The 54,597-nt window shown below is 66.7% G+C and carries 58 protein-coding genes and 1 pseudogene (1 of these 59 running past the window's edge); 42 read left to right on the forward strand and 17 right to left on the reverse strand.

All coding sequences use genetic code 11. The features are described 5' to 3' along the window. The 4 genes from ACT6UX_RS02695 to ACT6UX_RS02710 form a co-directional block, all read right to left on the reverse strand. A protein-coding gene (locus ACT6UX_RS02695; RefSeq protein WP_444773588.1) for an adenylate/guanylate cyclase domain-containing protein crosses the window boundary here: on the reverse strand, window positions 1-1,905 show its 5' portion. Its footprint begins 51 nt before the window's first position; the window shows 1,905 of its 1,956 coding nt (coding positions 1-1,905); it begins with the start codon at window positions 1,903-1,905; the stop codon falls past the left edge of the window. A gap of 22 nt (window positions 1,906-1,927) precedes the next feature. Then, window positions 1,928-2,551, reverse strand: coding sequence for an MSMEG_1061 family FMN-dependent PPOX-type flavoprotein (locus tag ACT6UX_RS02700; RefSeq protein ID WP_444773589.1), 624 nt, complete (start codon window positions 2,549-2,551; stop codon window positions 1,928-1,930). A 91-nt stretch (window positions 2,552-2,642) separates the two neighbouring features. Next, window positions 2,643-3,698: an LLM class flavin-dependent oxidoreductase gene (locus ACT6UX_RS02705; RefSeq protein WP_444773590.1), complete on the reverse strand. Its 1,056-nt coding sequence runs from the start codon at window positions 3,696-3,698 to the stop codon at window positions 2,643-2,645. 2 nt (window positions 3,699-3,700) lie between these two features. Next, entirely contained in the window at window positions 3,701-4,603 is a 903-nt protein-coding gene (locus ACT6UX_RS02710; protein ID WP_444773591.1) for a transcriptional regulator GcvA, read from the reverse strand. A 116-nt stretch (window positions 4,604-4,719) separates the two neighbouring features. On the opposite strand from ACT6UX_RS02710, the gene ACT6UX_RS02715 reads away from it, so the two are divergent. The 6 genes from ACT6UX_RS02715 to ACT6UX_RS02740 all read left to right on the forward strand — a co-directional run bounded on the left by ACT6UX_RS02715 (window position 4,720) and on the right by ACT6UX_RS02740 (window position 9,917). Continuing rightward, the gene (locus ACT6UX_RS02715) at window positions 4,720-4,923 is read left to right on the forward strand and encodes a DUF1127 domain-containing protein (RefSeq protein WP_444773592.1); all 204 of its coding nucleotides are present in this window, start codon (window positions 4,720-4,722) and stop codon (window positions 4,921-4,923) included. A gap of 143 nt (window positions 4,924-5,066) precedes the next feature. Continuing rightward, on the forward strand, window positions 5,067-6,284 hold the full coding sequence (locus ACT6UX_RS02720) for a tetratricopeptide repeat protein (RefSeq protein WP_444773593.1): 1,218 nt from the start codon (window positions 5,067-5,069) through the stop codon (window positions 6,282-6,284). Window positions 6,285-6,327: 43 nt separating this feature from the next. Then, a complete protein-coding gene (gene leuC / locus ACT6UX_RS02725) occupies window positions 6,328-7,722 on the forward strand; it encodes a 3-isopropylmalate dehydratase large subunit (RefSeq protein WP_444773594.1) in 1,395 nt (464 codons plus the stop codon). Window positions 7,723-7,724: 2 nt separating this feature from the next. Continuing rightward, window positions 7,725-8,342, forward strand: a complete 618-nt coding sequence (leuD, locus tag ACT6UX_RS02730; RefSeq protein ID WP_444773595.1) for a 3-isopropylmalate dehydratase small subunit — start codon at window positions 7,725-7,727, stop codon at window positions 8,340-8,342. A 33-nt stretch (window positions 8,343-8,375) separates the two neighbouring features. Then, a complete protein-coding gene (locus ACT6UX_RS02735; RefSeq protein ID WP_444773596.1) occupies window positions 8,376-9,239 on the forward strand; it encodes an EamA family transporter in 864 nt (287 codons plus the stop codon). Between the two features lie 168 nt (window positions 9,240-9,407). Beyond that, window positions 9,408-9,917, forward strand: a complete 510-nt coding sequence (locus tag ACT6UX_RS02740; RefSeq protein WP_444773597.1) for a hypothetical protein — start codon at window positions 9,408-9,410, stop codon at window positions 9,915-9,917. Between the two features lie 39 nt (window positions 9,918-9,956). On the opposite strand, the gene ACT6UX_RS02745 is transcribed toward ACT6UX_RS02740, so the two are convergent. After that, the gene (locus ACT6UX_RS02745) at window positions 9,957-10,454 is read right to left on the reverse strand and encodes an Lrp/AsnC family transcriptional regulator (RefSeq protein WP_444773598.1); all 498 of its coding nucleotides are present in this window, start codon (window positions 10,452-10,454) and stop codon (window positions 9,957-9,959) included. 135 nt (window positions 10,455-10,589) lie between these two features. Here ACT6UX_RS02745 and ald point away from each other — a divergent pair, with 135 nt between their 5' ends. From ald to ACT6UX_RS02785, 8 genes are all read left to right on the forward strand, one after another. Continuing rightward, window positions 10,590-11,705, forward strand: coding sequence for an alanine dehydrogenase (ald, locus tag ACT6UX_RS02750; RefSeq protein WP_444773599.1), 1,116 nt, complete (start codon window positions 10,590-10,592; stop codon window positions 11,703-11,705). Between the two features lie 115 nt (window positions 11,706-11,820). Then, the gene (locus ACT6UX_RS02755; protein ID WP_444773600.1) at window positions 11,821-12,120 is read left to right on the forward strand and encodes an ArsR/SmtB family transcription factor; all 300 of its coding nucleotides are present in this window, start codon (window positions 11,821-11,823) and stop codon (window positions 12,118-12,120) included. A gap of 26 nt (window positions 12,121-12,146) precedes the next feature. Continuing rightward, window positions 12,147-12,512 (forward strand): hypothetical protein, encoded by a 366-nt coding sequence (locus tag ACT6UX_RS02760; protein ID WP_444773601.1) that lies wholly within the window; start codon window positions 12,147-12,149, stop codon window positions 12,510-12,512. A gap of 139 nt (window positions 12,513-12,651) precedes the next feature. Further along, window positions 12,652-13,278 (forward strand): DUF1826 domain-containing protein, encoded by a 627-nt coding sequence (locus ACT6UX_RS02765; RefSeq protein WP_444773602.1) that lies wholly within the window; start codon window positions 12,652-12,654, stop codon window positions 13,276-13,278. Continuing rightward, the gene (gene zigA / locus ACT6UX_RS02770) at window positions 13,271-14,476 is read left to right on the forward strand and encodes a zinc metallochaperone GTPase ZigA (protein WP_444773603.1); all 1,206 of its coding nucleotides are present in this window, start codon (window positions 13,271-13,273) and stop codon (window positions 14,474-14,476) included. Before ACT6UX_RS02765 ends, zigA begins: the two co-directional genes overlap by 8 nt. Beyond that, window positions 14,473-14,766: a hypothetical protein gene (locus tag ACT6UX_RS02775; RefSeq protein WP_444773604.1), complete on the forward strand. Its 294-nt coding sequence runs from the start codon at window positions 14,473-14,475 to the stop codon at window positions 14,764-14,766. The genes zigA and ACT6UX_RS02775 overlap by 4 nt, the downstream gene beginning before the upstream one ends. 13 nt (window positions 14,767-14,779) lie before the next feature. Then, the gene (locus ACT6UX_RS02780; RefSeq protein ID WP_444773605.1) at window positions 14,780-15,907 is read left to right on the forward strand and encodes an iron-containing alcohol dehydrogenase; all 1,128 of its coding nucleotides are present in this window, start codon (window positions 14,780-14,782) and stop codon (window positions 15,905-15,907) included. A gap of 33 nt (window positions 15,908-15,940) precedes the next feature. Next, a complete protein-coding gene (locus ACT6UX_RS02785; RefSeq protein ID WP_444773606.1) occupies window positions 15,941-16,915 on the forward strand; it encodes a HoxN/HupN/NixA family nickel/cobalt transporter in 975 nt (324 codons plus the stop codon). Window positions 16,916-17,015: 100 nt separating this feature from the next. On the opposite strand, the gene hisI is transcribed toward ACT6UX_RS02785, so the two are convergent. Then, window positions 17,016-17,501, reverse strand: a complete 486-nt coding sequence (gene hisI / locus ACT6UX_RS02790; RefSeq protein WP_444773607.1) for a phosphoribosyl-AMP cyclohydrolase — start codon at window positions 17,499-17,501, stop codon at window positions 17,016-17,018. 111 nt (window positions 17,502-17,612) lie between these two features. Between hisI and ACT6UX_RS02795 the strand changes: the two genes are divergently transcribed. Then, window positions 17,613-18,146, forward strand: a complete 534-nt coding sequence (locus tag ACT6UX_RS02795; RefSeq protein WP_444773608.1) for a Fur family transcriptional regulator — start codon at window positions 17,613-17,615, stop codon at window positions 18,144-18,146. Further along, entirely contained in the window at window positions 18,136-19,233 is a 1,098-nt protein-coding gene (locus tag ACT6UX_RS02800; RefSeq protein ID WP_444773609.1) for a CobW family GTP-binding protein, read from the forward strand. Before ACT6UX_RS02795 ends, ACT6UX_RS02800 begins: the two co-directional genes overlap by 11 nt. Before the next feature lie 59 nt (window positions 19,234-19,292). Here ACT6UX_RS02800 and ACT6UX_RS02805 read toward each other — a convergent pair whose 3' ends face one another. Then, window positions 19,293-19,871, reverse strand: a complete 579-nt coding sequence (locus tag ACT6UX_RS02805) for a hypothetical protein (RefSeq protein WP_444773610.1) — start codon at window positions 19,869-19,871, stop codon at window positions 19,293-19,295. Between the two features lie 90 nt (window positions 19,872-19,961). Further along, window positions 19,962-21,242, reverse strand: coding sequence for an ArgE/DapE family deacylase (locus ACT6UX_RS02810; RefSeq protein ID WP_444773611.1), 1,281 nt, complete (start codon window positions 21,240-21,242; stop codon window positions 19,962-19,964). A gap of 57 nt (window positions 21,243-21,299) precedes the next feature. Here ACT6UX_RS02810 and ACT6UX_RS02815 point away from each other — a divergent pair, with 57 nt between their 5' ends. Then, complete coding sequence (locus ACT6UX_RS02815) at window positions 21,300-22,862, forward strand: AMP-binding protein (protein WP_444773612.1); 1,563 nt, start codon at window positions 21,300-21,302, stop codon at window positions 22,860-22,862. 1 nt (window position 22,863) lies between these two features. Here ACT6UX_RS02815 and ACT6UX_RS02820 read toward each other — a convergent pair whose 3' ends face one another. Further along, the gene (locus tag ACT6UX_RS02820; protein ID WP_444773613.1) at window positions 22,864-24,438 is read right to left on the reverse strand and encodes a DHA2 family efflux MFS transporter permease subunit; all 1,575 of its coding nucleotides are present in this window, start codon (window positions 24,436-24,438) and stop codon (window positions 22,864-22,866) included. A gap of 161 nt (window positions 24,439-24,599) precedes the next feature. Then, window positions 24,600-25,778 (reverse strand): HlyD family secretion protein, encoded by a 1,179-nt coding sequence (locus ACT6UX_RS02825; RefSeq protein WP_444773614.1) that lies wholly within the window; start codon window positions 25,776-25,778, stop codon window positions 24,600-24,602. A 252-nt stretch (window positions 25,779-26,030) separates the two neighbouring features. On the opposite strand from ACT6UX_RS02825, the gene ACT6UX_RS02830 reads away from it, so the two are divergent. From ACT6UX_RS02830 to ACT6UX_RS02840, 3 genes are all read left to right on the forward strand, one after another. Then, the gene (locus ACT6UX_RS02830; protein WP_444773615.1) at window positions 26,031-27,686 is read left to right on the forward strand and encodes a flavin-containing monooxygenase; all 1,656 of its coding nucleotides are present in this window, start codon (window positions 26,031-26,033) and stop codon (window positions 27,684-27,686) included. Next, the gene (locus tag ACT6UX_RS02835) at window positions 27,683-28,372 is read left to right on the forward strand and encodes a hypothetical protein (RefSeq protein WP_444773616.1); all 690 of its coding nucleotides are present in this window, start codon (window positions 27,683-27,685) and stop codon (window positions 28,370-28,372) included. Before ACT6UX_RS02830 ends, ACT6UX_RS02835 begins: the two co-directional genes overlap by 4 nt. Before the next feature lie 64 nt (window positions 28,373-28,436). Further along, window positions 28,437-29,468: a lysine-2,3-aminomutase-like protein gene (locus ACT6UX_RS02840; RefSeq protein WP_444773617.1), complete on the forward strand. Its 1,032-nt coding sequence runs from the start codon at window positions 28,437-28,439 to the stop codon at window positions 29,466-29,468. A gap of 32 nt (window positions 29,469-29,500) precedes the next feature. Here the strand turns inward: ACT6UX_RS02840 and gcvA are convergent, their stop codons facing one another. Then, complete coding sequence (gcvA, locus tag ACT6UX_RS02845) at window positions 29,501-30,424, reverse strand: transcriptional regulator GcvA (RefSeq protein WP_444773618.1); 924 nt, start codon at window positions 30,422-30,424, stop codon at window positions 29,501-29,503. A gap of 141 nt (window positions 30,425-30,565) precedes the next feature. Between gcvA and ACT6UX_RS02850 the strand changes: the two genes are divergently transcribed. After that, a complete protein-coding gene (locus tag ACT6UX_RS02850) occupies window positions 30,566-30,802 on the forward strand; it encodes a DUF1127 domain-containing protein (RefSeq protein WP_444773619.1) in 237 nt (78 codons plus the stop codon). A gap of 60 nt (window positions 30,803-30,862) precedes the next feature. Further along, complete coding sequence (gene ada / locus ACT6UX_RS02855) at window positions 30,863-31,996, forward strand: bifunctional DNA-binding transcriptional regulator/O6-methylguanine-DNA methyltransferase Ada (protein WP_444773620.1); 1,134 nt, start codon at window positions 30,863-30,865, stop codon at window positions 31,994-31,996. Here the strand turns inward: ada and ACT6UX_RS02860 are convergent. After that, window positions 31,930-32,493, reverse strand: a complete 564-nt coding sequence (locus ACT6UX_RS02860; RefSeq protein ID WP_444773621.1) for a Smr/MutS family protein — start codon at window positions 32,491-32,493, stop codon at window positions 31,930-31,932. The genes ada and ACT6UX_RS02860 overlap by 67 nt on opposite strands. 47 nt (window positions 32,494-32,540) lie before the next feature. On the opposite strand from ACT6UX_RS02860, the gene ACT6UX_RS02865 reads away from it, so the two are divergent. Continuing rightward, window positions 32,541-33,896 carry a tetratricopeptide repeat protein gene (locus tag ACT6UX_RS02865; RefSeq protein ID WP_444773622.1) on the forward strand — a complete coding sequence of 452 codons (1,356 nt, stop codon included), beginning with the start codon at window positions 32,541-32,543 and terminating at the stop codon, window positions 33,894-33,896. After that, window positions 33,893-34,576: a YggS family pyridoxal phosphate-dependent enzyme gene (locus tag ACT6UX_RS02870; protein WP_444773623.1), complete on the forward strand. Its 684-nt coding sequence runs from the start codon at window positions 33,893-33,895 to the stop codon at window positions 34,574-34,576. Before ACT6UX_RS02865 ends, ACT6UX_RS02870 begins: the two co-directional genes overlap by 4 nt. A gap of 19 nt (window positions 34,577-34,595) precedes the next feature. On the opposite strand, the gene ACT6UX_RS02875 is transcribed toward ACT6UX_RS02870, so the two are convergent. After that, window positions 34,596-35,537 (reverse strand): endonuclease/exonuclease/phosphatase family protein, encoded by a 942-nt coding sequence (locus ACT6UX_RS02875; RefSeq protein WP_444773684.1) that lies wholly within the window; start codon window positions 35,535-35,537, stop codon window positions 34,596-34,598. A gap of 75 nt (window positions 35,538-35,612) precedes the next feature. Here ACT6UX_RS02875 and mutM point away from each other — a divergent pair, with 75 nt between their 5' ends. From mutM to ACT6UX_RS02920, 9 genes are all read left to right on the forward strand, one after another. Further along, window positions 35,613-36,452: a bifunctional DNA-formamidopyrimidine glycosylase/DNA-(apurinic or apyrimidinic site) lyase gene (gene mutM / locus ACT6UX_RS02880; RefSeq protein ID WP_444773624.1), complete on the forward strand. Its 840-nt coding sequence runs from the start codon at window positions 35,613-35,615 to the stop codon at window positions 36,450-36,452. A 24-nt stretch (window positions 36,453-36,476) separates the two neighbouring features. Further along, entirely contained in the window at window positions 36,477-37,259 is a 783-nt protein-coding gene (locus ACT6UX_RS02885) for an enoyl-CoA hydratase (RefSeq protein WP_444773625.1), read from the forward strand. Between the two features lie 75 nt (window positions 37,260-37,334). Next, entirely contained in the window at window positions 37,335-37,598 is a 264-nt protein-coding gene (gene rpsT / locus ACT6UX_RS02890) for a 30S ribosomal protein S20 (RefSeq protein ID WP_444773626.1), read from the forward strand. Window positions 37,599-38,177: 579 nt separating this feature from the next. Beyond that, on the forward strand, window positions 38,178-38,642 hold the full coding sequence (locus ACT6UX_RS02895) for a rhodanese-like domain-containing protein (RefSeq protein ID WP_444773627.1): 465 nt from the start codon (window positions 38,178-38,180) through the stop codon (window positions 38,640-38,642). Then, window positions 38,639-40,126 (forward strand): chromosomal replication initiator protein DnaA, encoded by a 1,488-nt coding sequence (gene dnaA / locus ACT6UX_RS02900; protein ID WP_444773628.1) that lies wholly within the window; start codon window positions 38,639-38,641, stop codon window positions 40,124-40,126. The genes ACT6UX_RS02895 and dnaA overlap by 4 nt, the downstream gene beginning before the upstream one ends. 205 nt (window positions 40,127-40,331) lie before the next feature. After that, complete coding sequence (gene dnaN, locus ACT6UX_RS02905; protein ID WP_444773629.1) at window positions 40,332-41,450, forward strand: DNA polymerase III subunit beta; 1,119 nt, start codon at window positions 40,332-40,334, stop codon at window positions 41,448-41,450. Then, window positions 41,447-42,664, forward strand: a complete 1,218-nt coding sequence (gene recF / locus ACT6UX_RS02910; protein WP_444773630.1) for a DNA replication/repair protein RecF — start codon at window positions 41,447-41,449, stop codon at window positions 42,662-42,664. Before dnaN ends, recF begins: the two co-directional genes overlap by 4 nt. Before the next feature lie 23 nt (window positions 42,665-42,687). Then, window positions 42,688-45,129, forward strand: coding sequence for a DNA topoisomerase (ATP-hydrolyzing) subunit B (gyrB, locus tag ACT6UX_RS02915; RefSeq protein ID WP_444773631.1), 2,442 nt, complete (start codon window positions 42,688-42,690; stop codon window positions 45,127-45,129). Then, window positions 45,122-45,715, forward strand: a complete 594-nt coding sequence (locus ACT6UX_RS02920; protein ID WP_444773632.1) for a hypothetical protein — start codon at window positions 45,122-45,124, stop codon at window positions 45,713-45,715. The genes gyrB and ACT6UX_RS02920 overlap by 8 nt, the downstream gene beginning before the upstream one ends. A 24-nt stretch (window positions 45,716-45,739) precedes the next feature. Here the strand turns inward: ACT6UX_RS02920 and ACT6UX_RS02925 are convergent, their stop codons facing one another. Beyond that, complete coding sequence (locus tag ACT6UX_RS02925) at window positions 45,740-46,660, reverse strand: DMT family transporter (protein WP_444773633.1); 921 nt, start codon at window positions 46,658-46,660, stop codon at window positions 45,740-45,742. A gap of 78 nt (window positions 46,661-46,738) precedes the next feature. On the opposite strand from ACT6UX_RS02925, the gene ACT6UX_RS02930 reads away from it, so the two are divergent. From ACT6UX_RS02930 to ACT6UX_RS02960, 7 genes and pseudogenes are all read left to right on the forward strand, one after another. Then, window positions 46,739-47,329, forward strand: coding sequence for a TetR/AcrR family transcriptional regulator (locus ACT6UX_RS02930; protein ID WP_444773634.1), 591 nt, complete (start codon window positions 46,739-46,741; stop codon window positions 47,327-47,329). A gap of 56 nt (window positions 47,330-47,385) precedes the next feature. After that, window positions 47,386-47,733, forward strand: coding sequence for a DUF1330 domain-containing protein (locus ACT6UX_RS02935; RefSeq protein WP_444773685.1), 348 nt, complete (start codon window positions 47,386-47,388; stop codon window positions 47,731-47,733). A 3-nt stretch (window positions 47,734-47,736) separates the two neighbouring features. Further along, window positions 47,737-47,985: a hypothetical protein gene (locus tag ACT6UX_RS02940; RefSeq protein WP_444773635.1), complete on the forward strand. Its 249-nt coding sequence runs from the start codon at window positions 47,737-47,739 to the stop codon at window positions 47,983-47,985. Window positions 47,986-47,997: 12 nt separating this feature from the next. Next, a pseudogene (locus ACT6UX_RS02945) lies at window positions 47,998-48,402 on the forward strand (redoxin domain-containing protein); the annotation flags it as partial. 20 nt (window positions 48,403-48,422) lie between these two features. Continuing rightward, entirely contained in the window at window positions 48,423-48,887 is a 465-nt protein-coding gene (locus tag ACT6UX_RS02950; RefSeq protein WP_444773636.1) for a glycine/sarcosine/betaine reductase selenoprotein B family protein, read from the forward strand. A gap of 18 nt (window positions 48,888-48,905) precedes the next feature. Further along, window positions 48,906-49,595 (forward strand): hypothetical protein, encoded by a 690-nt coding sequence (locus ACT6UX_RS02955; protein ID WP_444773637.1) that lies wholly within the window; start codon window positions 48,906-48,908, stop codon window positions 49,593-49,595. Between the two features lie 18 nt (window positions 49,596-49,613). Further along, entirely contained in the window at window positions 49,614-50,180 is a 567-nt protein-coding gene (locus ACT6UX_RS02960; RefSeq protein WP_444773638.1) for a peroxiredoxin family protein, read from the forward strand. Here the strand turns inward: ACT6UX_RS02960 and ACT6UX_RS02965 are convergent. From ACT6UX_RS02965 to ACT6UX_RS02975, 3 genes are all read right to left on the reverse strand, one after another. After that, window positions 50,177-51,427 (reverse strand): NAD(P)/FAD-dependent oxidoreductase, encoded by a 1,251-nt coding sequence (locus ACT6UX_RS02965; protein ID WP_444773639.1) that lies wholly within the window; start codon window positions 51,425-51,427, stop codon window positions 50,177-50,179. The genes ACT6UX_RS02960 and ACT6UX_RS02965 overlap by 4 nt on opposite strands. 100 nt (window positions 51,428-51,527) lie before the next feature. Beyond that, window positions 51,528-51,923, reverse strand: a complete 396-nt coding sequence (locus tag ACT6UX_RS02970; protein ID WP_444773640.1) for a PaaI family thioesterase — start codon at window positions 51,921-51,923, stop codon at window positions 51,528-51,530. 22 nt (window positions 51,924-51,945) lie between these two features. Then, window positions 51,946-52,365, reverse strand: coding sequence for a hypothetical protein (locus tag ACT6UX_RS02975; RefSeq protein ID WP_444773641.1), 420 nt, complete (start codon window positions 52,363-52,365; stop codon window positions 51,946-51,948). Window positions 52,366-52,474: 109 nt separating this feature from the next. Between ACT6UX_RS02975 and ACT6UX_RS02980 the strand changes: the two genes are divergently transcribed. Together ACT6UX_RS02980 and ACT6UX_RS02985 are read left to right on the forward strand one after the other, a co-directional pair. After that, complete coding sequence (locus ACT6UX_RS02980; protein ID WP_444773642.1) at window positions 52,475-53,317, forward strand: helix-turn-helix domain-containing protein; 843 nt, start codon at window positions 52,475-52,477, stop codon at window positions 53,315-53,317. Window positions 53,318-53,365: 48 nt separating this feature from the next. Then, window positions 53,366-54,502, forward strand: coding sequence for a helix-turn-helix domain-containing protein (locus ACT6UX_RS02985; RefSeq protein WP_444773643.1), 1,137 nt, complete (start codon window positions 53,366-53,368; stop codon window positions 54,500-54,502). Window positions 54,503-54,597: the final 95 nt, after the last annotated feature.

Below are 54,597 nucleotides of genomic sequence, written 5' to 3' on the forward strand. Positions count from 1 at the left end.
CGGCACCCGCGCGAGGCAGTCCTCGAAATGGCGGCGCGCCGTCGCAATGTCATGCCGAAGCAACGCCTCGACCCCGCGCAACAATGGTTCCCGCGTTCTGAACTTGACCTCGCGCCCGGCCGGCGGATCGCGATCGAACACCTCGAACAGCACCACCGGCCGCGTCTTGCCCCGGACCACCACGACATCGAGGGGACGGATCGCGTAGGCACCAGGATCCGCCAGCTGATCGTAGGTGTACTGCGAGATCAGCATGCAGACCCGATAGACCTTGGTGAGACTCTCGATCCGGGCGGCAAGGTTGACGGCGTCGGAGATCACCGTGCCGTCCATGCGATGCAATTCGCCGATCGTACCCATCATCAGCGAACCGGTGTTGATCCCGGTGCCGATGGCGACCGGCGCCAGGTCCTGCGCCGCGCGGGCGGTATTGAACGAGTTCAGGGCGTCCAACATGGCGAGACCGGCCCGCACGCCGTCGTCAGCCGTCTCGAACAGGGCCATGATCGCGTCGCCGATATACTTGTCGATGAAGCCGCCATTGTCGCGGATCACCGGCCCCACATGCTCGAGATAGGCGTTGATGAACGCGAAATTCTCGTCCGGAGTCATCGTCTCCGACAGCGCGGTGAAATTGCGGATGTCGGAGAACATGATGGTCATGTGCTCGCGCTTGTTGTCGCCCAGCGCGACCGACACGATGTTCGGCTTGCCGATCTTGGCCAGGAAGGCGCGCGGCACGAAGCGCTCGATCGCCAGGTTGGTTTCCCTCAGATCGTTGATCCTCGACCGCACCGAATCCCGCATCGAGGCGAAGCTGCGGGCGAGATGCCCGATCTCGTCGCTGCGGTCGGTGTTGGCGATCGCGTGATCGAGGTCGCCGTCCGCGATGGCTCCCGCTTCGCCGCGGAGGTTCAGGATCGGATCGATGATCCGGCGCTGGAGCAGCCGCGAGGCCAGCCAATAGATCAGCGGCAAGGTGAGCGCGAGCAGGACCATCGAGCTCACGAACACATGCACCACGGCCTGCCGGGCCAGCGCCAGGTCGTAGGTGACCTTGCGCACGATCATCATCGGCCTTTCGTCCTTGATCGTATCCGCCCTGTTGTAGCGGCTGTAGGTCGTCACCCGATGGCCGGAGGCGTCGGGTACACGCAGGCGACCTTCTCTCAGGATCTCGGAGGCCAGGGCGGGAGCGAGCTTCTCGCCCGGCCGGATCAACGACCATGTTCCCGAGGCGTTGATCAGATACATGTCGACATCGGTCACATAAGCGTTCGATTTGACCGCGTCTGAAAAGTAGTCCTCGAAGAAATACCGGCTCATCCAGCCGAAGTCGCTGTGCTGCAGCGTGGCGCGTACCTCGGACGAGACTTCGATCAGGTAGTCCTTACCCGGCGGCCCGTAATAGGTATAGGTGCGCAGCGTGCCCGTGACCGACGACAGGTCGATCCCGTCGCTCATCGCCCGGCCCTTGTCGAACACGGAATCGAGGAAATTTGAGAAGGGGCCTTTGGGGAAGACCAGCCCCATGTCGTAGGAAAGGTTCGTGTTGAAGATCTCGTGGTCGCGATTGATGAAGTAGAGGTGCGCGATGCCGTATCGGGCCGCGAGCCCGTTCAATTCGTCGATCGTCAGATCGGCCGGAGGGCGGCCCGTGCGCTCCACATCGGCCTCGATCCGCGGCAGCACCTTGGCCATGAGCGCCGTGTTGCGCTCGTTCTCGCTGCGCAGCATCGTCTCGAAGACGTCGAAGCGTTCGCTGAGGCTGGCCTCGATGCGCCGCAGCTCCTCGTCCTGCAGCCGCGACACCAGCCGGTACATGGCGAGCGACGCGACGATCGTTGCGCCGAGGCTCACGGCGATCAGGACGGTGAGCAGAAAGAGACCGACCTTGCGCTTCATCGAAGGGCGGTCCTTCAGCCGATCAGGTATTCTGCCACAATCGGGTCGTGTAGGCGCCCTCGACGTTGGCGTCGATCTGCGCGGCGACGGCTTCGCTTTCGCCGATGCGGGGCGCGATGATCTTGCCGAACGAGATGCGGCCGGGCGCCGGCCACGCCTTCGGGTCCCACAGTTTGGCGCGCACGATCGAGCGGGCGCAGTGGAAGTAGCAATGCTTGATGCGCACTCGGGTCGCCAGCAAGGCCGGCTTGCCCAGCGAGCTGAGCGATCCCACGAGTTCGGCGTCGTCATGGATTTCCGCAGTGCCGGAAATGCGCAGCGTCTCGCCGGTCGCCGGCACGAGCGCGATGATGCCGATCTGACCGGTGTCGAGGATGTTGTTGAGGCCGAAGGCGAGATTGTTGCCGACCCGCTCGGGGATCAGCAGCGTCTTGGGATCCTCGATCCGGATGAACCCCGGTTCATCGCCCTTGGGCGAGACTTCGACGGTGCCATCCGCGGCCGTCGTCCCGACCAGGGCGAAGGGGCAGCGCTTCAGGAACTCGATCGACTGCTCGTCCAGCGCGTCGAGGATCTTCACCCGTGTGGCCGGCCGCGGCTCGGCAATGATGCGTCGCAGCTCTTCCTTGGTGCTGATGCGAGCCATGAAACAACTCCTTCGAAACGCGTGGGCAGGAAACATCCGCCACTTGCGAACGACTTGCAACCTTACCGGCGTCGAGGATTCTCCCGCTCCGTCACGCGAAGTGCGACGCCACCTCGAGCATAAAGCGCTGCATCTGCTCCTTCACCATCGCATGCGGTTTCTGCCCGTAGTTGAAGTAGAGAATGACCTCGGCGACGCCGGCCGCCTCGACCTGCTTCAGGGTGTCCACGATGTGCTGCGGGCTGCCGCAGAGGATCGACTTGTCGGTCAGCTTCTCCGGCCGCATGTCGCGCAGGATGTTCACGATATCGACGAAGTACTTGTAGGTCGGCGGCACCTTCTCGCCCGTCGATGAAGGAAAGGCCGCGATCAACGCATCCTGGAAATAGCGGACCAGCGCTTCCTTGCCGTAGCGCTCCTCCTCCGGCGTCGAGGCGATGTGCACGAAGTAGGAGCACATGGCACGCCGCATCGGCCGCTTGAAGCCGGTCTCGCAGGTCTCGCGATAGACCCGCACCGCGTCGGCCAGCGACCCGTAGACCATGGCTGCCGCGAACGGCGCGTAGATCACGTTCCAGTCGTTCTTCGCCGCCAGCTCCATCGACGGTCGCGAGAAGCAGGCCACATAGGGCCTGAGCGGGCTCTGCGCCGGCTTCGGGCGCACCTCGACGTCGTTGAATTCGTAGAACCGGCCCTTGTGGGACCACTTGCCGGGCTCGGTCCACGCACGCCACACGATCTCCAGCCCCTCGGCGAACAGCTCGGCCGAATCGTCGAACGGCATCTGGAACGGATCGTATTCCTTGCGGTCGTAGCCGCGGCCGGCGGCGAAATCGACCCGGCCGCCCGACAGGAGATCGAGCGTCGCCCATTCCTCGGCGACATGCAGCGGATGGTGTACGGGGAGCAGCGTAACGGCCGGCGCCAGCCGCAGCTTCGTCGTGGCGCCCGCCAGTTGCGCCAGCATCGCCAGCGGCGAGGCGTTGACGCCCAGCAGGTTGAAATGATGCTCGCCGATCCAGGCCGAGTTCAGCCCGACCTGCTCGGCCCACAGCGCCTCGGCATAGATGTCCTTGATGAACGACTCGGCCGAGCGCGGATTGTCCGGATAGCGATTGTCCGAGAGGGTGAAGTAACCGAATTGCATGATCAGGCCGCCTGCTGTGCCACGTCCGAGAGCGAGACGATCCAGTCGCGGAACGCCTTGATCTTGCGTCTCCGGATCGCCTCGGGCGGATAGACCAGATAGTAGGCGAAGTCGGAGGAACGTTTGAACTCGAATGGGACGACCAGCCGGCCGGCCTTCAAATCAGGCTCGACCAGCGGGTTGCGTCCCAGCGCGACACCCAGACCGTCCATGGCGGCCTGATAGGCCGCCAGCGCGAAGTCGAACGAGACGCCGCGCGAGGCATCGACGCCTTTCACGCCCGCTGCCGTCAGCCAAACCTGCCAGTCGTCGGGAAAGCTGCCGATATGGAGAAGGTTGAAGCGCCTGAGATCCGCCGGCTTTTTGAGGCCGTTCGGTCCCTTGAGCAGCGAGGGGGCGCAGACCGGCATGACGTCCTCGCTGACCAGCCGCTCGGCCATCAGGTTCGGCCACTGGCCGCGTCCGTAGCGGATACCGATGTCGACATCCTCGCGGGAGAAGTCCACCAGCGAGGTACCGGTCGAGACGCGGACGTCGATCTCCGGATGAGAGCGCTGAAAGCCGCCCAGCCGCGGCACCAGCCACTTCACCGCGAAGGACGAGGTCGTCGTCACAGTGAGGTTTCCGCCCTTGTCCTTTTGCAGCAGCTTCTCGGTCGCTTCGTTCAGCTGATCGAAGGCCGCACGCACTGAGGGGAGATAGGCCTGGCCGGCCTCCGACAGCAGCAGCGAGCGATTGCGCCGCACGAACAATTTTAATCCGAGTCTCTGTTCCAGCCCGCGCACCTGGTGGCTGATCGCGGCCTGCGTGACGCTCAATTCCTCGGCGGCATCGGTAAAGCTCATATGGCGTGCCGCAGCTTCGAAGGCACGCAAACCATTGAGCGGCGGCAGGGTTCGTTTCATCGCCAGTCCCTCACATGAGATATTTTAATCAAAATAGAACAAAGGGTCGTTTGTAAAGGGGTCGCCTGCAGCGCACATCAGCCCCAACAGAGTTCAACCCTACCGGGAGCAGTCCCATGGCCAACATATCGCTTCACCATCCCTCACAGGCCTCGCTGGCCGGCACCTTCGCCTCGTTTGGCCAAGTCCTCGCGACCTGGCGTGAGCGTGCCAGGCAGCGCCGCGAGCTCGTCAATCTCGACTACCGTACGATGCGCGACCTGGGCATCAGCCCGACCGACGTCCAGTTCGAGGCGAACAAGCCCTTCTGGCGCAGCTGACATTCCAATCCGGAGGGGTCCCGTTTCCTACCCTGCACGGGACCATCCCACTCCGGTACCTGGCCGGCGGTCGCTCCCTGCCTCCCTTGCGACCGCCGGCTTTTTCTTTGCCGGCTGGCCTGCCGCTCTGCTAGAGCCGCCGCGTGCCGCTCAACGACCAGCAGATCCAGACCCTCGGCCGCGACGCCCTGCAGCGCGCGGCGGCGGGTGATTTCGCCTCGGCCGAAGAAATGTTCGGCCGCATCGTCGAGGCGCGGCCCAACATGGGCCAGGCGCTCCATCTGCTGGGCCAGGTGCGGCTGAAGCTCGGCCGCTTCGCCGAGGCCCGCGAGCCGCTGGAGCGCGCCGCACAGTTCCTGCCCCGCGACGTCACGGCTCAGACCAACCTCGCAGGTTGCCTGATCCAGCTCGGCCGGCACGAGCAGGCGCTGGCGGCCCTCGCCAAGGCCGCGAAGCTCAAGCCGGATGACGCCGCCATCGCCCACAATACCGGCCGCACCCTCGAAGCGCTGGGCCGCGCCGAGGAGGCCGAACGCGCCTACGATCTCGCTTTGTCGATCGACCACAGGCTGCTGCCGGCCCTGAGCGCCCGGGCGGAGCTGCTGGCCGCGCGCGGCGAGTGGGCGGGCGCCCTCGCCGATCTCGAAACGGCATTGGTCAGCCAGCCCAACGATCCTCGCCTCAGGCTGCGGCGCGGCGAGCTTATGCTGCGCCAGGGCGACTGGTGGCGCGGGCTCGACGACTACGAAGCGCGGCTCGAGATCCCGGGTGAGCGTTACACGCCCGAGCTGCCGCGCTGGCAGGGGGAACCGCTCGACGGCCGGCTGTTGCTCTATCCGGAACAGGCCGACATCGAGAGCGAGGCCGTCCTGCGTGACACCTTGATGCTGGCGCGCGGCGTCGAGGCCGTCGTGCAATGCAGCGCGACCCTCGCCGACTGGATCGACGGGCCGACGGCGCGTCGTGGTGAGCCGCTCGACGGTTTCGCCGCCGCGGCGCCGCTGCGCAGCCTGCCACTGCTCCTCAACTGGACGCGCGACGCGCTGCCGCCACCGCTGAAGCTGCGGCCCATCCCCAAGTCGGCTTCACGCATCGGCTGGTTCAGCACCTGCGAGCCTCCGGCGGACGTGGATCTCGTGCGCACGCCGGAAGAAATCCCGAACTGTCGTCTCGTCGTGGGCGACGACACGTGGCCCGCGCATGCCGCGGCGGCGCTCGGCATCGCGACCGTGATCCTGGTGCCCAATACCGCAGACTGGCTCTGGGGACCGAACCTCGGAACATCGCCGTGGTATCCGTCTGCGGAACTGCTGCGCGACGATGATCGCGAAGGGCTGGCGGCGCGGCTCGCCGGGTGCTGATATCCGCGTCCGGCGGAAACCCCAACACCCAGAGGCCAAACCCATGGGCACGACCCTGTTCGACAAGATCTGGGACAGCCACGTCATCACCGATCTCGGCAACGGCTTCGTGCTGCTGCACATCGATCGCCTGCTGCTCCATGACATGTCCGGCGGCAAGGCACTGAAGGAAGCCATCGACAAGGGGTATCCGCCGTCTCAGCCGCGGCTGATCTACGGCACGCCCGACCACACCATGTCGACCAAGCCCGGCCGCACCGAGCACACTCATCCGCCGGGCCTGCCGCTGATCAAGTCGATGCGCGAGACGACCAGCGCCTACGGCATCAAGCTGTTCGACCTTGGCCAGGACGGTCAAGGCATCGTTCACGTGATGGGTCCCGAACAGGGGCTGACGCTTCCCGGCACGACCCTCGTCTGCGGCGACAGCCATACCTCGACGCATGGCGGCATGGGCGCGCTGGCCTTCGGCATCGGCTCGTCCGAGCTGGTCCATGTGATCGCGACGCAAACGATGGTGCAGCGCAAGCCCAAGCGCATGCGCGCGAGCTTCGAGGGCAAGCTGATGCCGGGCGTCACGGCCAAGGACATGATCCTTCACCTGATCGGCGAACTGGGCACCGCGGCGGGCACCGGCTACTCGGTCGAGTATGCCGGCTCGGCGGTACGCGCCTTGCCGGTCGAGGCGCGGCTCACGCTTTGCAACCTCACCATCGAGATGGGGGCGCGCACCGGCATGGTGGCGCCCGACGACACGACCTACGAATATCTGAACGGTCGCGACTATGCGCCCAAGGGCGCGATGTGGGACCGCGCCGTCGCCCACTGGCGCACGCTGCCGAGCGATCCCGACGCCGAGTTCGATCGCGAGCACACGATCGACATGAAGAACGTCGCGCCGCAGATCACCTGGGGCACCAGCCCCGAGCATGTCATCGCCGTCGACCGCGCGATCCCCGATCCGCGGACCGGTCCGGAGGAGAAGCGCGGCGCTTGGGAAGCCGCGCTCCAGTATCAGGGCCTCGAGCCCGGCAAACCGATCGAGGGTACCCAAGTCGACTGGGTATTCATCGGCTCCTGCACCAACAGCCGCATCTCCGACCTGCGCGCCGCCGCCGAGATCGTGAAAGGCCGGCACAAAGCCGACCATGTGACCGCCTGGGTCGTACCGGGCTCCGTCCGCATCAAGGCCGAGGCCGAGGCCGAGGGTCTCGACCGCGTGTTCACCGACGCCGGCTTCGAATGGCGCGAGCCCGGCTGCTCGATGTGCCTCGCCTCCAACGGCGAGCGGGTGCCACCTGGCAAGCGCAGCGTCTCGACCTCCAACCGCAACTTCGTCGGCCGCCAGGGCCCCGGCGCGCGCACCCATCTCGCGAGCCCCGCCATGGCCGCAGCCGCCGCCATCAAGGGCGCCATCGCCGACGTCAGGAAGATCTGATCATGGACAAGTTCACCAAGGTGACGGGCGTCGCCACGCCGCTGATGCGCCAGAACGTCGATACAGACCTGATCATCCGCATTGAGCGGCTGGTCGACAACGTGACGCGCGAGGGACTCGGGCCCTACGCCTTCGAGCAGATCCGTTTCAAGCCCGACGGCAGCGAGGATCCGGACTGCATCTTCAACCAGACGCCCTATCGCGACGCGCCGATCATCCTCAGCCGTGAGAATTTCGGCTGCGGCTCGAGCCGCGAGGGCGCCGTGTGGGCGCTGAAGGGCATGGGCATCAAGGCGGTGATCGCGCCCTACTTCGGCGACATCTTCAACAACAACTGCTTTCAGAACGGGCTGCTGCCCGTGGCACTACCGATTCACGAGATCGAGCAGCTCGCTGACGAGATGACGGCCTCGCCCGGCAACGCGCGCATCACCGTCGACCTCGAGAACTGCCAGGTGATCTCGCCGACCGGCCGCACCATTCCGTTCCAGGTCGATGCGCGCCGCCAACACGCGATGCTGAACGGACTCGACGATATCGCGCTCACCATGTCGCGACGGGACGAGATCGAGGCGTGGCAGACCTCGGACAAGGGCGCGCGTCCCTGGGTCTGGCTGTAGGCGCTTGAGCGCGCTGCATCCCCAGCGTCGGGCATGAGCCCGACGCATTTAGCGGCGGCCCTCCTCATCGTGGCGATGTGGGGGCTGAACTTCACGGTCATCCGGTTCGGCCTCGACGAGTTCACGCCCTTCGCCTTCGCGACCTGGCGCTTCCTGCTGGGCGCGCTTCCGGCCTTGTTCATCCCGAAGCCCAATGTCTCGTGGACGGTATTGGCCGGTATCGGCGGCCTGATGTTCGCCGGCCAGTTCGTCTTCCTGTTCTTCGCCATGGGCGCGGGCCTGCCGCCCGGCCTGACCTCCGTGCTGGTGCAACTCCAGGGGCCACTCACCGTCGTGCTGGCCGCCTTGATGCTGCGCGAGCATGCGACGCGCGGACAGTGGTTTGGCATCGCCGTCGCGGTCGCCGGCGTCGTGCTGCTCGCACGCTCGATTTCGGACGACACGCCGCTGCTCGCCGTCGGCCTCGCGCTGATGTCGGCCCTCACCTGGGCGCTGGGAAATCTCGTCTTCCGCTCGGCTCGCGGTGTCTCGATGTTCGCCGTCACCGTCTGGGCGAGCGTCCTGCCGCCGATCCCGCTTGCCCTGGCGTCGCTCGTGCTAGACGGGCCGGCGGCGCTGGCCGCGCCGATCCTCGCGCCGACCTGGCTTGGCTGGTTCGTCCTCTTCTACACGGTCGTTCCGGTGATGTGGCTGGGCTACCTGATCTGGGGCACCTTGCTGCGCACCTATCCCGCCGCGAAAGTCGGCCCCGTCAGCCTGCTCGTGCCCTGCGCCGCGCTCGCCATCTCGGCCTACCTGACTGGCGAGCCGCTGTCGGCGGAGCGCCTCGCGGCAGTGGCGGTCGTGCTGGGCGGCGTGGCGCTCGGCGTTTATGCCTCGGCGCGACGCTTGCGCTGATTTTCCAACCAACTTGCGCGGCATCGACGTTGGACAGCGGGGACGACGACGAAGAAGAAATATATCCTCGTCATCTATTTTCGTAATTTGCCAACCACAGATACTCGGCAAGCGCTAACCCGCCTGCGTCGCGATGCGGCGCAATCACCAGCATGCGCGAGAAATCCGATGGTCGAAGCAAAGAGCTTCCCCAAATCGTACCGTTTCGAGCACCGCCCAGTTTTTGGCCCTCCGACGGACGGGACCCTGTACCGTTTGGCAGCGATCTGTGACGATCTCGGCTTGGTGGTGTGGCTCGATCCGCATTATCAGTCTGGAGTCCATGAATGCCACATCGTGACCGATGTGATGTGGGCGTACTTCTTGATTAGTGACTATACACTCGAGACCAATGTGCCGTCGCCGCGCCCGGAGTGGAAACTATTCGGAGGTACCATGTGGGCATGGAACTCCAGCGTAGGCGGACCTCCTCCCGCCCGCCCGGATCATCTTGTGCCCAGACAGTATGGCGGTGTGTTTCCAGCGACGAAGCTCGATGATGTGGATCGCCGCCGCATCACGAAGCTGGTGCATCCGGCCCTCGACTGGTGGCCGAAGGAGTACGCAACCAACCAACCTGTTGCTCCGAATCCCACCAGGCGAGTCATCGACTATGGCGATCTCGCCCGGTTCTTGTGATTGCCGCTAGCGGCATGGCGGCCAGGATGGGCGGTGACCTCAGCGCCGGCGGCGCACCGCTCGCGCCGTCTTACCGAAGACCGACGGCGGCACCGCGCGGTTCACGACCTCGCGCAGCGCGAAGCTCGATTCCAGCCGGGCGACGCGCGGCAGGCGCGAGAGCTCGGTGCGGTGGATGCGCTCGAAATCCTCGATGTCGCGCGCCAGCACGATGACGACATAGTCGTCGCTGCCCGACATCAGGAAGCAGCGAACCACCGAGGGGCAGTCGAGGACACCCGCCTCGAACGCCGTCAGCGCCTCGTCGCTCTGGCTGTCCAGCGTGATCCGCACCACGACCGTCGTGGCCAGGCCGAAGCGGCCGAGGTCCAACACGGCCTGATAGCCGCGGATCAGGCCCTCTTCCTCCAGCGCACGCTGCCGCCGCGCCACCGCCGTGCTCGACAGGCCGACTCGCGCCGCGAGATCGACCTGACTCACCCGGGCATTCTCCGTCAGCTCCGACAGGATGGTGGCGTCGATCTTGTCGAGATGCATGTTCGGAATCCTGCGTGCTTTCGCGGTTCAACGTAGAATTTCGGCTGGAGAGACACAATTCGTCTTCAGAATGCCGGGAAACAAACCTGCATTCCTTGGTTTGATGACACCCGAACCTAGCGGGAGATTGGACCTATGCGCGTCGGTGTGCCGAAAGAGATCAAAATGCATGAATATCGCGTCGGGCTGACGCCCGGCGCGGTCCGCGAATACGTCCATGCCGGCCACGAGGTGGTGGTCGAGACTGGCGCCGGCGCCGGGATCGGAGCAAGCGACGACGTCTACCGCACGGCGGGCGCCCGCATTGCCGACACCGCCCCCGAGATCTTCGCGAGCGCGGAGATGATCGTGAAGGTGAAGGAGCCGCAGCCCGGCGAGTGGGCGCAACTGCGCTCCGGCCAGATCCTGTTCACCTATCTCCATCTCGCTGCCGATCCGGCCCAGGCCAAGGGGCTGATCGAGTCGGGCTGCACCGCCATCGCCTATGAGACCGTGACGGATCCTCGCGGCGGCCTGCCGCTGCTCGCGCCGATGAGCGAAGTGGCGGGGCGGCTGTCGATCGAGGCGGCTGGCGGCGCCCTGCAGCGCCATCGCGGTGGGCGCGGCCTCCTGCTGGGGGGCGTGCCCGGTGTGAAGCCGGCGCATGTCGTCGTGCTGGGCGGCGGCGTCGTGGGCACGCATGCCGCGCGCATGGCTGCCGGCCTCGGCGCCGAGGTCACAGTGCTCGACCGCTCGCTGCCCCGTTTGCGCGAGCTCGACGATCTGTTCCAGGGCAGGGTGCGCACGCGCTATTCGACGATCGACGCCATCGAACAGGAGGTCTTCTCGGCCGACGCCGTGATCGGCGCCGTGCTGGTGGCCGGCGCCAGCGCGCCCAAGCTCGTGACCAAGGCGATGCTGAAGTCGATGAAGCCCGCCTCGGTGATCGTCGATGTCGCCATCGACCAGGGCGGCTGTTTCGAGACTTCGCACGCCACGACTCACGCCGAGCCGACCTACGAGGTCGACGGCATCATCCACTATTGCGTGGCCAACATGCCGGGCGCGGTGCCGCTCACGTCCAGCGAGGCGCTGAACAACGCCACCCTTCCCTTCGGCCTCGCCCTCGCAAGCAAGGGCCTCGCCGCCATCGCCGCGAACCCGCATCTCGCCGCAGGCCTCAACGTCCATCGCGGCCGCCTGACACACAAGGCGGCGGCCGAGAGCCTCGGCCTCACCTACTCGCCCGCCGACCAGGCGATCGCCGGCTGATCCGAGTTTCTCCCCGCCTCTTCCGTCAGAGGTGGGGAGATCGTTTCCCTGTAAGCTGACTTGATTCCATAATTCCAATGATCTATGGATTGTTGGATCAACGGCAAGAGGATCCATGTTCAAAGCGGCCGGCGGCCGGCACCTGGAAGAAGCGGCTCGCATGTTCGACGCCCTGTCGGACGTTGCGCGCCTGCGGACCCTGATGCTGCTCGCCGACAAGAGCCTCAGCGTCTCGGAAATCGCCGCCGCCGAGGAGGAGAAGATCACCACCGTTTCGGCGCGTCTGCAGGTTCTGCATGCCGCCCGACTGATCGAGCGCCAGCGGGAGGGCAAAAGCGTCATCTACCGGATCGCCGACGATCACGTTCTCACGCTTGTCCGCAACGCCATCGCCCATGCTGCCGAGCGGCACTGAGTTTTTTTGACGAAAGGATGAATGTCATGTCCAGCCACGACCACGAGATCCACGCCGACCATCCGCACCAGCATGGCCCGGCCTGCGGCCATACCGCGATCAAGCACGGCGATCACCTCGACTACCTGCACGATGGCCATCTCCATCACCCGCACGGCGATCATGTCGACGAGCACAAGATCGAGGTGAGCGCCCACAACCCGGGGGCCTGCACGCCCGACCATGTCTGCGGCGGCCACGACAGGAATCACAAGCACGGCCCGAGTTGCGGCCATGAAGCGGTGCCGCACGGCGACCATGTCGACTATCTGGTCGACGGGCACCTGCATCACCCCCACGGAACTCATTGCGACAATCACGGCCCCGTGGAGATCGTCCAGAAGGCCGCGTAACACGGATCGATGAAGAGGCGGGAGGCAACTCCCGCCTTTTTCGTGTCCCGCGTCTTGCGCACCTTGACCATTGGAAATGTTATACTGTACCAACTCAGGAGGTCGTCACGGTCGTCCCTGACTTCGGAGAGGGCTCCCCTTGTCTGGTACAGAGAACAAACGGGTCGTCGAGAGCCACGATGACATCGTGCTGCATCGTATCGCCGAGCCCGACGTCGCGCTGGCCATCTGGCAGCGCCCGCAATCCGCGGAGCTCGCGGCCTGGCTCGATTCCCTGCCGACCGAACGCCTGCCCGAAGGCCACTTCATCGGACCGGCCGCCTGTGTCCCGGCCCGGCTCGCCGCCCTCTGCGATCTCGTCGAGCTCGCCGACGGTCCCGAACGTCGCGCGCTGATCGACGACATCGCAGCGCTCGCACGCTGCTTCGCCGCACGGACCGGCAGCCGCGACGTCGACCTGCGCCTCGAAGCGATCGCCCACGATGCCTGCTGGCGCTTCCATCGCGACCATGTCGGCTACCGTCTCAACGCAACCTATCGCGGGCCCGGCACGCAATGGCCGCCGCTCGAGCAGGCCGCCCGCGCGCTGAAGGCCCAGCGCCGCTACCGCGGTCCCCTGAACGAACTCCCGCGCTTTGCCGCCGGTCTGTTCAAGGGCGTGGTGCGGGCCGGCACCGAGGCCATCGTGCATCGCTCCCCACCGGTCGCCGGCAGCGGCCAGACGAGACTCTTCCTCTGCCTCAATGAGGTTCACGACGATGAATAGACTCCCCGTCACCGTGCTGTCCGGCTACCTCGGCGCCGGCAAGACGACCTTGCTCAATCATGTCCTCAATAACCGCGAGGGCCGCAAGGTCGCGGTGATCGTGAATGACATGAGCGAGATCAACATCGATGCCGCCCTCGTGCGCCAGGGCGGTGCCGAGTTGAGCCGCAGCGAAGAGAAGCTGGTCGAGATGTCGAACGGCTGCATCTGCTGCACCCTGCGCGAGGATCTCCTCGAGGAGGTCGAGCGGTTGGCGGGAGAGGGTCGCTTCGACTATCTGCTGATCGAATCGACCGGCATTTCCGAGCCGATGCCGGTCGCCGCTACCTTCGAATTCGAGGACGAGGCCGGCAAGAGCCTGTCCAAGGTCGCGCGCCTCGACACGATGGTGACGGTCGTCGACGCCAGGTCATTTATCGAGGATTACAGCTCGGCCGACTTCCTGCACCAGCGCGGCCAGACCGCCGAGCCCGAGGATACGCGGACGGTCGTCGACCTGCTGGTCGAGCAGGTCGAGTTCGCCGACGTCATCGTCGTGAACAAGGCTGATCTGATCTCGCCCGAGGATCTCGGCTTCCTCAAGACGATGCTGCGGCGTCTCAATGCCAAGGCCCGGATCGTCACCGGCGAGTTCGGCAAGGTGCCGCTCGATCAGATCATGGACACCGGCCTGTTCTCCTACGAAAAAGCGAGCCAGGCCCCCGGCTGGATGCAGGAGATGCGCGGCATCCACACGCCGGAGACCGAGACCTACGGTTTCTGGAGCTTCGTCTACAAGGCGCGCCGGCCGTTCAATCCGATGCGGCTGTACGCCCTGCTCAACGGCCGCTGGGACGGTGTGATCCGCTCGAAGGGCTTCTTCTGGCTGGCCTCGCGGATGAACTTCGCGGGCTCCCTTAGCCAGGCCGGCGGCATGCTTCGCCACGAAGCAGCGGGCGCCTGGTGGGCGGCGGTGAAGCGGGAGGACTGGCCCCAGGACTCGACCTGGCGCGCCACCATCCGCAACTCCTTCAAAAGCCCCTACGGCGACCGCCGGCAGGAGATCGTCTTCATCGGCACCAAGGGCATGGACCGCAAGGAACTCACGCGCCGCCTCGACGACTGCCTGCTGACAGATGCCGAGATGAAGATGGGGCCCGCGATGTGGGGACGACTCCCCGACCCCTTCCCCGTCTGGAAAATGCCGGGACACGAATGAGCGGCCGGCATCCACCCGGCACCGGTCACGACGATGGCGCCGGCCTGAGTCCGGAAGCCCGCATCGCCGAAGTGCATGCCGCCGACGTCGCCAAGGCCCGCGCCCTTTTGAAGGACGCCATCGCGATGGCACGGGAGCAATGGCTTCCGGGCAATGCCATCGCCGACGCCCTGGTGCAGGAACTGATCGACCTCGGATCGCGCGGCGCCCCACCGGCGAGAACCTCGGCCTATCTCCGCGGCGTCGCGCACCTGCTCGACGATGCGGCGGCTGCCCCCAGGACAAATTGAGAAGACGGCGGACATGGCGATCCTGAACTATCTCACCACCACGCATTTCGACTTCGGCGCCATCCGCATGCTAGCCAAGGAGCTGGAGCGTCTCGGCATTCACCGGCCACTGATCGCCACTGACCGCGGGGTCCGTGCCGCCGGCCTGCTCGATACCGTGCTCGGCGTCATTCCGGGCGCGTCGAGCATTCCCATCTTTGACGACACGCCGGGCAATCCCACCGAGGTGGCGGCGCTGGCGGCCTTCGAACTTTACCGATCGAACGAGTGCGACGGCGTCATCGGCCTCGGCGGCGGATCGTCCATGGACCTCGGCAAGGCCGTCGCCCTGCTGGCCGGCAGCGGCGGCTCCCTCGACCGCTACGATCCACTCACGGGCGGCGCCCGCCGGATCGACCGGGTCGCGCCGGTCATTGCCATTCCCACGACATCGGGCACCGGCAGCGAGGTGTCGGTCGGCTTCGTGATCGTCATGCAGGACGGCCGCAAGCTCACCTTCGCGAGCCCGAAGATGATCCCGAGCGTCGCCATCTGCGATCCCGAGCTGACCCTCGGCCTGCCCGCGGCGCTCACGGCGGCGACCGGCATGGATGCGGTGACCCATTGCATGGAAGCCATTCTGTCGCCGGTTGTGAATCCCCCGGCCGAAGGCATTGGTTACGACGGGCTGCGGCGGGCCTGGCGGCACATCGAGAGGGCCGTGCACGACGGCAGTGACCGCGAGGCGCGCTGGAACATGATGATGGCCTCGACCGAAGGGGCGATGGCCTTCGTGAAGGGACTGGGCGCCGTCCATTCGATGAGCCACGCCGCCGGCCGCCTGCCCGGCCTCAGGCTGCACCACGGCACGCTGAACGCCGTGATCCTGCCCACGATCCTGCGCTTCAACGCCGGCACGGCGCCCGACAAGTACGATCGGCTGGCCGAAGCCATGGGCCTCCCCGCCGGGGCCGATCTGGCCGAAGCGGTTTTAGCGCGCAACGCGGCCATCGGTTTGCCGGAGGGTCTGGGCGCGATGGGCGTCACCGAGGAGATGATCCCCGACCTCGTGCCGCATGCCGTGGCCGACCTCTCCAGTCGCACCACGCCGCGGACCGTCGACGCCGAAGTCTATCGCATCCTCTTCCACGCCGCCCTCTAGGCCCGCCGTCTCCCAAGCCAGGGTACAAGCGTCATGAGAACCAGGACCCTGGCCGCCGTTCACTCGCCTTTCTTCTGGCTCGGCCTTTCCTTGCTCGCAGCCTTGGGTTTCGCCCTCGTCTCGTCCGACGGACTGGCGTGGCTCGCCCGCGAATCGGCGGCCTACCAGCGGCAGATCCAGCATCAGCTCACGACGTCGCTTCAGGACGTCGGCAGCGGATCGGGGTCGGCGGCCGCTCTGTGGATCCTGCTGTCTCTCTGCTTCGGCTACGGGGTCGTGCACACACTGGGTCCGGGACATGGCAAGGCTGTGATCGTCGCCTATTTCCTCGATGGCACCGAGCCGCGGCGGTGGATCGAGGGCATCTTCGCCGGCGCTTGGATCGCCATCACCCACACCCTGTCGGCCCTCGTCCTGGCAGTCGGCCTCAAGCTCATGAGCGTCGCCGGGCTGTTCGGCGCGCTCGCGCACGTCCGACTGGTCGAGATCGCCTCGTATGTGCTGATCCTCACGGTCGGACTATGGCGACTGCGGGCCGGGCTACGGGGCGAGGCCGCCGCCTGCAACCACGATCACGGCGGGCATGGGCACGGGCATCACCACGGCGCGCACGAGCATCATCACGATCAGGCGCCTCATCCGCCCCGTCATCCGCCCCGTCGGGCCGATGCAAGGTCAGCCGGATTCCTGCATCGCCGCTCCGGCCTGATGCTGCTGAGCGCCGCGGGCGCCGCGCCTTGCGCCGGCGCGCTGATCCTGGTGCTGCTGTCGCTGGCGCTCGACGTTCTGTGGGCCGGCATCGTCGGCGTGGTCGCCATCGCGGCCGGCATGGCCCTGGCGCTCGCGGCCATCGGCATGGCTTCGATGCTCGCCCATCGCCTCATCGTCGCCGAGGATCGGTCAGCCGCCTTCGGCCGGGCGATCGCCGTCGCGTCGTCGCTGGTGGTGATCGGCACCGCTGGCGTACTCCTGCTCGGGGCCGTCGCCCGTCAGATGGGATGGACCTGAGGGACGGTCGGCGTCAGAGGGTGCGACTCCGGCTTCGATTGTTTCGTTTATTTCGTTTGTTTCGTTTATTTGCCCGGACTCCCGACGGTTCGACGGCCTGCTAGAGCCGGGTCGGGTTCGGGGCATCGCCGTAGACCTCGACGGGATCGAACGCCTTGGCGGCCTCTTCCTGGCGCAGGGCGATCGGCCGCTCCGCCTCGTGCGGCTCCAGCACGACAGAGCGATAGAAGCAGGAGCGGTAGCCGACATGGCAGCTCGCGCCCGCGCCCCTGACGCGAACCCGCAGCCAGACGGCGTCCTGATCGTCGTCCATACGCATTTCCACGACATCCTGGACGAGACCGCTCGTCGCGCCCTTCTTCCAGAGGCGCTGCCGGCTGCGGCTCCAGTAATGGGCCTCTCTCGTATCGACCGTCCGCAACAGGGCCTCGGCGTCCATCGTGGCCACCATCAGCACCTCGCCTGAATCGGCATCGGTGGTGACGACGGGAATCAGGCCGTCACGATCGAACTTCGGGGCGAGCGTCAGGCCTTCCTCGACCTGCTCAACGGACAGTCGCGTCGCCAGACGGGCACGCTGCGGCATCGGGAACTCCTCGCATGGTTGGTACGGCGACCTTGACGGCAGCGAATATCAAATGCAATGTTATAACATTCCTGCGTGTTATGCATTACGCATCAGGCGAGGCTGAAGCTCATGGTTCAATCCCCTCCATCGGCACCGCCAGAGACGGCACCGACCGAGACGGCACCGCAAGTCGACCGTGCGGTTCAGGCTGCCCAGCAGGCTTGCGACCAGAAGGGTCTCCGGCTTACGGCGCTGAGGGCCGCGGTCCTGCGCATCATTGCGCGGTCCAACCGCCCCCTGGGGGCCTATGCCCTGCTGGTGTTGCTGCAGGACGAAGTCGGCAGGAAGCACACGCCTCCGACGATCTACCGGGCGCTCGAATTCCTTCTGGAGATCGGCTCCATCCTCCGCGTCGAGAGCCGGAACGCCTACATCCTGCGGGATCATCCCGAGCGACCGGGGTCGCCCGTGCTCTTTCTCTGCGACACATGCGACAGCTCGGTGGCGGTCGAAAGCCCCGTCCTCGCGGAACTGATCGAGAGCAATGCGGCGACCCTCAAGTTCCATATTGCCAGGCCGGTCATCGAGTGCAGCGGCACCTGCGATCGTTGTGCCGAGGCCGCGGCCGACACGGTGATACGAGGTGCCTCCGATGAGCGATAGAAAAGGTCTGCCCGGCGGCCCGCTGGTCCCCGTGTCGCTGCTGACCGGGTTTCTCGGAAGTGGCAAGACGACGGTCCTCAACAAGCTCCTGTCGCGGCCGGAATTCGCGCGCACCGTCGTCGTGATCAATGAGTTCGGCGAGATCGGTCTCGATCACGAACTGGTCGAGAGTTCCACCGAGGACATGGTCCTGCTGAAGAGCGGATGCCTTTGCTGCACCATTCGCGGCGACCTCGTCGACACGTTGCGCGCTCTGACCGCCCGCAAGCTCAACGGAAGCATTGCGCCGTTCGAACGGGTGTTGATCGAAACGACGGGGCTGGCCGATCCGGCGCCGATCCTGCACACGCTGATGTCCGACCTCGCCCTCACCTCGACCTATCGTCTGGATGGCGTCATCACGACCGTAGATGCGGCAACCGGCGACGCCACCCTCGACCGGCAGATCGAATCCGTCAAACAAGCCGCCGTCGCCGACCGCCTGCTGCTGACCAAGACCGACCTGGTCCCGCCAGCGCAATCGATAGCGCTGTCCCAGCGACTGCGACGCCTGAACCCGGCGGCCCCGATCATCGTCAGCCGGCAGGGCGAGGTCGACCCTGCGAGCCTCCTGGATGCCGGATTGTACAATCCGGAAGCCAAGAGCCTCGACGTGCAGCGCTGGCTGAAAGCCGAGGCCTACGGGTCATCGGGACACAGCCATGATCATGAACACGGGCACGGGCATGGGCATGGGCATGGGCATGGGCATGGGCATGGGCATGGGCACGACATCAACCGCCACGACGAGCACATCAAGGCAGTCTGCCTGACCGTCGAACCGCCCATTCCGGCTTCGGCCTTCGATACCTGGCTGGGCCTTCTCCTGGCGATGAAGGGGCCGGACATCCTGCGCGTGAAGGGCATCGTGAACATCGAGGGCTTCGACGGGCCTCTCGTCATCCACGGGGTGCAGCACGTCTTTCACCCGCCCCTGCAGATGAAGAAATGGCCAGGCAACGACCGCCGCTCGCGCATCGTGTTCATCACCCGCGACCTCGACGAATCGGCTCTACGCGACACGCTGAGGATGTTCGCGCCCGTCTGAACGACGGGCGTTGTCCGTAGCCGGTCAGACCTTCTCCAGGCCGCCCCATCAGCGCACTCTCAATCCTCGGCGAACAGCGACCTCGTATCGGGATCCGGCTCCGTCGGCCCCCAGCGCGCCCGAGCCTCCCTCAATACCTCCGCTACGCGCGCGGCGGGCAGCTCCCAACTATCGCCGAAGTTCACCGATCCCGACCTGCCCAGGAGATAGCGTCGCCACCCGAGGCGCCGCCGCAACGCGCCCGACATGTCGCCTTCGACTCGATTTTCGCCATCGGGCAACACGCCGCGGAAGCGTCTGAAGTCGCTCCAGCGGAACTCGATCGTCCAGAACAAGCCGCGCCAGACGAGGCCGTCGGCGTCGAGGACGAGCGCGCCCGGAAACATTGCTTTCAAGCCGAACGTTACGCCGATCAGGCCTAGCACCGGGACAAGATAGTGCGGTGCGCCGTGAAACGCCGATCCAAGAGGCGAGGTCAATAGCGAAGCGCCAGCAAGGAAGCCGAGGCACGTCATCATGTGTTCGTGTCGGTCCTGCCGCAGTACGATCGGAGGGTTGCTGAGCGGCCCCTCCAGCCCCACCTGCTCTTTGGTAAGTTCGAGCTCCCGATTCGTTCGCTGTCTGGAATGGCGTGTCATTCCTTGACGCCGATCTTGCGAACCAGGGCCAGATTTTGCAACCGCAGTAGTGGGCGCAGAGATCGCGACTCTGCTCCTCTTTCGCCGCCGTCACACCTTCTCGAGGCCGCACCATTCGGCGATGAACAGCGCCGTCGACTGGGTGATCTTGCGGATCGACTCGATGTTCACCCGCTCGTCGAAGCCGTGGACATCGTCGGACTGCGGCCCGTAGACGAGGGCCGGCAGACCGGCATAGAGGCCGAAGAAGCGGGCGTCGGTCGTGCCGGTCGTGCGACGGTCGTCGAGTTCGGCGCCGAACACCGTCTTGTGCGCTTCCGCCAGGATGTCGCGCACATGCTCGTGGTTCTTCAGGACGTAGGGCTCGGCCTGGAAGCCTTCCCAGCTCACGGTCGGCAGGTTGTTGCCGAGGAAGGGATCGTTGGCCGCCGCGCCGCGGATCAGATCCTCGATCTCCTGCCGGCACTCCTTCAGCGTCTGCGTCGGCAGAACGCCGACACGCATGTCGAAGGTGCACCAGGACGGGACCGAGCTCGCCCAATCGCCGCCGGCGATCTTGCCGACGTTGAAGTTCACCGGATGGTGATGGTCGCAATAGTGCTTGTCGTGTTCCTTCAGCGCGTTCCACTTCTTCTCGAGTTCGCGCAGCTGCTGGATCAGGCGAAAGGCCGATTCGATCGCATTGGAGCCCGCATCCGCCTTGTAGACATGGACCGGATGGCCGGTGACCTTGACCTGGAACCACATGACGCCAACCTGCGAGACGGTGAGCGTGCAGCCCGACGGCTCGGGGATCAGCGCCGCCTCGGCGCGATAGCCGCGCTGCAGGCAGGCAAGTGCGCCGTTGCCCGTGCACTCCTCCTCGACCACCGACTGCTGGTAGACGTCGGCCGCCGGCATGTAGCCCAGTGCGCGCAGCGCGCGCAGCGCGAAGACGTTCAGGATCAGCCCGGCCTTCATGTCGCCCGAACCGCGGCCGTACATCCAGCCGTCCTTGATGTAGGCGTCGTAGGGATTGCGGGTCCACATCTCGTGCGGCCCCTCGGGCACGACGTCGATATGGCCGTTGAGGATCAGCGAGCGGCCCTTCGGATTGGATGGCCGCCAGGCCCCGACCACGTTCCAGGCATCGTCGTAATCCAGCGAATGCGGCGAGTAGCCCGGCAGGTGCTTGAGATCGTCGATCTTGATCTGCCAGCGGTCGACACCGAGCCCGTCCTCCTTGAACAGGCGCGCCATCATGTCCTGGGCCGGGGCTTCCTGGAACCGGGTCGAGGGAATCCGCACCAGGTCGGCCAGTACGTTCGTCTGATCGTCGAAGCGGCGATCGACTTCGTCCATGATTTTGGACTTGAGCGATGATTCGAGCATGCGCGGACTTTGGCGCAGCCCCGGTACGGCGTCTATAGTTTCCGAGGAGGAAACAAAATGTACCCGGGCAAACACGCGACGACGCAGGCGTCCCATCCTGCGGTGATCATGGCCGGCAGCGGCGAGACCGTGACCTATGGCGAGCTGGAAGCGCGCAGCAACCGGCTGGCGCACCTGCTGCGCGCCCATGGCGTGAAGCGGCTCGACCACTATTCGATCTTCATGGAAAACAACGCGCGCTACGTGGAGTGCTGCACCGCCGGCGAGCGCGCCGGCACCTACTACACGTGCGTGAATTCGTTCCTGACGGCCGACGAGCTTGCCTACATCCTGAACAACAGCGCCTCGAAAGTGCTCATTACCTCCCAGGCCAAGCGGGACGTGGCCCTCGCGGCCTTGGCCCACTGTCCGGGAATCGCGTTCTGCATCGTCGTCGACGGGCCCGGTGGCGAATCGGCCGGCGGCGCGAAGATCGTCAATCTCGCGGAGGCAACGACCGGCCTGCCCGCGACGCCGATCGCCGACGAATCGCTCGGGACCGCGATGCTCTACTCGTCCGGCACCACGGGACGGCCGAAGGGGATCGTACGGCCGCTGGCCGAACAGCCGCCGTCGCAGCTCCTGCCGATCTTCTCCTTCCTGCTGAAGCTCTGGCAGTACTGCGAAGGCATGATCTACCTGTCGCCGGCGCCGCTCTACCATTCGGCGCCGCAGGCGGCGGTGAACCTCACGATCCGGATGGGCGGCACCGTAATCGTCATGGAGCGCTTCGACCCCGAGCATTACCTGCAGCTCATCGAAAAATATCGCGTCACGCACAGCCAGCTCGTGCCGACGATGTTCTCGCGGATGCTCAAGCTGCCGGAGGAGACGCGGAAGCGGTACGAACTCGGTTCGCTGGAAATCGCCATCCATGCGGCGGCGCCCTGCCCGGTCCAGGTGAAGGAACAGATGATCGGCTGGTGGGGCCCGATCATCCACGAATATTACGGCGCCACCGAGGGGCTGGGCTTCACGGCCTGCAACTCGCAGGAATGGCTGGCGCACAAGGGCACGGTCGGACGCGTCCTCCTGGGCGAACTGCACGTGCTCGACGACGACATGAAGCCGCTACCCACCGGCACGGCCGGGACCCTGTGGTTCAAGACCGCGACGCCGTTCGAGTATTTCAACGACCCCGCCAAGACAGGCGAGGCGCGCTCCGAAGACGGCACGATGAGCACGGTGGGCGACGTCGGCTATGTCGATGCCGACGGCTACCTCTATCTGACCGACCGCGCGACCTTCATGATCATTTCCGGCGGCGTGAACATCTACCCGCAGGAATGCGAGAACCTGCTGATCACCCATCCCAAGGTGGCCGACGCGGCGGTGTTCGGCGTCCCCAACGCCGATCTCGGCGAGGAGGTGAAGGCGGTCGTCCAGCTCATGCCGGGCGTGCCGAAGACGGACGCCACCGCCGAGGAGCTGATCGCCTTCTGCGGCCAGCATCTCGCCCGGCAGAAGGTGCCGCGCTCCATCGATTTCGAGGACGAGCTGCCGCGCCTGCCGACCGGCAAACTCTACAAGCGCCTGCTGCGCGACCGTTACTGGGGCGACAAGAAGAGCCGCATCGTGTGACTCATCCGCGCGACCGGCGCTGCGAACGCGACAGCATCGCCGCGGGAAACAGGGCCAGAAGCGCCACCACGCCCACCACGATGAACGTGTCGGAGAACGCCATCATCTGCGCGTTGCTCTGCAGCATCGTGGCCAGATACTCGAGGGCGCCCGCCTTCTGCTGCTGAAACGGCAGGCCGCTCTTCTGCATCAGGTGCTCGACCTGGGTGAGCATGCGGTCTGTCGTGCGGTTGCCCCAGTCCTGGGTCGCCGTCAGCGCATCGGCATGGAAACGGGTGCGGATCTCGAAGAACGCCACCATCAGGTTGATGCCGAAGGCGCCGCCGAGCTGGCGCATGAAATTGGCGACGCCCGAACCCTGGCGCACCTTGTCGGCCGGCAGCGCCTTGAGCGACGAGGCGTTGAGGCTGGGGTTGATGAAGCCCAGCCCCAGCCGGGACACCATGACCATGCAGACCAGCGTCCAGAAGGTCGTGTCGATGTCGGCGGTCGTCATCCAGGCGAAGCCGGCGGCGAACAGAATCAGTCCGCCGATGATCATGGTCGAGGCCGGCATGGCGTCCGACAGCCGCCCGGCCAGCGGGAAGATGAAGGCCAGCATGATGCCGGCCGGCATCATCATCAGCCCCGCCAACAGTGGCGTGAAGCCGATGATGGTCTGCACGAAGACGGGGATGATGTAGGTCGAACCCATCATGCCGGCGCCGAAGATGAAGGCGATGAGGGCCGCGGCGGCGAACTCGACATTGCCGAAGATGCGCACGTCGAGCAGCGCCCGCGGCGTGTAGAGTTCCCAGGCGACGAAGGCGACGGTGGCCACGGCGCCGAGAACCAGCCGGAACACGATGGCGTCGGAGCTCCAGCCCTCGCGCTGGCCGTCGGCGATGCCGGTCATCAGCCCCAGCAGCGCCGTGCAGAGCAGCGCGAAGCCCAGCCAGTCGAAGGGCGGGATGACCTTCGGGATCGGCCGGGTCGGCATGAAGACCATGCCGAGGACGGCCGCGACGACGCAGAACGGCAGCGAGATGAAGAAGACGTAACGCCAGGAGAAGTATTCGATCATCAGCCCGCCCAAGGTCGGCCCGATCGCCGGCGCAAAGACGACGCCGAGACCGAACACGCCCATCGCCATGCCGCGGCGCTCTGGCGGGAAGACGGTGAAGATCGTGGCCATCACCAGCGGCTGGGCGATGCCGGCGCTGAAGCCCTGCAGCACGCGGGCAAAGATCAGCGCATCCTCGGTCGGCGCCGAGCCGCCCATCAGCGCACCCACCGAGAAGAAGAACAGCGCGCCCACGAAGGTGCGGCGCTCGCCCAGGATGCCGCTCACCCAGGCGTTGATCAGCATGCCCGCCGTCATCGTCGCCATGTAGGCCGACGACATCCACTGCGCCTTGTCCTGGCCGATGCCGAAGGCGCCCATGACGTCGGGCACCGCCACGTTGACCGTGGTCATGGCGAGCACCATCGACACGACGCCCATCATGCCGGTGACGGTGACCAGCCAGCGATAGGAAGGCCCGTAGCGCTCCGTGAGCGCCGCCGCCGTTTGCAGGGGAACGGCTGCCGCCGTCATGATGCGGCTACAGCATTGTCGTTACCCATGCTTCGAGACGCTTGCTCTGCTCGCTCCTCAGCATGAGGTCGTTTTGGTTCCAACATCGCAAACCTCATCCTGAGGAGGCCGCGGCGCGGCCGTCTCGAAGGATGGGCAACGACATGATCGCCCGCTCCGCCCTACCGAATGTCAATTTCGACTTCGACCATCATGCCGGGCGTCAGCGGCTTCGGCATCTGGACGATATCGATCTTCACCGGCACGCGCTGCGTGATCTTGGTGAAGTTGCCCGAGGGATTGGGTGTCGGCAGGAGCGCGAAGCGCGCCGTCGTGGCGCTGCCGATGCGGCCGACGCGACCGACGAACGTTTCGTTGGGATAGGCATCGACCGAGACACGCACGGGCTGACCGATCTTCAGCTTGCCGACCTGGGTCTCCTTGATGTTGGCCTCGACCCAGACCTCGTCTGGATTGTGCAGCAGCAGGATGCGCTGGCCCGCCGCCACATATTCGCCGGGCAGGGTGAAGGTGCGGTCGATCACCGCCGGGATCGGGCTCTTGATCGTGCGGTCCTCGACATCGACCTGCTGCTGGCGCATTTGCGCCGCCAGCACCGCGACCTGGTGGGTCAACGCCTCGATCTGGGCGTCGATCACGCCCAGCCGGTCGTGGCCGACCCGCGCCTCGCCGAGACTGCCCTCGGCCTGCTCGTGCTCGGCCTGGAGCTGCAGGATCTGGATCTCGAGCTTGGTGACCGCGGCCTGCGCCATCTGGAGCTGCCGCTCGTTGACGACCTTGCTGGCGAACAACGTGCGGCTGCGATCGAGCTCGAGCTTGGCGAAGTCGAGGTCGGCCTGCAGCGCCGCCAGCGCCTTTTCGCGCACGGTGATGGTCGAGGCGCGCGTGCGCATGGCGGCATCGGCCTGGTTCTGGTCGAGCTTGCGCTCGGCGCGCAGCCGCGCCCGCTCGACCCGCACGCCTTCGATCTGCGCGCGCAAGCCGTCGACCCGCAGCTTGGCCGCCCGGTCGTCGATCTTGACCAGGGTCTGACCGGCCTCGACCCTTTGGCCCTCGCGCACCGGAAGCTCGACGATCCACCCTTCGGCACGGCTCGACACCGTCACGATGTCGGCGGTCACGCGGGCGTCGTACTCGTAGACGTGGGTGAGTCGAAGATGGAGTTCGCGGCCGCCATAGGCGACCGCCGCGAGCAACAGCAGGCCGATGGCGATGAAGCGCGGGCGCAGCAGAAGACGCATGATGCCGGATGTCCGGCTCACGCGCGCCGCAGGCGCGACGCCGACGGCGGGCGATACAGGCGATGTCTTGAGGGCGGGCGGCGGCACCGATTGATCCACGACTTATCCTGCCGCTTTCAACCGGGGTTTCGCGCTTCTGTCATGAAAAAAGAATAAGGCCGAAACAATCCGCGGGCCACCCGTTCTCGCGCACGGGCATCGCCATGCAGCAACGCGCGCACTGCATGACGCCGCGCCAGTTCCGCATCCGTGCTCGTCGCTCTTGCAAAAGCGGGCGACCGAGTCGACGCTGCTTACGCAAGCTCGTCGGACACCGCTCGCAGAGCAAAAATCCAGAACAGGAGCCGTCGCATGCCCGATGCTTCCCACGCACCCGCGCCTCGCCCGCTCGATGTCGCCCCCCTCGATGTCGCGATCGTCGGCGGCGGACTGGCCGGCCTCTATGCCATCCATCGCCTGCGCAAGCTCGGCCTCAAGGTCCGCGCCTATGAAGCCGGTTCCGGCATCGGCGGCACCTGGTTCTGGAACCGCTACCCGGGCGCGCGCTGCGACGTCGAGAGTCTCGAATACTCCTACAGCTTTTCAGACGAGCTGCAGCAGGAGTGGAAATGGCCGGAGCGCTACGGCACCCAGCCCCAGATCCTGAGATACATCAACCATGTCGCCGACCGCTTCGATCTGCGTCGCGACGTGCAGCTCGACACCCGCATCAAGTCGGCCATCTTCGATGGCAAGGCCAACGAGTGGACCTTGCGCACCGAGAAGGGCGAGGAGATCCGCGCGCGCTACTGCATCATGGCGGCGGGCAATCTCTCGACACCGCGCGTGCCCGACTTCAAGGGCATCGGCAGCTTCAAGGGCAAGTGGTACCATTCGGGCCTGTGGCCGCATGAGGGTGTCGACTTCACCGGCCTCCGGGTCGGCGTCATCGGCACGGGCTCCTCGGGCGTCCAGATGATCCCGCTGATCGCCCAGCAGGCCAGGCACCTGCACGTCTTCCAGCGCACCGCCAACTTCAGCCTGCCGGCGCGCAACGCGCCAATGGAGGAAGAGCGCGAGAGCCGGCACAAGGCCGAGTATCCGGCGCGCCGCCGCGCTGCCTACGACACACCCTTCGCGATCGGCGGCTATCCCCGGCCAACCAGGTCGGCGCTCGAGGCCACCGAGGAGGAGCGCAATGCCGCCTATGAGGCCAAGTGGCAGGAAGGCGGCAGCATCAGCTACCTCTACACGTACACCGATCTTCTGGTGAACAAGGAGGCCAACGACACGGCCTCGGAGTTCGCCCGCAACAAGATCCGCGGCATCGTGAAGGACAAGGCGACGGCCGAGCTGCTGGCGCCGAAGGACCATCCGATCGGCACCAAGCGGCTCTGCCTCGATACGAACTATTACGAGACCTACAATCGCGACAACGTCGAGCTGGTCGACGTGCGCTCCGACCCGATCCAGGAGATCACCGAGAAGGGCGTGCGCACCGGCAAGACGGAGTACGAACTCGACGCCATCGTCTTCGCGACGGGCTTCGACGCGATGACCGGGGCGCTGCGCGAGATCGACATCCGCACCAGCGACGGCGCGGTGCTGGCCGACCACTGGGAAGGCGGACCCCTCACCTATCTCGGCCTGATGGTTTCGGGCTTTCCCAACATGTTCGTCGTCACCGGCCCCGGCAGCCCCGGCGTGAAGACGCAGATGATCGCCTCGATCGAGCAGCATGTGGACTGGATCGCCGATGCGCTGGACCATCTCGGCAAGCACCAGCTCGACCGCATCGAGCCGTCGCCGCAAGCCGAGGCAGACTGGGTCGGGCACGTCAATGCGGTGGCCGACAGCACCCTCTATCCGCTGGCCAACTCCTGGTATGTGGGCGCCAACATCCCCGGCAAGCCGCGCGTGTTCATGCCCTATGTCGGCGGCTTCGACCGCTACAAGAAGCGTTGCGACGAGGTCACGGAAGGCGGCTACGAAGGCTTCACGCTCAGCCGTCACAAAGTGGTGGCATGACCCCCAGCTTCGTCCATCACCGCATCGACGCCGCGCCGCGCCGCTGGCAGACGGTCGCCGGCCGGCTGGCTGCCGATGGCGCTCGACGCATCGGCGAAGCGGGTGGCCAGCTCTACGGCGTCTGGCGCAGCCAGATCGGCCGCCCGCGTGACGAGGTGCAGGCGATCAGCGTCTGGCCGCAGGGAATCACGGCAGCCGCCGCCGAACGCGCACTGCTGGCCCATACCGACGACGTCCGCACCGTAACCAGCGAGGTCCTGACGCCAACGCTTCGTCCGACCGACACGGCGCCACCGACCCGGCAGGGCAACTACGCCTTCCGCTGGTTCGCCGTGCCGGAACCGAACTGGCCGGAATTCCTCGACCTGTGTGCCGCGGCATGGCCCGGCTTCGAGGGCGCCTACGATTCGCAGGTGATCGGCCTGTGGCAGGCGACCGGCGACCGCACCGGGAGCGGCCCGGACGAGGTGACCGGCGCGGGCCTGCACGGCGGCGTGCGCAGCCTGCTGCTGACCCGGCGACCCAACCTCGCGATGTGGGAGCGCTCGAAGCTGCCCCAAGGCGAGGCCGAGGCGGCGGTGCGCGACAAGCTCAGCCGCCGCTACGACCTCTGCGACTGGACCGTCGTGTCCACCGCGACGCTTCTGACCGCCGTCGACCGCGCCGATACGGCTCGCTGGACCTGAGGCGGCCGCCGGACCTGAGCGGCCGCTGGACTCAAGCGGCCGTGGCGCCTATCTCGACGCCGCCATGCCGACACTGCGCTCCCTGGAAGCTCTCGAAAGCGAGGGCCTCCTGTCGTCCGACCCGCGGCTGCAGGACGCCGCGCAGTCCATGGCGATCGCCGTCACGCCGGAGATGGTGGCGCTGATCGACCGCTCGCGCCTGGCCGACGATCCGATCGCGCGGCAGTTCGTCCCGAGCGGCGCCGAGGCCGATGTCGCGCCCGAGGAACTCGCCGACCCGATCGGCGACGAGGCGCGGTCGCCCGTGAAGGGCATCGTTCATCGCTATCCCGACCGGGTGCTGCTGAAACCGCTCCATGTCTGTCCGGTCTATTGCCGCTTCTGCTTCCGCCGCGAGAAGGTAGGGCCAGGCGGCGAGGCCCTGTCGGCCGAGGAGCTGGCGGCGGCGCTGGCCTATATCCGCAGCCGTCCGGAAATCTGGGAAGTGATCCTGACCGGCGGCGACCCGCTGATGCTGGCGCCACGCCGCCTGGCCGAGCTGATGGCGGCCCTCGACGCGATTCCCCATGTGGCGATCGTCCGACTGCACAGCCGCGTGCCGATCGTCGATCCCGATCGGGTCACCGAGGAGCTGGTGCGCGCGCTCAAGCCCGGCCGGGTCGGCGTCTGGCTGGCCGTCCATTGCAATCACGCCCGGGAGCTCGCGCCCTCGACCCGCGCCGCGCTGGCCCGCCTGGCCGATTCCGGCCTGCCCCTGATGGGCCAGACCGTGCTGCTGAAGGGGGTGAACGACACCGTCGAGACCCTGGAGGCGCTCATGCGCGCCCTGGTGACGGCCCGGGTGAAACCCTACTACCTGCATCATCCCGACCTGGTGCGCGGCACGGGCCATTTCAGGGTCTCCATCGCCGAGGGGCAGGCGCTGATGAAGGCGCTGCGCGGCCGTCTCTCCGGTCTGGCCCAGCCGACCTACGTGCTGGACGTGCCCGGCGGTCACGGAAAGGTCCCCGTCGGCCCCTCTTATCTGGCCGACGATCCCGGTGCTCTGAGGGTCGAGGACGTGTTCGGCGGGCAGCACCGCTACCCGTCCGACTGACCCTCCCGCCATTAGAATTTCTCGAGGGCGCCTCAGCGGCGGGCGGGCGGCGCCAGCGCGGGGCGGACGGTCCGGGCCTGCGGCGCGGCCAGCTCCTCGACCAGCCATTCCTCGAACGCCTTGGTCTTGGGACGGCTGACCGATGCGGGCGGGCAGACGAACCACCACGCCTTGCCGCTGTCGACGATCTGCTCGAACGGCTGGAACAGACGGCCCTCCGAAAGCTCCTCGCGGAAGAGTTGTGGCGGACCGACCGCCACACCCGCGCCTTCCATCGCCGCCTCGACCGCGATCATCGTCGAGTCGAAGGTGAGCACGCGCTTCGGCTTGAAGTCACCGAGCCCGACGGCGCGCAGCCAGATCGGCCATTCGGGATCGTATGTCATGTCGATGAAGGGCACGCGCTTCAGATCGTCGAACGTCTTAAGCTTGTCATGGTAGCGCTTGCCGCAGAGTGGCGTCAGCACGTCGCTGAACAGCCTCGTTGCATGCAGTTCGGGCTCCGGCTGCACCGTGAACCGGATCGCACAGTCGACATCCTCTCGCGCGAAGTCGACGCGCTTCTGGCTCGTCGTCATGCGCACTTCGATTTCCGGATGCTTGGCCTGGAAGCGATGAAGGCGCGGCACCAGCCAGCCCAGCGCGAAGGTCGTGACGAGACTCACGTTCAATGTGCCGGAGTTGGCCTTGCGGCCGACCCTCTCCAGCGCGTTTGTCATGCGGTCGAACGCGTCGCGCAGATCGGGCAGCAGCGCCTCGCCCTCACTGGTGATCTCGAGGCCGCGCGGACGGCGTACGAACAGGGCAACGCCGAGCCTCTCCTCGAGCGCCTTCACCTGATGGCTGACGGCGGCCTGGGTGACGTGAAGCTCCTCGGCGGCATGGGTGAAACTCGCATGACGGGCAGCGGCCTCGAAGGCGCGCAAGGCATTCAGAGGGAGTTGCGAACGGCTCATCTAGGACACGCGCTCATAGAAATTCTATGCCTCCCCCGAGCTTTCATCCTTTGCAAGTATCCACAGGTTACAGCAAATTCAGGCCAGAAACGAGGCGCAACTGCCGATCCCCGGTTTCATCGCCTCAAGCGGAGCTAAGTCATGTCGATCGTATCCAACGTGCGGGTCGCCCGCGCGGATGTCCCCTCCTTCTCGTTCGGCCGCGCCGTCGCGCTGCTGGCGGGCTCGGTTGTGGTCGGGATCGAGAAAGTCATGACCCGAGCCGAACTCGCCCGCTCGCGACATCAGCTGGCCCAACTGGACGAGCGGCTGCTGCGGGATATCGGCATCGACCGGGCGACCGCCCGGTTCGAGGCGACCAGGCCCTTCTGGTCCTAACCGGAATTGCCGGCGGGCGCCGGATAGAGCAAGTTCGGGTCGTGGTGCTTTGATGGCGCCATGACCCAACATCCTCTTTCGTTTCCCGCCGTGGCCCTCGCCACTTCCCTTCTTCCCGATCCGGATACCTGCTGGGCCGCCGTCCAGCGGCGTGATCGTGCCTACAATGGCAGGTTCTGGTTCTCGGTCCGGACGACCGGGGTCTATTGCCTGCCCTCGTGCGCGGCCCGTCCGCCCCTGCGGCACAACGTCGACTTCCACGCCTCGCCCGAGGCGGCGGAGGCGGCGGGTTTCCGTGCATGCAAGCGATGCAAGCCGCGCGACTGGGTCTTGGGCAAGGGGGCCGATCTCGGTCTCAGCCGGCCGGTGGCGGAGGCCTGCGCGCTGTTCGACGCCGCGGATGCCGACACCCCGCCTTCATTGGCCGAGGTGGCGCGCAAGGTCGGCCTGTCGAGCGGGGCGTTGGGCAAACGCTTCCTGGCCGAACTGGGCGTCAATCCCCGCGACTGGCTGGTCGCCCGCAAGCGCGAGCGCTTCCGCAGTGCTCTCCGCGGCGGCGCCAGCGTGGCCGACGCGCTCTATGGCGCGGGCTACGGCTCGCCCAGCCGCGTCTACGAGACCAGCGACAAGGCACTCGGGATGACGCCCGCCACCTACGCACGGGGCGGCGCGGGAGCCCATATCGACTACACCATGGCCGACTCTGAGTATGGCCGCGTGCTGGTGGCCGCGACGCATAAGGGAATTGCCGCGGTGTTCCTGGGCGATGACGACCGCTCGCTGGAGAAGAGCCTGAAGCAGGACTTTCCGGCCGCCGAGATCCAGCGCAACGACACCCTTCTCGGCCCGCGCGTGACAGCCGTGCTGTCGCGGCTCTACGGCCGCAAGCCCACGGCGCTCGATGCCCCCGACGTGCCGCTCGACATCCTGGGGACGGCCTTCCAGTGGAAGGTCTGGAAGGCGCTGACCGAGATCCCGGCCGGCGAGACCCGTACCTATGGCGAGATCGCTCGCAGCATCGGCGAGCCCAAGGCGGCGCGCGCGGTCGGCCGGGCCTGTGCCACCAACCAGGCCGCCGGGGTCATCCCCTGCCATCGCGCCGTCGGATCGAGCGGCGCGCTGACCGGCTATCGCTGGGGCGTGGCGCGCAAGGAACGGCTGCTGGCCGAGGAGCGCCGGCGCAGCAGCAGGTAGAAGGCGCCCGTACCGCCATGATGGGCGTGGGCGGCGCGGACCGCCCGCACCCGCTCGCGGTTGTCGCCGCGATTGAGCCAGCCCACGAACTCGCCGCGGATACGGCCGTCGATGGTGCGGCCACTTTCCTCGCGCAGGCCCTTGCCGGTCACCACCAGCACCACGCGCATGTCCTGCGCCGATACCCTGGCCAGGAAGGCCGTCACGGCCCGCTCCGCTGCCGCGAGCGTCATGCCGTGCAGGTCGATCGTGGCCTCGGGCACCAGCTTGCGGCGCGAGAGCGCGCGCGAGACGTCGCGGTCGAACTGGCGGTCGTCCGGCGACAGGTCGGGAACGGCGGCGCGCCGGACCGGCGGCCTCTCGCGCGGCGGCAAGGGAGGCGCTTTGTCCGTCTTGGGCAACGGCGCCGGAGCAGGCAGCGCAGGCGCCCGCTTCTTCCGGTCGAGCGGCTTCACGCCGGCCATCGCCGCTGCGAACAATTCGACGTCCTTCACCATGCCATTTCGTCTAGCCTTGGCCGTGAGGCGGGTCTACACAGCCCGCCATGGCCATCGCGCCCCCCCTTCGGCCCAACGGCCCGCCCCAGCCCGATCCCGACCTCCAGACCGGCCTGCAATATCTGCGCGCCGGCTGGTACGACCGCGCCGAGCCGCTGTTCAAGAGCGCGCGCGTCCGGCACGGCGACCGCCCCGACATCCTCCACTATCTCGCCGTCTGCCTGTCGCAGCGCGGCGCCGTGAAGGAAGCCGAGGGCCTGTGGCGCAAGGCCGTGGCGAAGGATCCGAACGAGCCGATGCTGCTCTACAATCTCGGCCTCGCCGCCCGTCGTCTCGGCAATCTCGACGAGGCGGCGCGGCGTTTTCGCGACACGGTCCGCCAGGCGCCCACCCATGTCGAGGCCCGCCTGGCGCTCGCTTCGGTCCACATGGACACGGGACGCTTCGCCGCCGCCGAGCGCGAACTGTCGGAGTTCGTGGCCAACGTCGATCGCGCGATCCATGAACATGGCACCGAGACGCTGAAGCCCCTGCAGGCGCGCGCCCGCAACATGCTGGGCTACGCCCTCTATCGCCTGGGCCGGTATTCGGCCGCCATCGAAGTCTTCGACATGGCGCTGGAGGATGCCGGCGACAACGCCGAGCGTCGCGGCCAGATCATGGGCGACCGCTCGCTCTCCCTTGCCGCCCTCGGCCACTACGACGAAGCCATTGCCGAGGCAGGCCGCGCGCTCGAACTGGCACCGGCCAGCGCTACCTTGAACCATACGCTGGGCTACGTGCTCTATTTCGGCGGCCGCCCGAGCGACGCCATCCCGATGATCGAGAAGGCGCTCCAGCTCGATCCGGCCTTTGGCCAGGCCTACAACACCCTGGCGCTGGCCCGGGCCGCAGCCGGCCAGAGCGAACAGGCCGCGGGGATTCTCGAGAAGGTTCTGGAACGCAACCCTCTCGATCAGGAGGCGATCCTCCAGCTGTCCAACCTGCACCTGCAGGTCAAGCGCTTCGACGAGGCCATCCGGATCCTGGAGCCCTACCTGAAAGCCGTGTCCGGTGACGCCCGGGCGATGAACAACCAGGGGCTGGCGCTTCTCGGCCTCGAGCGCTTCGACGATGCGCGGCGGATTCTCAAGAAGGCCGCGAAGGTTTCACCCGACGAGCCCTTCGTGCAGACCAACTACGGGCGCGCCCTGATGGGTCTGGGGCGGGCGGCCGAAGCACGCCCGCACCATGAGCAGGCGTTGCGCGCCCTGCCGGACGATTCGCGGCTGCTCGCCCACTATGGCATTTGCCTCGCGGCGCTGGGTGAACTGGACCGCGCCCGCGAGACCCTCGACGCCGCCCTGGCGGCCGATCCGAACAACGAGGAAGCCCTGCTCGCCCGCGCCGGTCTCGACGCATGAGCGCCGGCGCGGACCGTCTGGCCGAGGTCACCGGCCACATCGCCGAGGCCGCACGAGCGTCGGGTCGTTCGCCGTCGGACGTCACCCTCGTCGCCGTCTCGAAGACGCATGGCGCGGACCGCGTTCGCGAACTTCTGGAAGTTGGCCATCGCGTGTTCGGCGAGAACCGCGTGCAGGAAGCCGAGGGCAAGTTCCCGGAGCTGAAGACCGCTTATCCCGACCTCGAACTGCACCTGATCGGCCCGCTGCAGACCAACAAGGCGCGCGACGCCGTCGCCCTGTTCGACGTCATCCAGTCGGTCGACCGCGACCGCCTCGCCGCCGCCCTGGTCAAGGAGATGGAGCGCCTGGGCCGCCGGCCCGCCTGCTACATCCAGGTCAATACCGGCGAGGAGCCGCAGAAGGCCGGCATTCTGCCGAAGGACGTCGACGCCTTCGTGGCGCTCTGCCGCGACCAGTACAAGCTGCCCGTCGTCGGCCTGATGTGCATCCCGCCGGTCGACGAGGAGCCGGCTCTGCATTTTGCGCTGCTGGCGAAGATGGCGGCCCGCAACGGCCTGGCCCAGCTCAGCATGGGCATGAGCGCCGACTACGAGACGGCAGTCCGGATGGGCGCCACCCATGTCCGCGTCGGCAGCGCCCTGTTCGGCTCCCGCCCGCCCCTGACACCCGCACCATAGGACCGGATCGAACCGACGGTCAGGGCGCGATCTTCAAGTCCAGGATCAGCGGCAGGTGGTCGCTGCCGATGTCCGGTCCTACCCGGCGACTGACGATTCCGATTCCGGAACTTACGAGGGCGTGGTCGATCGGGAGCCCGATCCCCGTATTCTCCAGCCACCAGGTCGCGATCGACGGCGAGGTGCGCGGTCGCTCGGCCGGCAGGATGTTGGTGTCCCACAATTCACTTTGCGCCAGCAGCCGGTCGAAGACCGGTGAGAACGGCGTGAGGTTGAGATCTCCCACCAGGACGACGCGCTCGCCCTCGTCGACATGCCGGCGCGCCACGGCAGCGGCATGGGCGAGTTGGCGGTCGCGGGCGCCGGTCCACGGCGGCAAGGGGGGCCAGGCATGCAGGCTGAGGAGCGTGAGACAGCCCGAATCCCCCGGGCACAGCCGCGCCACCATGAGCGGCGCGTAGTCACCCATCGCCCCATCGAATTTCAGCAACTCGGGTGGTTTCCTGGCGAGCAGCATGATTCCGAAGATGTTGCTGCGCGGAGGGGACGACTGGAAGGGCAGCAAGCCCCGCACCTCGCGCAGGACGGCGTCGTGAACCGGGTCGAGTTCCGTGAACACCACGATCTCGGGCTTTTCCGTCTCGATCAGGCGCCGCATGGCGTTCAGATCGGTGTTGCGATGATGCAGGTTTGCCCAGATGAGGCGGACCATGGGACCGCTCTGAGGCTGAAGATCGGTCGGCTGCAGGTGGACATGGGGCAACACGACCGAAAAGCTCACCGCGACGACCAGCAACGAAAGAACGGCCGTCCACCACTGCCGCAGGCTGACTGCGGCCACGGCAAGTGCCGCACCTGCCAGAAGGAAATAGACATGGAAATGGGTCAGCAGCTCGAAGACCCAGTGCCATGGCGCCAGCCAGGACAACACAGCCACCAGCGAAAGACCGATGACGAGCATGGTCACGGCCGGTCGCAGGACGTTTAATGCCCGCTGTTGTCTCCTCATCGACCGCACTGTACATGGCCGGCGCGCATGCCAGAACTTCCTGAAGTAGAGACCGTCCGGCGCGGGTTGATGCCGCGCCTGGTCAGCCGGCGGATCGTGCGGCTGCAGCAGCGTCGCCCCGACCTGCGGGTGCCCCTGCCGGCGAAGTTCGCCGCGAAGGTCGAGGGGCGAACGGTCACGGGCATCGACCGGCGCGCGAAGTACCTGCTGATCCGCCTCGACGACGGCCAGACGCTGATCGTCCATCTTGGCATGTCGGGCCGCATGACCCTGCACGATGCCGAGAGCGCGGCCAGCCATCCGCTCGGCCGGCACGATCATGTCGTGTTCGACATGGACGATGGCTGGCAGGTCCGCTTCAACGACGCCCGCCGCTTCGGACTGATGGTCCTGGAGGCGAACGATGCGGTGGCCGGCCACAAACTCTTCAAGGGACTGGGCCCGGAGCCGCTCGACGAAGCCTTCACCGGCGATGTCCTGGCCGCCCGCCTCGCCGGCCGCCGGACGCCGATCAAGGCGGCGCTGCTCGACCAGAAGACCCTGGTGGGCGTGGGCAATATCTATGCGTGCGAAGCGTTGTTCCTGGCGGGCATCTCGCCGCGCCGATCCGCTCACACGGTGAAGGGAGAGCGTGCGGGTCGCCTCGTCGAGGCGATCAAGCTGGTGCTGAACCGTTCGATCGCGGACGGAGGGTCGACCCTGCGCGACCATGTTCAGCCCGGCGGCGAACTCGGCTATTTCCAGACGCGCTTCAATGTCTACGACCGGGCCGGCATCGCCTGCCCGACCCGCGACTGCGGCCAGACGGTTCGCCGCCTCGTGCAGGCCGGCAGATCCACCTTCTATTGCGCCCGCTGCCAGCGCTAAGACACGTTCGAGGGAGATGAGGAAATGACCACGGCATACGAGAACATCCAGACGGAAACCAAGGGCCGCGTCGGGATCATCCGGCTGAACCGCCCGAAGGCGCTGAATGCGCTCTGCGCCGACCTGGTGCGCGAGCTCGGCCACGCGCTCGATGCGTTCGAAGCCGATCCCGGCATCGGGTGCATGGTGCTCACGGGAAGCGACAAGGCGTTCGCGGCCGGCGCCGACATCAAGGAGATGAAGGAGAAGACCTACCAGGACGTCTTCCTGCAGGACTTCATCACCGTCGGCTGGGAGAAGGTGAGCCACGTTCGCAAGCCGATCGTCGCCGCGGTGGCGGGATACGCCCTGGGCGGCGGCTGCGAGATGGCCATGATGTGTGACTTCATCATCGCTGCGGACAACGCCAAGTTCGGCCAGCCCGAGATCACGCTGGGCACCATTCCGGGCGCGGGCGGCACCCAGCGCCTGCCGCGCTTCGTCGGCAAGTCGAAGGCGATGGACATGGTCCTGACCGGCCGCATGATGGACGCGGCCGAAGCCGAGCGCTGCGGCCTGGTCAGCCGCGTCGTGCCGCTGGCCCAGCTGATGGACGATGCCATCGCCACCGCCGAGAAGATCGCCGGCATGTCGCTGCCCGCCACGATGGTTGCCAAGGAAGCCGTCAACCGCGCCTTCGAAACGACCCTTTCGGAGGGCATCCGCTTCGAGCGTCGTACTTTTCACGCAACTTTCGCCTTCGACGACCGGGCGGAAGGCATGGCGGCCTTCGCCGAGAAGCGGAAGCCGGGCTGGAAACATCGCTGATCTGGCGGGTTTGGCGCGCTTGACCGGCACGGATACGGCCCGTATAAGCGCGCCCTTCGAATAACGAGGACTAACATGGCTAATCATAAGTCGGCCGAGAAGCGCGCCCGCCAGACCGAGCGCCGCACCGCCGTGAATACGGCCCGCCGCAGCCGCGTCCGGGGATCGGTGAAGAAGGTCGAAGAGGCGATCGCGTCCGGCGACAAGAATGCCGCCAAGGAGGCGCTGCGTCTGGCGCAGCCGGAGATCCAGCGCGGCGCGACCAAGCGCATCGTGACCAAGAACGCCGCCTCACGCCGCGTGTCGCGCCTCTCGGCGCGCATCAAGGCGATGGCCTGACGCTTTCTTCATCCTCGTTTCAGACTTTGTGAACGCCGCTCCTCCGAGCGGCGTTTTCTTTTGCGCCGACGACGAGCGCGAAAAAAAATCTCGGCGCTTTTCTGCAATGATCGTTTGGTGGTCGATTGGCCGACCGACATACGATTCGAATTTATCGAATGATGCGCCCCAACGAGCGCTAGATGTTGAGCGCCGCTACGCGACGCATGAGTCGCAAAATCGACTCGAACAACTTGTCAATCGAGTCACACCACGAAGTGGCTGAATAGCGTGTGGTGTTGGTCGAGTGATTCGTTTGCGCGCCTCTGAGACTCTGGATAAGACTCTGCTCATCGCGACGGGGCGTGGGGCGCTTGGATCGCGGGCCTGATGGAGAAGAGGGGATTCCTCTCCATCAAAACGACGAATGTGGGAGACAGGTACACAACGCTTCGCAAGTTCGACGATCGATAAGAAGATGAAGCGTCCCATAAGCGACGCTCGTTCAACATCCCTCGTTCCCTCTTGCCGTGTTGTGTGTCGCCTTCGTTTGCTGGCTCGCCGGACAACGCCTCGCTTCGACGAATGAAAGCGGGGGCCATGTCGAAAGACAACAAGACAGCAGACACGTTTGAAGTGTCCCCCGCGGCCGGCTACGCCGGTGACGTGACTCCAGCGATTGCCTGGAAAATTCTCGGCGAACGGAAGGACGCGATCCTGATCGACGTACGCACGCGCGCCGAGTGGAACTATGTGGGCGTGCCCGATCTCGCCGGCCTCGACAAGAAGCCGGGCCTGGTCGAATGGCAGCTCTTCCCGAGCATGCAGGTCAATCCTGATTTCGTCGGCGCGCTTTCGCAGGCGCTGGCGGACAAGACGGTGCCTCTGCTCTTTCTGTGTCGAAGTGGGGTGAGATCGGTCGCGGCGGCGAAAGCCATGTCCGCGGCCGGATACAGTACGTGTCTCAATGTGGCAGACGGCTTTGAGGGGCCTCTCGATGCGCAGGGCAAGCGCGGCGCAACGAGGGGATGGAAGGCAGCGGGGCTTCCGTGGAGACAAACGTGAATCGCATTCAATCGCCGATCCAAGGCAACAACAATAACGCAGTTTTCGAGACCAACATCGTGGCGGGGGCAGGTATGGAAGAAGGGGCGGGCCGAAAAGAGCTCGAAGCGCAGTGGGTGCGCGTCTGTGATCGGCTTCGCAAGGAAATCGGGGACAAGGCCTTCAAGACGTGGTTCGGCGAGGTCGAGCTGGGCGAATTGAAGGACGGCAAGTTGCGTCTCTACGCCCCGACCCGCTTCGTGCGCGACTGGGTGGGCCGTCACTATGGCGACCGCGTGGTCGCCTACTGGCAGTCGGTGATGCCCGAGGTGAAGAGCGTCGAGGTGAACCTCGTCCCGCCGCCGGCACCACGCCGTCCGAACGAGATCATCGCGATGCCGCCCGTGCCCTCGTCGCAGAACCATCAACCGCCGATGCCACGCATGGGCCCGCCGATCGGCCGCGGCGCCGATGAACTCTCGCAGGCGCCCGAGGGCCGCTACACCTTCGCGAACTTCGTGGTCGGCAAGCCCAACGAGTTCGCCTATGCGGCGGCACGCAACATCTCCGAACAGGACCTGCCACTTCCCGAGCGCAACCCGCTCTACATTTTCGGTGGCGTCGGCCTGGGCAAGACTCACCTGATGCATGCGATCTGGCATGTCATCCGCGAGCGCGATCCCAAGACCCGCGTGCTCTACCTGACGGCCGAGAGCTTCGTGAACCGCTTCATCCAGGCGCTGCGCACCAAGAACACCGGCCAGTTCAAGGAGCTGTTCCGCAACGTCGACGTACTGATGGTCGACGATGTCCAGTTCATCTGCGGCAAGGAAGCCAGCCAGGACGAGTTCTTCTTCACGTTCAACTCGCTCGTCGAGCAGAACAAGCAGATCATCCTGTCCTCGGAGAAGCCCCCGAGCGAGCTGCAGGACATCGAGGAGCGCATGCGCTCGCGCCTCGGCAGCGGCCTCGTCGCCGACATCCATTCTTCGACCTACGAGCTGCGGCTGTCGATCCTGCAGACCAAGGCCGAGAATGCCCGCGTGCCGGTGCCGGCCAACGTGCTCGAGTTCCTCGCGCACAAGATCAGCACCAACATCCGTGAGCTCGAGGGCGCCCTGAACCGCGTCGTCGCGCACGGCCAGCTGATCGGCCGCGAGATCACCGTCGAGATGGCGCAGGACGTGCTGCACGACCTGCTGCGCCAGGCCGACCGCAAGGTTACCGTCGACGAGATCCAGCAGCGGGTCGCCTCGCACTACAACATCAAGCTCGCCGAGATGAGTTCGCCCCGGCGGGCCCGCTCGGTGGCGCGGCCGCGCCAGGTGGCGATGTATCTGGCCAAGCAGCTCACGACGCTGAGCCTGCCGCAGATCGGCAAGCGCTTCGGCAACCGCGACCACACCACGGTCATGCATGCCGTGCGCAAAATCGAGGAACTCAAGGTTTCCGACCTGTCGATTGCCGAGGACGTCGAACTGCTCAAGCGGCAACTGCAAGGCTGAGCCCTTCAGACACTTTTGGTAGCGGGCCCCGAAAGGGGCCCGTTCTGCGTCAGGACTGGCTCTAAGGGCCTCAAAATACGGGCGAATTCGCTTCCCGATGCGACGCCGCGTGGTATAGTCTCCGACCGTTCCGCCGGGATTTCCGCAGCCGGTGAAACGGGGTGTCTGAACCGCGTATTTTGGCCCTCGTTATAGCGACCAACCCATGAAACTGACGATCGAACGGGCAGCCCTCCTGAAGGCGCTTGCCCATGTGCAGAGTGTGGTCGAACGGCGGAACACGATCCCCATCCTGTCCAACGTGCTGGTCACCGCCCACAAGGGCCGGCTGAGCCTGGCCGCGACCGACATGGACCTGGCGATCACCGAGTCGGTGGAAGCGAGCGCTTCCAAGACCGGATCGACCACGGCGCCGGCCCACACGCTGTACGAGATCGTCCGCAAGCTGCCGGATGGCGCTCAGGTCGAGCTCGAGACGGCCTCCGACGACAGCAGCCTGGTCATCCGGGCCGGCCGCTCGCGCTTCACGCTCCAATGCCTGCCGGCAGCCGACTTCCCGGCGATGAGCGAGGGCGACCTGCCGCACCGGTTCCAGCTTCCGGCGGCCGACCTCAAGGGCATCATCGACCGCACCCGGTTCGCGATCTCCAACGAGGAGACCCGCTACTACCTGAACGGAATTTATTTCCATGCCGCGACCGTGGCCGGAACGCAGGTGCTGCGCGGCGTGGCGACCGACGGCCATCGTCTGGCCCGGGTCGAGGTGCCGCTGCCCAAGGGCGCCGGCGAGATCCCGGGCGTGATCGTGCCGCGCAAGACCGTGGGCGAGGTCCGCAAGCTGCTCGACGAGAGCGATGGCACGGTCGATGTCGAGCTCAGCGACACCCGCATCCGCTTCTCCAGCGGCAACGTCACCCTGGTCAGCAAGCTGATCGACGGCACCTTCCCCGACTACGAGCGGGTCATCCCGACCGGCAACGACAAGGTCCTCAACGTGCCGTGCAAGGAATTCGCGCACGCCGTCGACCGCGTCTCGACCATCTCCACGGAAAAGTCGCGCGCCATCAAGCTGGCCGTCGCCAAGGGTGTCGTGACGCTCTCGGCCACCAGCCCGGATGCCGGCAGCGCCACCGAGGAGATCGAGGTCGAATACAAGGACACGGCCCTCGAGATCGGCTTCAATTCGCGCTACCTGCTGGACATCACCGAGCAGATCGCAGGCGCCGAAGCGCGCTTCCTGATGGCCGACGCCGGCTCGCCCACCCTGGTGCGCGACGGTGCCGACGAGAGCGCGCTCTACGTGCTCATGCCGATGCGGGTATGACGGCACAGGCCATCAGCGCCCTCGCCTATTCTTCCGACGCCGTATCGGGCGCTGCGCCGGCACTCCTCGCCGTGCGCCAGCTTCGCCTTACCCATTTCCGCAACTACCGGCAGCTCCGCCTGGACTGCGGCGCCGAGCCGGTCGTCCTGGTCGGCCCCAACGGGGCGGGCAAGACCAACCTGCTCGAGGCGCTGTCCTACCTGGCGCCCGGCCGCGGCCTGCGGCGCGCCCGGCTCGACGATGTCTGCTGCCGTCCCCGCGCCGGAGAGCCCGCGGCCGCCGGCTGGGCGGTGGCCGCGACCCTTGATACACCCGATGGACGGGTCGCCATCGGCACCGGCCTCGAAGCCGGCCGCGGCGATGGCGGCCTGCCGCGCCGTGCCGTGCGGATCGACGGCCGGCCGATGCAGAGCCAGACCGCGCTCGGCGGACACGTTGCGGCGGTGTGGCTGACGCCGCAGCTCGACCGCCTGTTCCTCGACGGCACGTCGGAGCGCCGGCGCTTCCTCGACCGGCTGGTGACGGCGCTGCATCCCCAGCATGCCGGCGACGTCGCGGCCTACGAGAATGCGATGCGCCAGCGGGCGCGGCTGCTGGCGGATGGACGGCCGGGGGGCAATCGCGATCCGCACTGGTTCACGGCCCTGGAAGACACGATGGCCCGCCACGGCGTGGCCCTGGCCGCCGCGCGCGCCGACACGGTGCAGCGTCTCGACGCGGCGGCACGGCTGGGCATCGGCCCCTTCCCGCGCGCGTCGCTCGCCATGGCCGGCGAGGTCGATGGCTGGCTGGCCACGATGGCGGCGATCGATGTCGAGGATCGGCTGCGCCGCGAGCTGGCCGCCACCCGGTCGCGCGATGCCGAGGCCGGCACCACCGCCTGTGGCCCCCATCGCAGCGACCTCGCGGTACGCCATCTCGATCTCGACCTGCCGGCGGCCGAAGGTTCGACCGGACAGCAGAAGGCCGTCCTCGTCTCGATCGCGCTGGCGCATGCAAGGCTGGTGGCCCTGGCGCGCAGCCGGCCGCCGCTGCTGCTGCTCGACGAAATCGCGGCCCATCTCGACGCGGAGCGCCGACTGGCGCTGTTCGACGAGGTGGTGGCGCTCGGCGTCCAGAGCTGGATGACCGGCACCGATGCCGAACTTTTTGCGCCGCTTGCCGGCCGCGCGCAGATTCTGCGCGTGGCCGACGGCTCGATCGCGGCGATCTGAACAGTTTTTCGAAAGCCAGGACCATGAGCGACAACGACATCACGCCGGGCGCCGAGGACTACGGCGCGGATTCCATCAAGGTGCTGCGTGGGCTGGAAGCCGTGCGCAAACGGCCGGGCATGTATATCGGCGACACCGATGACGGGACCGGCCTGCACCACATGGTCTACGAAATCGTCGACAACGCGATCGATGAGGCGCTGGCCGGCTACTGCGACAAGGTGCACGTCATCCTGCACGGCGACGGCTCGGTCACGGTGCGCGACAACGGCCGAGGCGTGCCGACCGACATCCACAAGGAAGAGGGCATTTCGGCCGCCAACGTGATCTTCACGCAGCTCCATGCCGGCGGAAAGTTCGACCAGAACTCCTACAAGGTGTCGGGCGGCCTGCATGGCGTCGGCGCCGCGGTCGTGAACGCGCTGTCCGAACGACTGGACCTGCGCATCTGGCGCAACGGCAAGGAACACCATCTGGTTTTCCGGCATGGCGAGCCGGAGGGCGACCTGCAGATCGTGGGCGAGGCGGACCAGGGCCAGCACGGCACCGAAGTGACGTTCCAGCCCTCGACCGGCACCTTCACCAACACGGAGTTCGACTTCGCCACGCTCGAGCACCGGCTGCGCGAACTCGCGTTCCTGAACTCCGGCGTGCGCATCGTGCTGACCGACGAGCGCGCCGCCGAGCAGAAGGTTTCCGAGCTGTACTACGAAGGCGGCGTCGAGGCCTTCGCCAAGTATCTCGACCGCAACAAGTCGGTGCTGCACGACCCGCCGGTGTCCATTCGCGGCGAGAAGGACGGCATCACCGTCGAAGTCGCGATGCAGTGGAACGACAGCTATCACGAGACGATGCTGTGCTTCACCAACAACATCCCGCAGCGCGACGGCGGCACCCACCTGGCCGGCTTCCGCGGCGCCCTCACGCGCACGCTGAACAAGTACGCCGACGAGAGCGGTATCTCGAAGAAGGAGAAGGTGGGTCTCACCGGCGACGACATGCGCGAGGGCCTGACCTGCGTGCTCTCGGTCAAGGTCCCGGACCCGAAATTCTCCTCGCAGACCAAGGACAAGCTGGTCTCCTCGGAAGTGCGCCCGGTCGTCGAGTCCGTCGTTGCCGACAAGTTCGGCCAGTGGCTCGAGGAGCATCCCTCCGAGACGCGGAAGATCCTGACCAAGGTCGTCGAGGCCGCCGCCGCCCGAGAGGCTGCGAAAAAAGCCCGCGAACTGACCCGCCGCAAGGGGGCGCTCGACGTCTCCTCGCTGCCCGGCAAGCTCGCCGACTGCCAGGAGCGCGACCCGGCGCTGTCCGAACTGTTCATCGTCGAGGGCGATTCGGCCGGCGGTTCGGCCAAGCAGGGCCGCAACCGCGCCAACCAGGCCATCCTGCCGCTGCGCGGCAAGATCCTGAACGTCGAGCGCGCCCGCTTCGACAAGATGCTGGGCTCGGCAGAAATCGGCACGCTGATCACGGCGCTCGGCACCGGGATCGGCCACGACGACTTCAACCTCGACAAGCTGCGCTATCACAAGATCATCATCATGACGGACGCCGACGTCGACGGCTCCCACATCCGTACGCTGCTGATGACGTTCTTCTATCGCCAGATGCGCGACCTGATCGAGCGCGGGCACCTCTACATCGCGCAGCCGCCGCTGTTCAAAGCAGCGAAAGGCAAGTCGGCGATCTATCTCAAGGACGAGCGCGCGCTCGACGACCACCTGATCCAAACCGGCCTCGAGGGGGCCACCCTGCAGCTCGGCAGCGGCAGTGTCCTCGCCAAGGAGGATCTGCGGAACACGGTCGACATCGCCCGTTCGGTGACCAACCTCGTCAAGCCGCTGGCGCTGTCGCGCCGCGTCACCAGCCAGGCCGTGATCGAACAGGCGGCGATCGCCGGCGCCCTCAAGCCGGACGTGCTGTCCGATCCCACACTCGCCAAGCAGACCGCCGATTACATCGCCAGGCGACTGGACGTCGTCAGCCCGCCGCTGGAGCGGGGCTGGGTCGGCGAGCCGATCGCCGATGGGGGCCTCGCCTTCACGCGTCGCCTGCGCGGCGTGACGGAACGGCACGTGATCGACGGACCGCTCACCCGCAGTGCCGAGGCGCGCAAGCTCGACGCGCTGGCGGACGAGCTCCAGGCCATCTACGAGAAGCCCGGCCAGTTCGCGGTGAAGGACAAGGAGACGAGGATCTCCTCGCCCACCGAGCTCTTCGCCGCCGTGCTCGAAGCCGGACGCAAGGGTGTTACGATCCAGCGCTACAAGGGTCTGGGCGAGATGAATCCCGACCAGCTCTGGGAGACCACCCTCGACCCGGAGGCCCGCACGCTGCTGCAGGTCCGCATCAACCACGCCGATGAAGCCGACGAGATTTTCTCGACCCTGATGGGCGACGTGGTCGAGCCGCGCCGCGACTTCATCCAGGAAAATGCGCTGAAGGTCGCGAACCTCGATGTCTAGGAGCGCCGCGCTGCTGGTCGCCGCACTGCTCGCCATCGCGGGCGCCGTGCCCGCGGCCGCACAGACCCAGTCGACGACCCCGACGGCCAATGCCGGGACGAAGCTCAATTTCCCGTCGAGCCTGGGCGGCGCGACCTTCGAGCGGTCGGTCAACTATGCGGCGCCCCCGGCGAACAATCCGGGTCAGGGCATGGCGTACTTCTATTCGACGCCGAAGCGGCTGACGATCAGCGTCCAGGTCTTCGACCTCGGCCGCCGCGTGCCGGCGGGAAGCGAAAATCCGACCGTGACCGGGCAGTTCAACGTCGAACTCAGCTCGGCCGAACAGCAGTTCAAGTATGCAGGATACACCAGCTTCCAGAAGCCCTCTGTGCCCTCGAGCTGCGCCTACGGCGGCGTGACCTTCCGCTGCGTCACCTACAGCGGCGTCACCCAGGGCAACTCGCGCGTCTATAGCAAGCTGCTGCTGACCGGCTTTCGCGACCACTTCATCAAGATCCGGATCGACTGGGCGCAATCGCACCAGCAGACCGCGGCCGATGCCGATGCGGCCCTGCAGGCCTTCGTTCCGGCCCTGATGCGCTGACCCTCGACGTGCGCGGGCCTTGAGTCAGCGCAGGCCGATCCGTCGGAATGTTCCGACCGTCGTGAGCAGGCCCAATGTGACGAGACAGAGTCCGCCGATCTGAAGTGAGCTCGGGATCTCCCCCACGATCGGAATCCCGACCAGCACCGAGAGAGCCGGGACGATGGCTGGAAACAGCACCGCTCGGCTCACGCCGAGAAAGACCACGGCCTGGCTGTAGGCCACCATGGTGATCGCGCCCTGCAGCCCGCCCTGCACGAGTCCCTGGAAGACCAGCATGCCGAGCGGCAGTGCCTGGAGATGCGCAATACCCATCGTCATCAGGTAGATCGGCGTCGTCATCACGAAGGACAGCACCGCCACCACCGCGGTCGCCTGCAACGCGGGCAGGCGCCAGTGCCGCAACAGCAGTGTGAAGCCCGCCCACAGAACGCTCGACGCGAAAAACAGGAGATCGCCCAGCCAGGCGCGCTCGCCCGCAGGCTGGATGAGACCGTCCCAGCCGATCAGGAAGATACCCGCGAGCACGACGGCGGCACCGACCAGGTGGTTGCGGCTCAATCGTTCGCGCAGGAAAACCGCCGCGCCGATCGTGCTGACGATGGTGACGGTCGAGGGCGCGATCACCGCGCCATGGGCGAGCGGCGCGAATCCATAGCCACTCGTTTGCAGCAGGGCAAAGGGCGCACCGCCCAGGAACGTGAGGATCAGCGAGCGGCGGAAGCCGATGCCGGCGAAGTCCCTCACGCCATAGCGCAGGAGCAGCGGCAGCATGATCGCGCCGGCCACGATGTAGCGGGCGAAGATCATGTCGACGGCGCCCAGGCCATCCAGGATGCCCGCACGCGCTGCGGCGAAGGATAGCGACGCCCCGAGCGCCATGATGGATCCGCACAGGAAGCCCCAGTGGTCGCGGGTAACCCATGCAGGTGTCGAATAGGCCATGCCCCTCGCTAGCACGCGGCGGGCCAGCCGCACACGAATTTTAGTGCACTCGCTCCAGAATTGCGCTTTCATGCCCCGATGGCACGCCTCAGGGAATTCGACGAAGACCACGCACTCGATGCCGCCGTCGACTGTTTCTGGAGTCGCGGCTACGAAGCCACGTCGGTACGCGACCTGGCGCGCGAGATGGGGATCGGCGGCGCCAGCCTCTACAATGCCTTCGGCGGCAAGCGCGCCTTGTTCGCGCGCGTCCTCGAACGCTACGCCAACCGTTCGACCCGCGAGCGCATCGCGCGGCTCGAGGCCGGTCATCGTCCCCGCGAGGCGATCCGCGCCTTCCTGGCCGAGGTGATCGAGCGTTCGCTGAAGGATACCGACTGTAAGGGCTGCCTGCTGGTCAATTCCGCACTCGACGTGGCGCCGCACGACGCCGAGCTCGGCCGCGTGGTCACGGGCTATCTCGAAGAGATCCGCGCGTTCTTCCGGCGCAACGTCGAGGCGGCAGTCGCGGCCGGCGAGACGCCGCGCGGCACCGATGCCGAGGCCCTGTCGATCCATCTGCTGGGCGTGCTGATGGGCATGCGGGTCCTGGCGCGCACCGGCGCCCGCCGGCGCACGCTGGAAGCGATGGTCCAGCCGGCGCTCGACCTTCTGGAGAAGCCGCATTGATCGACCACTTGAACGATGCCGCGCTGAGCGCGCTGCCGGACGACGCTCCCGTGGTCATGCTGAACCTGATGCGTTTCCGCGAGCGCTCGCTCGACGGCAATGGCAGCGGCTGGGATGCCTATCTGCGCTACAGCGCGCTGACCATAAAACTGATCAAGGCGCAGGGCGGCACCATCATCTGGACCGGCGAGGCCGAAGCGGTGGCGCTCGGCGAATCCGACCGGCATCGCTGGGATTACGTGGCACTGGTCCGCTATCCCTCGCGCACTGCCTTCCTCGCCATGATGACATCGCCCGAATACGCGGCGGCCAATGTCGAGCGCGAGAACGGCTGCCTCGACCACGCCATCGTCGCCACGCGCCAGACCTACAGCAACCTCAGCGAAATCCGCACCAAGGAGTAGGCAATGTCATTGGCAGACAAACTCTCGGCCATGCGAGCGGCCAGCGCGGCCCGGCTTCCCGCGGACAAGCAGGCCATCATGGAGAGGGCCACCGAAGATCTGCGCCGTACCGGAATACTCGACCGCATCGTGCCAGTCGGCAGTCGGATGCCAGCCTTCGCCCTGGCCGACCACGATGGGCGTCATGTCGACTCGGACGCTCTCCTCGCCGGTGGGCCGTTGGTCCTGTCCTTCTTCCGAGGATCCTGGTGACCCTACTGCCGGCATGAGCTGGATGCTCTGCAAAGCGTGTACGCCGACATCGCGGGCCTCGGTGCCAGCCTCGTCGTGATCTCCCCTGAACTGCCGGTGCGCACGGCAGACATGGCGACCAAACAGAAGCTCACCTTTCCGATCGTCTGGGACGAGAAGTCCGCAGTCGCGGAAGCCTTTGGCCTCGCTTTCACGCTGCCCGACGACCTCAGGGAAGTTTACCTGAGCCTCGGCATCGACCTCCCGCTGCGCAATGGCGACGCCTCCTGGCAGCTGCCGGTTCCGGCGCGATTCGTTGTCGACGGCGAGGGCATCGTGCGCTCGGTCGAAGCAGACGTGGACTACAAATACAGGCCCGAGCCGGAACCTACCGTCGCGCTCTTGCGCGACCTCGTTGCGGATCGAGGCCAAGCGTAGGGAACGGGAGAAACAGACTCATGGTCAAACGTCTCAGCGACATGCCCGAGGTCGAAGCCCACCACCTCCGGCGTATCGAGTGCCCCACCTTCGAGGATACGCCGGCGCTGCCCGGCAAGCCGCTCGCCCAGCGCCGCGTTGCGCTGATCTCGACGGCGGGCCTGCACCGGCGCGGCGACCGTCCGTTCCGCCCGGGCGACGGCAGCTATCGCGTGATTCCGGCCGAGACCCCGGCGCGCGACCTGGTCATGAGCCATATCTCGGTGAACTTCGACCGCACGGGCTTCCAGCAGGACCACAACGTGGCCTTCCCGATCGACCGGCTGCGCGAGCTGGTCGAAGAGGGCGTGGTCGGCTCCATGGCCTCGATGCACTATTCGTTCATGGGCGCTTTTCCGCCGGATGCGGCAGAACCGCATGCCCAGCATCTGGCCGGCCTGCTGAAGCAGGATGCGGTCGATGCGGCTCTGCTCGTTCCCGTTTGACCCGCCTGCACGCGCGCCGTGGGCGCGCTGGGCCACTTCCTCGAACGTCAGGGCATTCCGACCGCCAGCATCAGCCTGGTGCGGGAGCACACCGAAACCATCCGGCCGCCGCGCGCCCTGTGGGTCACGTTCGAACTCGGCCGGCCGCTCGGCGTCCCCGACGATCCGGACTTCCAGCGCCGCGTGCTGCGCGCGACAGCCGGGCTGCTGGAGCGCACCGACGGGCCGGTGATCGAGGATTATCCCGAAGACGTCGCCGAAGAAGCCGACTTCACCGGCTGGGCCTGTCCCATCAACCTCGCCCCCACGGCCGTCGATACGTTGGCCGCCGAAATCGACCGCCTGGCGACCTGGCACGACCAGACCGTCGCCAGGACCGGCCGCACGACCACGGGTGTCTCCGGCCTCGACATGCCGGCGGCGGGCGCACTGCTGTCGTCCGCACTGGCCGGCGACCTGCCACCCGCACACGCGCTCAAAGAGGCGATCGACGATCTCCGCGCCTACTATCTCGAGGCAGCCGCTTCTTTCCCCGATCCCGGCACCTCGAAGATGCGCAAGGCCTGGCTGTGGGACGAGACGCTGTTCGGCAAGGCGCTGCTCACCCTGCAGCCCCTGCTTGCCGCGAGCGCGGACCCGCAGCACAAGATACTCGCCAACCTGACGTTGATTCCTGCAACAGAGCGGTACCGGCTGGCGAAGGCGTAGAAATCCGCGGAGGTCTCCATGCTGAAGGTTGTCATTGCGGCACTGTTGGCCTCGATCTGCGTGTCGACCGCACAGGCGACGGAGGACTTCGGTCCCGCCGTCGGCGCGAAGGTGCCGGATATCGGCACGCCTCTCGACCAGAAGGACAAGCCGCGATCGCTGCAGTCCCTGATGGGCGAGAAAGGCGTGGTGCTGTTCTTCTACCGGTCGGCTGCCTGGTGTCCCTACTGCCAAGCGCAGATGATCGATCTCAATGCGGGCGCCGGCGAGATCGAGAAGCGCGGCTATCGCATTGCCGGCATTTCCTACGATGCGCCTGATGTGCTCGCCGCCTTCGCCGGGAAGCGCAGCCTCACCTATGCGCTCCTCTCGGATCCGAAGTCCGAGATCATCGATCGCTACGGGCTGCGCGATCCTCAGTACGCGCAAGGCAGCAAGGCTTACGGCGTTCCGCGTCCGATCATCTTCGTGGTCGGCCGCGACGGCACGATCAAGGCCAAGCTGTTCGAGGACACGTTCCGCAAACGCCCGCCCGTCGGGCTCGTCATCGAGACCCTCGACAAGGTCGACCCGACCCGTAGTTAGTTCTGCTCCGATCCCGTGATCAGCCGTGCACTGGACTGGAAGGTCACGTAAGACCACATCCAGTCGAGCATGACGATCAGCCGGTTCCTGAAGCCGATCAGGAACGAGATATGGATCAGTCCCCACATCAGCCAGGCCAGGGTGCCGTCAAGGCGCAACCAGCCGAAGTCCGCGACGGCGGAACGGCGTCCGATGGTCGCCATGGTCCCGTAGTTGAAATAGTGGAACGGTGGCGGCGCTGGCTTCCCGGCCAATCGCGCCCGCAGCACGCGCGCGACATACGCGCCTTGTTGCTTGGCGACGGGCGCGAGGCCAGGGAGCGGCTGGCCGTCCTTCCCGGCCACGCTCGCCGTGTCGCCGACGACAAAAATCTCGGGATGGCCTGGCACGGTGAGATCGGGGCCGACCAGAACGCGACCGACCCGGTCCTTCTCGACACCCATCCAGTCGGCCGCTGCGGAAGCGGCCACCCCGGCCGCCCAGACGATGGTGGCGGCGGGCACGTGCTCCTCGCCGATCGTCACTCCGGCCTCGTCGCAATTGGAGACCGGCGTCCCGAGGCGGACTTCGACATGCAGCCGCTCCAATGCGCCGCGCGCTGCTGTGCTCAGCACCGGTGGAAAGGCCGCCAGCACGCGCGGACTCGCCTCCACGAGCAGGATGCGCGCCTCGCGCGGATCGATGGTGCGGAAATCGTGCCGCAACGCCACGTGCGCCAGCTCGGCGATGGAACCCGCCATCTCCACGCCGGTCGGCCCGCCGCCGATCACCACGAAGGTGAGAAATCGCCGACGCGCCTCCGGCGTCTCGGCTGATTCGGCATGCTCGAAGGCGGTGAGGATGCGTCGGCGGATGGCGGTGGCGTCGTCGATCTTCTTGAGCCCGGGAGCCACACGCTCCCACTCGTCGTGGCCGAAATAGGAATGACGCGCGCCGGTCGCCAACACCAGCTGGTCATAGGGGATCTCGCGGTCGTCGACCTGGACGGTCCGTTGCACGACGTCGACGCCGGACACCTTGCCCATCACCACACGCACGTTGGCGGCGCGACGCAGGATGGCGCGGATCGGCGAGGCGATCTGGGCCGGCGACAGTCCGGCGGTCGCGACCTGATAAAGCAGCGGCTGGAAGAGATGGTAGTTGCGACGGTCGATGACGGTGACGTCGGCCGCGGCACCAGAGAGGGCATGCGCTGCGCTCAGGCCGCCAAAGCCCGCGCCGACGATGACGATACGCGGCCGGACCATGAGACTGCTCCTTGTTCCAGGTGCGTCCAGACAGGCTGAAGGCATGACGCGACGGCCCGACAGTGCTCCAGCGCCACGTGTCCGTACAGGGGCGGCTTGCCTAAAGCACCATCTGCGTCTGCGTCACCACCGCCACGAGCTTGCCCTCGGCGGTGGTGATGCGGGTGGTCCACACCATGGTGCGGCGGCCGCGATGGACCGGCGTGGTCTCGCCCATCACCGTGGTCCCGACCGGGGCCGGCCCCACGAAGTTGGTCTTGCTTTCGATCGTCGTCGTGCCCTTGCCCTCGGGGAGGTTAAGCACGGTGGCGGCGGCGCCCAGCGTGTCGGCGAAAGCCATCACCGCGCCGCCATGCAGGATGGCGGGTCGCGTGCAGAGCTCGGGGCGCACGACCATCTCGGCCTTCACCCCGGTCTCGCTCGCTTCCGTGAACTTCAGCCCCAGAACTTCGGCGAAGGGCAGCTTGATGTCATTCAGGAGCTGAAGCCTGTCCATGATCGTGTCCTCTTCCTGGCGTTTAGTGAGCGATGCCGATGCGACGCAGGCCGAGATACTCGAGGATCGCGAGATCGGCGACGACCAGCGCGATGACGACGATGCCCGCGATCCCGGCCACGGTCCACGAAGCCGGCAGCATCAGGATCACGGCGCTGATCGCCACCCAGGAGGCGTCGAGGACGAAGATCGCCCGGGCGCAACCCAGGGGCATGTCAGGGCGCGAGGCGACCCAGCCGCAGACCGCGCCGAAGGCCACGAAGCCCAGGCCCAGCAGTTCCAGCACAATGGCGAGATCGAGACCCAGCACCTGCAGCGGCGCATGGGTGGCCATCGCAGCCAAGGGATTGGCCAGGGCCGCCAGAACGGCGCCGGAGCCCACGGACAGGATGGCATTGGCCCAGAGCGTGCGGCGGAGCAGGCGATCGGATGAAGGTGTCATTGCGTCCTCCTTTGGTTGCGGACGACTGGGAGATCGCATTCCGCCGACGGTCTCTCAATTACGCAGGAGGTAATCGGCGGGCCGGCGGGCCGGTGCTAGGCTTCGCGTCATGAGCACAAATCCCGTTTCGACGTCGACCGCGCCGGCCGATGCTTTCGGCCCCATGCTGCGCGCCTGGCGCCGGCGCCGCGGTGCCAGCCAGCTCTCGCTGGCCCTGCAGTCCGGCGTCTCGCAGCGCCATGTCAGCTTCCTGGAATCAGGCCGTGCGCGCCCCAGCCGCGAGATGGTGGTTCAGCTCTCGACCGCGCTCGATGTGCCGCTGCGCCAGCGCAACGAGATGCTGCTGGCGGCGGGCTTCGCGCCGGCCTACCGCGAGAGCAACCTCGCCGCGCCCGAACTCGCACCGGTGCGCCAGGCCATCGACTTCCTGCTGAAGCAGCAGGAACCCTACCCCGCGGTCGTGATCGATCGGCTGTGGAATCTGCTGCAGGCCAATGAAGCGGCCAACGCCTTCACGGTTTTCCTGTTCGAGGGCATGCCGCCCGCGCCGCCTCCCGGCAAGGGACCCAACCTGCTGCGCTGGATCCTCGATCCCAGGGCCCTGCGCCCGAAGATCTCCAACTGGGAAGAGGTCGCGCGCTATCTCGTCTCGACGACCTATGCCGAGATCCTGGCGGCGGGCGGCGAACCCCGAGCGCTCGCCTTCATCGAGGAGATCATGGCCTATCCCGACGTGCCCGCCTCGTTCCGCAAGCTGCGCTTCGAGGAGCGGCCAGGGCCGGTGCTGACGGTCGACTATCTGGTGGGCGGCAAGGCGCTCTCGGTGTTCACCACCATCGCCACCTTGGGCACACCGCAGGACATCACCCTGCAGGAAGTCCGCGTCGAGTCCTTCTTCCCCGCCGACGACCGCAGCGACGCGCTGTTCAGGAGCCTGGCCGCCCGACATTGAGAGTCGCTTCGCCGAAAGGGCGGTGCGGGGTGGCGTGACCGCGGCAAAATGCTAATCACGTCGCCGACCATGGGCGGCCCCGGCATCCTCGTCACGCTCGACATCGCCCTGCGCGGTGCGGGCATTGCGCTGCTCCTGATCGTCGCGACCGCGACGCTGCGACGGGCCCAGGGCCGGCCCGCCGGCTGGCTCGGCGCCCTGCTGGCCGTGGGAGCCGCTGCCTACGCGGTCTGCTCTTCGCCCGGGCCCCACGATCCGCCGGTCTGGTTCGCCCCGGTCCTGATGCTCTGCACCGGCAATGCCGCCATCTTCTGGCTGTTCGCCCAGGCGATGTTCGACGATTCCTTCCGGCTGAGGCCCTGGCATGCGCTGGTCTGGCTGAGCCTGGTCGTCTGGCCGCTGGCCCATCTGCTGGGCGCGGGCTTCACCGCGCACTGGCTGCTGGGCGTGCTCGTGCGCGGCGCGGTGATCCTGCTGGCGTTGCTCGCGCTGGCGCAGACAGTGAGCGGCTGGGGCAGCGATCTGGTGGAAGGCCGACGGCGCCTGCGCCTGTTCATCCTGATCGCCGTGGCCCTCCATATTGCCGCCACCGTCACGGCCGAACTGGTCATCGGACCCGGCCAGGTCCCGATGAGCTTGCACCTGCTCAACTCGGGCGCCTTGGCCGCGATCGCGGCCATCGTCGCCCTCCTCCTCCTGCAGGCCGACCTCGACTCCGTCCTGGGTCCGGCGGCTGTCGCACCGGCGGCCGAAGCCCCATCCCCATCGCCCCACAGCCCACCCTCTCGCCCGCCCATCGCAGAAGCGGCGCCAGAGAACGAGCCCGCCGACCCGTCACTGCTCGCCACCCTCGAACGACTGATGTCGGTCGACAGGCTTTACCGTCAGGAGGGTCTCACCATCGGCGTCCTGGCCGGCCGGCTCGGCCTGCCCGAGTACCGGCTGAGGCGCGCCATCAACCGCGGGCTGGGGTACCGGAACTTCAACGAATATCTGAACCGCCACCGCCTGGCCGATGCCAAGCAAGCCCTGGCCGATCCCAGCCAGGCCGCGGTCCCGGTCCTGACCATCGCTCTCGATTCGGGCTTCCAGTCGCTCGGTCCTTTCAACCGGGCCTTCAAGGCCGACACCGGCATGACTCCGACCGAGTACAGAAAGGCCGCCGAAGGCCGCGACGGCTCCTGATTTCCCGCCGATTCCGGAATCGGCGAGCCGTTTTTCGCCGCGGATCGCCGGTTTTCACCTTCGGCGCGATCCTTCCGCCACCTGCTCCTAGGCAT

The organism is Reyranella sp., from assembly GCF_052439685.1.
Classification (GTDB): Bacteria; Pseudomonadota; Alphaproteobacteria; order Reyranellales; family Reyranellaceae; genus Reyranella.

Bases quoted from the DNA above. Each gene is read 5' to 3' on its own strand.
- recF (WP_444773630.1), top strand. From the start codon at position 41,447: ATGACGGCACAGGCCATCAGCGCCCTCGCCTATTCTTCCGACGCCGTA.
- ACT6UX_RS02960 (WP_444773638.1), top strand. From the start codon at position 49,614: ATGCTGAAGGTTGTCATTGCGGCACTGTTGGCCTCGATCTGCGTGTCG.
- rpsT (WP_444773626.1), top strand. From the start codon at position 37,335: ATGGCTAATCATAAGTCGGCCGAGAAGCGCGCCCGCCAGACCGAGCGC.
- ACT6UX_RS02930 (WP_444773634.1), top strand. From the start codon at position 46,739: ATGGCACGCCTCAGGGAATTCGACGAAGACCACGCACTCGATGCCGCC.
- ACT6UX_RS02870 (WP_444773623.1), top strand. From the start codon at position 33,893: ATGAGCGCCGGCGCGGACCGTCTGGCCGAGGTCACCGGCCACATCGCC.
- ACT6UX_RS02970 (WP_444773640.1), bottom strand. From the start codon at position 51,923: ATGGACAGGCTTCAGCTCCTGAATGACATCAAGCTGCCCTTCGCCGAA.
- ACT6UX_RS02745 (WP_444773598.1), bottom strand. From the start codon at position 10,454: ATGCATCTCGACAAGATCGACGCCACCATCCTGTCGGAGCTGACGGAG.
- ACT6UX_RS02985 (WP_444773643.1), top strand. From the start codon at position 53,366: ATGCTAATCACGTCGCCGACCATGGGCGGCCCCGGCATCCTCGTCACG.
- ACT6UX_RS02785 (WP_444773606.1), top strand. From the start codon at position 15,941: ATGAGAACCAGGACCCTGGCCGCCGTTCACTCGCCTTTCTTCTGGCTC.
- ACT6UX_RS02865 (WP_444773622.1), top strand. From the start codon at position 32,541: ATGGCCATCGCGCCCCCCCTTCGGCCCAACGGCCCGCCCCAGCCCGAT.
- ACT6UX_RS02705 (WP_444773590.1), bottom strand. From the start codon at position 3,698: ATGCAATTCGGTTACTTCACCCTCTCGGACAATCGCTATCCGGACAAT.
- ACT6UX_RS02735 (WP_444773596.1), top strand. From the start codon at position 8,376: ATGAGCCCGACGCATTTAGCGGCGGCCCTCCTCATCGTGGCGATGTGG.
- ACT6UX_RS02805 (WP_444773610.1), bottom strand. From the start codon at position 19,871: ATGACACGCCATTCCAGACAGCGAACGAATCGGGAGCTCGAACTTACC.
- ACT6UX_RS02950 (WP_444773636.1), top strand. From the start codon at position 48,423: ATGGTCAAACGTCTCAGCGACATGCCCGAGGTCGAAGCCCACCACCTC.
- ACT6UX_RS02980 (WP_444773642.1), top strand. From the start codon at position 52,475: ATGAGCACAAATCCCGTTTCGACGTCGACCGCGCCGGCCGATGCTTTC.
- dnaN (WP_444773629.1), top strand. From the start codon at position 40,332: ATGAAACTGACGATCGAACGGGCAGCCCTCCTGAAGGCGCTTGCCCAT.
- ACT6UX_RS02820 (WP_444773613.1), bottom strand. From the start codon at position 24,438: ATGACGGCGGCAGCCGTTCCCCTGCAAACGGCGGCGGCGCTCACGGAG.
- ACT6UX_RS02860 (WP_444773621.1), bottom strand. From the start codon at position 32,493: ATGGTGAAGGACGTCGAATTGTTCGCAGCGGCGATGGCCGGCGTGAAG.
- ACT6UX_RS02835 (WP_444773616.1), top strand. From the start codon at position 27,683: ATGACCCCCAGCTTCGTCCATCACCGCATCGACGCCGCGCCGCGCCGC.
- ACT6UX_RS02925 (WP_444773633.1), bottom strand. From the start codon at position 46,660: ATGGCCTATTCGACACCTGCATGGGTTACCCGCGACCACTGGGGCTTC.
- ACT6UX_RS02940 (WP_444773635.1), top strand. From the start codon at position 47,737: ATGTCATTGGCAGACAAACTCTCGGCCATGCGAGCGGCCAGCGCGGCC.
- ACT6UX_RS02700 (WP_444773589.1), bottom strand. From the start codon at position 2,551: ATGGCTCGCATCAGCACCAAGGAAGAGCTGCGACGCATCATTGCCGAG.
- ACT6UX_RS02710 (WP_444773591.1), bottom strand. From the start codon at position 4,603: ATGAAACGAACCCTGCCGCCGCTCAATGGTTTGCGTGCCTTCGAAGCT.
- ACT6UX_RS02810 (WP_444773611.1), bottom strand. From the start codon at position 21,242: ATGCTCGAATCATCGCTCAAGTCCAAAATCATGGACGAAGTCGATCGC.
- ACT6UX_RS02780 (WP_444773605.1), top strand. From the start codon at position 14,780: ATGGCGATCCTGAACTATCTCACCACCACGCATTTCGACTTCGGCGCC.
- ACT6UX_RS02965 (WP_444773639.1), bottom strand. From the start codon at position 51,427: ATGGTCCGGCCGCGTATCGTCATCGTCGGCGCGGGCTTTGGCGGCCTG.
- ACT6UX_RS02760 (WP_444773601.1), top strand. From the start codon at position 12,147: ATGTCCAGCCACGACCACGAGATCCACGCCGACCATCCGCACCAGCAT.
- ACT6UX_RS02755 (WP_444773600.1), top strand. From the start codon at position 11,821: ATGTTCAAAGCGGCCGGCGGCCGGCACCTGGAAGAAGCGGCTCGCATG.
- ACT6UX_RS02715 (WP_444773592.1), top strand. From the start codon at position 4,720: ATGGCCAACATATCGCTTCACCATCCCTCACAGGCCTCGCTGGCCGGC.
- ACT6UX_RS02740 (WP_444773597.1), top strand. From the start codon at position 9,408: ATGGTCGAAGCAAAGAGCTTCCCCAAATCGTACCGTTTCGAGCACCGC.
- mutM (WP_444773624.1), top strand. From the start codon at position 35,613: ATGCCAGAACTTCCTGAAGTAGAGACCGTCCGGCGCGGGTTGATGCCG.
- zigA (WP_444773603.1), top strand. From the start codon at position 13,271: ATGAATAGACTCCCCGTCACCGTGCTGTCCGGCTACCTCGGCGCCGGC.
- leuC (WP_444773594.1), top strand. From the start codon at position 6,328: ATGGGCACGACCCTGTTCGACAAGATCTGGGACAGCCACGTCATCACC.
- ACT6UX_RS02975 (WP_444773641.1), bottom strand. From the start codon at position 52,365: ATGACACCTTCATCCGATCGCCTGCTCCGCCGCACGCTCTGGGCCAAT.
- ACT6UX_RS02815 (WP_444773612.1), top strand. From the start codon at position 21,300: ATGTACCCGGGCAAACACGCGACGACGCAGGCGTCCCATCCTGCGGTG.
- hisI (WP_444773607.1), bottom strand. From the start codon at position 17,501: ATGCCGCAGCGTGCCCGTCTGGCGACGCGACTGTCCGTTGAGCAGGTC.
- leuD (WP_444773595.1), top strand. From the start codon at position 7,725: ATGGACAAGTTCACCAAGGTGACGGGCGTCGCCACGCCGCTGATGCGC.
- ACT6UX_RS02800 (WP_444773609.1), top strand. From the start codon at position 18,136: ATGAGCGATAGAAAAGGTCTGCCCGGCGGCCCGCTGGTCCCCGTGTCG.
- gcvA (WP_444773618.1), bottom strand. From the start codon at position 30,424: ATGAGCCGTTCGCAACTCCCTCTGAATGCCTTGCGCGCCTTCGAGGCC.
- ACT6UX_RS02850 (WP_444773619.1), top strand. From the start codon at position 30,566: ATGTCGATCGTATCCAACGTGCGGGTCGCCCGCGCGGATGTCCCCTCC.
- ada (WP_444773620.1), top strand. From the start codon at position 30,863: ATGACCCAACATCCTCTTTCGTTTCCCGCCGTGGCCCTCGCCACTTCC.
- gyrB (WP_444773631.1), top strand. From the start codon at position 42,688: ATGAGCGACAACGACATCACGCCGGGCGCCGAGGACTACGGCGCGGAT.
- ACT6UX_RS02920 (WP_444773632.1), top strand. From the start codon at position 45,122: ATGTCTAGGAGCGCCGCGCTGCTGGTCGCCGCACTGCTCGCCATCGCG.
- ACT6UX_RS02775 (WP_444773604.1), top strand. From the start codon at position 14,473: ATGAGCGGCCGGCATCCACCCGGCACCGGTCACGACGATGGCGCCGGC.
- ACT6UX_RS02885 (WP_444773625.1), top strand. From the start codon at position 36,477: ATGACCACGGCATACGAGAACATCCAGACGGAAACCAAGGGCCGCGTC.
- ACT6UX_RS02830 (WP_444773615.1), top strand. From the start codon at position 26,031: ATGCCCGATGCTTCCCACGCACCCGCGCCTCGCCCGCTCGATGTCGCC.
- ald (WP_444773599.1), top strand. From the start codon at position 10,590: ATGCGCGTCGGTGTGCCGAAAGAGATCAAAATGCATGAATATCGCGTC.
- ACT6UX_RS02935 (WP_444773685.1), top strand. From the start codon at position 47,386: ATGCTGAACCTGATGCGTTTCCGCGAGCGCTCGCTCGACGGCAATGGC.
- ACT6UX_RS02875 (WP_444773684.1), bottom strand. From the start codon at position 35,537: ATGCTCGTCATCGGTCTTTCGCTGGTGGCTGTGTTGTCCTGGCTGGCG.
- ACT6UX_RS02895 (WP_444773627.1), top strand. From the start codon at position 38,178: ATGTCGAAAGACAACAAGACAGCAGACACGTTTGAAGTGTCCCCCGCG.
- ACT6UX_RS02840 (WP_444773617.1), top strand. From the start codon at position 28,437: ATGCCGACACTGCGCTCCCTGGAAGCTCTCGAAAGCGAGGGCCTCCTG.
- ACT6UX_RS02795 (WP_444773608.1), top strand. From the start codon at position 17,613: ATGGTTCAATCCCCTCCATCGGCACCGCCAGAGACGGCACCGACCGAG.